This is a genomic window from Actinomadura sp. SCN-SB (assembly GCF_043906805.1).
GTDB lineage: Bacteria > Actinomycetota > Actinomycetes > Streptosporangiales > Streptosporangiaceae > Spirillospora.
This window is the reverse complement of sequence record NZ_JBIMPP010000008.1, coordinates 1-56,390: the sequence shown is the minus strand read 5'-3', so window position 1 is coordinate 56,390 and position 56,390 is coordinate 1. Positions and strand designations below refer to the sequence as shown.

The following is a 56,390-nucleotide window of genomic DNA, read 5'->3' as shown; positions in this document are numbered from 1 at the left end:
CGGATGGTCTCCGCCACGTCCAGCTCGGCCAGGTGGTCACGCGCCCAGCCGATCACCAGGGTGAGGCGCTCGACCACGTCGGGGGTCTCCAGCACCTCGACCTTCTGCTCGTTCGACAGGTAGGGGGCGTAGCCGGCGTTGTCGGCCAGCGTCGAGGGGTCGTCGATGGCCTGCACCACGTCCACGACCTGCCAGGCGCCGCGCTTCTGCAGGATGGCGCTGACCAGGCCCTTGTACTCCTTCGCCAGCTCCTCGACGCGGGGGTCGTCCAGGCCGGTCACCTCGATCCTGGTGCCCTCCACCCACAGCGCCGCGCCGGGTCCGGTCGTCCCCGTGCCGATCCGCACCCGCGCCACGCCGCGCACGACCGCGCCCGGCTCGCCGCCGGGCAGCCGCCCCTCCTGCTCCACGACGCCCAGCGTGCCGACGGCCGCGTAGTTCCCGTTCAGCCTGGGCACCAGCAGCACGCGCGGCTTGACCGCCGACCTGATCCCCGGCCCTCGGGTCTGGGCGACCGCACGGGCCGCCTCGATCGCCGCGCGGACCTCGTTCTCGGACAGATCGAGGGGCACCACCATGCCGGGCAGAACGGCCCCGTCGTCCAGGGGCAGGACCGGCAGCGTCAGGGTCTCGCTCATGCTCTCAGCTCCAAAGTCTCTAGCGGTCCAGCCCAACCCGAGGTTGAGCCATATCCACTCAAGAAAACGAAGCTCGAATTTGTTTCCTCTGCATCGTTCGCTCTGAGCGATCATGCCCGGAGCGGCCTGTGGTGGCGGTGATCGGGCGCTGGGGGCGGGGTTTTACCCTCGGCCTTTCTTCCTTGGCAGGTGTTTACGCGGCCGTGAAGGCTGGGTACTTAACGCAACGAGATCGTAACGCTGGGTGAAGGGGAGTCTCGGGACGGCGGAGATCCCGGGGCTCGTCACCCGGCGAACCGGGGGGAGGGCACGCATGTGGCGCGCGGGACTTGCTTGGCACGGCGGAACCGCCGCTCATCGGCTTCCCTTCGACCGGGGTCCGGGCTTGTCTCGTCGCGCCCGGCCCCCGGCCCCCTCCGGCGCGGTCCGGACGGCCGAGGGCGTACCGGGCCCGTCGCGTCGCCGCCGGCACCTCCCCCCTTCCGCCTTGGTGCCGGCGGCGACGGCGGCGCGTGCCCGGTCACACCTCGGGTCCTCGGCCGTCCCGGCCGGTCCCGCGACCCCCGGCCGGACCCGTTCACCCTGGACCACCCGTTCACCCCGTACCGGAGACCCGGTGCCGCCTGCCCCCGTGGCACCGGGATCCACCGCGCCGGGCCGGCGACTCCGAGCCACGCCGCCGGCCCGGCCCCGGCCACCATGCTCGATCTCTCGAGAGCCGCGTCGATACCGAAGGAGAGCGAGGTGAGTGCCCGGCGCCAGACACCCTGTGAGCCGTGAAGAGCCGGGCGGCCGGACTTCTGACCCGACCCCCGTCCCAGGCCGCCCACACAGCAGTACAGACCGCTGCTGGACGCCCGGCCCGTGGAGGCGCTCCGCCCCACGGGCCGCGGCATGGGTACGTTCTGGCTCAGGCGTTGTTGCCGGCGGTCTCGCTCGGGGCCTCGCGGGGCACCTCGGCCCGCGCCCTGGCGGCCAGGTCGGCGCGGGCGTCCCGCACGATCCGGCGCTCGATGAAGAACGCCAGGAACGGGATCAGCCCCGCGGTCACCATCAGCACCATCTGCTTCAGCGGCCAGGACAGCTTGCGGTACAGGTCGAACGCGACCGCCAGATAGACGATGTAGAGGGTGCCGTGCGTCGGGGAGATGATCGCCGACGGGGTCTCGTCGCCGCCGATGTAGCGGATGGGCATGGCCACGAAGACCAGCAGCAACAGCATCACGCCGACCACGATGGCCATGACGCGATACCGGTTGACGGCCGCTTCCACAGATCACCTCTCTGAACGGGGGCCGGTCGGACTTCGCCGGTCAGTCTCGCCGGTGCGTCTCGGAGTTGAGCCGCGCCAGGTAGCGGTTGTAGGCGGCCAGCTGAGGGTCCTCCTCCTCCTGGCGCCGGATGATGTCCCGCTTCACCACGGCCTCGACGGGCTCCTCGATCACCTTGGGGGTCCGGTCGGACCCCTTGCGGGCGTCGTCGAGCTCGTCCCGCATCATCTTGATCCACATCACCAGTACGAAGATCGCGAAGATCGGCCACTCGAAGACGTACGCCCAACTCCGGTCGTTGCCCTGCTGTGCCCGGTCGAACTGCCACCAGCCGAAGGCCAGGAACGCGGCGAACAGCGTGATCGCCAGCGCGTGGAGCCCGAGCCATCCGGGGGTGAAGAACCTTCGCACGGCTTCGAGCCTACCCCCGGTGTCCCCGAGCCCGGACCCGGCCCCGTACCATGCCCCGCTCGTTCGGTCTCCCGGAAATGTCGGTCGCGCGCCCTAGGTTCACGGCATGGCGAGCGGCACGGCGACCACGCCGGTTCAGGAGTACTCGTATGCGCGTCCCTCCTCGCTGGACGGCGGGCTTCTCGGCCTGTCCACCTCCGGCGGGACCACCGCGGCCGGGCCTCAGGCCCGCCCGCGCTTCTTCAGCGGCCTGCTGACCGAGGCGGCACCGGCCGCGGCGGCGCTGCTCGCCCTGGCGGACGTGGCGCAGACCCGCTACTACCAGCCGCGTCCGACGACGATGCGCGACCCGGTGGTGACCTGCAACGGCGACCGGCTGCGGATGGAGTCGTTCTCCGCCTGCTGCGGGGTGTACGGGCGGCTGGACGTCCTGCAGGCCGCGCTGGACGGCGAGGTGCACGAGCGCGGCACGACCAACGTGGACGTCAACGGCCCCCTGCGGGAGGCGCTGGCGCGGGTGGGCACCGGCGACCCGCTGCACTTGGCGGTCGGCGCCGAGGAGCTGGCGGTCACCACGCTGGACGGAGCCGTGGTGGAGAAGAAGGTGCCGCTGCCGGACCGCTGGCTGCGGGGCTTCGCCGAGCTCCAGGTGATCACGTCCGGGTTCGACCTGCGCGCGGAGGTGTCCGGGCCGGAGGCGGTGCGGTTCCTGCGCGGGCTGCCGGGCGGGCGGGCGCGCGGGACGCTGTGGGTCGTCCCGGCAGGCCGGAGCCTGCGGATCAGCTCCCGGCCCGGCCCCGGGGCGGTGTCCCTGGCCGGCCCGGACCGGCTGCGCACGATGCTTCCGCTGCTGCGCTTCGCCCGTGCCCTGCGCGCGTACGGCCCGGCCGTGACCGCGCGGGACGGCGGGCCGGTCGCGAGCGCGTGGGAGCTCGAACTGCCGGGCATGCGGTACGTCCTGACGCTCTCGCCCGAGCCGCACCGCGGGTTCTCCGGCGAGGGAGCCGTCCTGGACGCCCTGGCCACCGAGGAGGCGGCCGACGACGCCGAGCTCCTGGGCGCGCTGCTGTCGTTCGAGGCCCGGGTCGAGCCCGACCTGCTGGCCGAGCGCGCGGGGATCGACGCGCGCCGCACGCGCGCCGCGCTGACCCAGCTCGGCACGGCCGGGCGGGTCGGGTACGACACGGCCGAGGCGGGCTTCTTCCACCGGGAGCTGCCCTACGACCCCGAACGGGTGGCGGCGATGAACCCCCGGCTGCGCAACGCCAGGGCCCTGGCCGCGTCGGGCGGCGTCCGGTTCACCGGCCCCGACCTCGCGGTCGTGGGGACCGGCGACCGGTCCCGCCAGGTGCGGTTCTCCGGCGACCAAGCGTCCTGCACCTGCCGCTGGTGGGCCGAGTACCGGGGCGGGCGCGGCCCCTGCAAGCACGTGATCGCCGCTCGGCTCGTCCGGGACGCCGCCCTGGCGGAGGAGGGCGCCCGATGAATCGCGTGGACACGCTGCTCGGCAAGGTCGAGCAGGGCAACGCCCGGTTCGTCGCGGCGCTGCTGAGGCGGTTCACCGACGAGGAGCGCAGGGCCGCCGCCAAGGAGCTGCCCGGCCTGCTGAGGAGGGTGCGGGACACCCGTCCGGACTTCCGGTGGGCCGAGGGGGCGGTCAAGTCGGCGTTGCTGGTGGCGGGCGCCGGCTGCATCCCGGGCCCGGCCGCGGCGGCGCAGTGGCTGGCCCGTGCCGACCTGCGGCTGGATCGCACCTTCGGCTTCAACGCCTGGCGCCGCCACGCGGAGTTCGTGGTGGCCGCGACCGAGGGCCGTCCCGCCGAGTGGCGCGCGGAGGTGGGCGGGCGCCTCGCGGGGCGGCTGCGCGTGGCCGACCAGAGCGCCTGGAGAGGCGACCAGGCCGCCTGGTGGACCTGCGCGCTCCTCCTGCGGGCCGCCGGTGCGGGACCGCCGGGCGACGAGGCGTTCACCGTCGGCTGGGTCCGCTGGACCGCACCGGCCACGGGGCTGGGCGAGGATCCGCTGCTGGACGCCATGGTGCCGCGGCTGTTCGAGGTCGAGGCCGTCGGCCAGGTGATCGGCGTGTTCGGCGCCGGGGACGCCTGGCGGACCGCGCTGACACGGCTCGCCCAGGAGGGCCGCCTGGAGCGGGAGGCGCTGCTGGACGGGTGCGTGCGCCGGTTCCTGCGCGGCGGCACCCTGAACGACCTGCGCTGGTACGCCGATCTGCATGACGCGCTCGCCCCCGATCTCGGCGAGGTGCTGCCGCGGATCCGTGACTACGTGCGGCTGCTCCCCGCCGCGCCCGTCCGGGTCGCGGAGCTGGCGCTGCGCGAGGTCCGCCGGGTGGACGAAGAAGGGGGCCTGGACGAGGCGGCGTTCGCCGAGGCCGCCGAGGCGGTGCTGTTCCGTCCGGAGAAGAAGCTGGTGCGGGCCGCGCTGTCCTGGCTGGACCGGCCGGGCCGGGTGGACGCGGCGCTCGGCGCGCTGACCGTGGCGTTCGGGAACGAGTCGCACGCCCTTCAGGAGCGCGCCGTGCGGATCGCGGTCAACCACGGCCCCAAGGCCGGCGAAGCCATCGGTGAACGGGTGCGGGAGGCGGCCACGGCCCTGCCCGCCGACCTCAGGGACCGGGTGGCGGAGGTCTTCGGCGAGGTCGAGGCTCCCGCACCGCCGCCGCTCTCCGGGCTCGCCCCTCCCCCGCCGCCCGCCGCGTTCCCCGCGCCGATCGCGTCCGCCGCCGAGCTGGCCGAGGAGTTCGCCGCCAACGCCGGATGGGCCGAGACGGAGCGGCTCCTGGCCGGGATGGTCGATCTCGCCCATCGCGACCCCGGCGGCCTCATGGAGGCGTTCGGGTCGCTTCCCGCCGACGTGGATCAGTGGCGGTGGCTGGACGCCACGGACGACCGCATCGCCAGGCGGTTCGCACCGGTCGTGGCGGCGCGCGCCCTCTTCGCCCCCAGGCTGCGTCCGCAAAGGGAGGCCGAGCGCCCGCGCCGGCGGCCCGCTGCGCTGGCACGGTTCCTCGGCCGGCGCGGCCGGGAGATCGGGATGCTGATCGGCCGGACGCCGTTCCTGCTGTCCACGCCGACCGCGGCGAACGGGCTGCTGGACACCGGCGAGCTGATCTCCCGGCTGGAACGCCTGGAGGCGGTGGGCGGCGACGCAGGGGCGATCGACCTGGCGCAGGCCCTGCTCCGTCTCCCGCCGGAGGCCGATCCCGATGCCGTCGCCCGCGCGGCACGCCTCGCGTCCTCCCCGGGCCGGACGCTGACGGCGTGGCTGGAGAACGGCGGGTTCGCCGACGTGCGGTTTCAGACCACCGTGGTCCCGGTGCGGTTCCAGTCCACCGGTGAACCGGACAAGGCCATCGTCGCCATCGCCGCCCCGGAGCCCACGCGGCTGCCGCGCTCGGAGACCCTCAACGAACTCGTGCCGCTCCACGACTTCCCCGGAGGGCCGTGGCCCGAGGATCACGGGAGAGTCTTCACCGTCTACGGCGGCGACCTGTGGTGCGGGCAGACGATCCCCTCCCATACCGAGCTGGCCGCCGCGCACCTGCTTCCCGTTCTGGGAGCGGCGCTGGAGCACGCGAACGCTCAGGGCGCCGCGCTGCTCGCCTTGGCCGAGGCGCACGGGCCGGTCGGTGTCGTGACGGCGACCGCGCTCGCGTACGGGCTGACGGTGGGGCCGGTCGCGGAGCGGGCCGGGGCGGTCGACGCCCTCCTGCTGATGGCGGCGCGGGGACGGCTGCCCGCCGCCGAGCTGGGCGCGGCGGTCGGCGCGCTGGTCGAGCACCGGATCGCCAAGCTCGGCCGGATGGCGGGCGCGCTGGGCGAGGCCGCCGACGCCGGGGCGCACGCCGAGGTGTGGACGGTGGTCGAGCGCGCGCTCCCGCCCGTCCTGGACGCGCACGCCGCACGTCCCGTCACCGGCCTGGCCGACCTGTTCGCCGTCGGCGCCCGTACCGCGGAGGCGACGGGCGCGCGGGCGCGCATCCCCGCGCTGGAGGCCGTCGCCGCGCGGAGGGGCTCCAGCCGCGCCGTCAAGGAGGCCGGGCGCCTGCACGCGTACCTCACCCGCCCGTGACACGAGCCGTCGCGCAGACGGAAATGACGGTGATGGGTGATATACCCCATTCGTAGGGTGTGCGGGGTCGGTGTGGGAGGGACGGGATCGTCATGGCGGTGGCGGACGGGCTCACCGGAGAACAGTCAGCGCCCATCGCGCGGCATCCGGCCCAGCGGCGGATCCTCGCGGTGCTCACCGCCTCGCAGGTGCTCGGCGGCGTCGGCGTCGGCACGGGGATCGCGGTCAGCACGCTGGTCGCGGCGAACCTGTCGGGCTCGGAGGCGATCGGCGGGCTGGCGCAGACCAGCGCGGTGACCGGCGCGGGCGCGCTCGCCGTCCCGATGGCGCGGGCCGCGACCAGGCACGGGCGGCGCGCCGCGCTCTCCATCGCCTACGCCTCCGCCGGGGCGGGCATGCTGACCGCCGCGATCGCGGTCGCGCTCGGCTGGTGGCCGCTGCTGCTGGCGGGGCTGTTCTTCGCCGGCGGCGGGTCCGCCGCCTCGCTGGCCGCCCGGTACGCCGCCACCGACCTGTCCGCCCCCGGGCGCACCGCCCGCGACCTGTCGGTGGTCGTCTGGGCCACCACGATCGGCTCGATCGCCGGGCCCAACCTGGCCGAACCCGCCGACCGCCTGGGACGGTCGCTGGGCCTGGCGGACTGGTCGGGCCCCTATGCCCTCTCGGCGGTCGCGTTCGCGCTCACGCTCCTCGGGGTCATGACGCTGCTCCGTCCCGACCCGCTGCGGGCCCAGGCGCACGGCGATCCCGCCCTCGCCACCGGGGAGCGTCCCAAGGGAGGCGGCTGGGAGGTGCTGCGCACCACGCCGCGGGCCCGCCTGGCGGTGGCCACGATCGTGGTGTCCCACCTGGTGATGGTCACGGTCATGGTGATGACGCCCGTCCACCTCGACCACGGGAACGCGAGCCTCACCATCGTGGGCGTCGTCATCAGCCTGCACATCGCGGGCATGTTCGCGCTGTCCCCGCTGCCGGGCTGGCTGGCCGACCGGTTCGGCCGGATCCCCGTGATGATCGGCGGGATGGCGCTGCTCGCCGTCGCGACCGCGCTGGCCTCGGTCTCGGCGCCGCACCACGTGACCCGGCTGACCGTCGCGCTGTTCCTGCTCGGGCTGGGCTGGTCGTTCGGGCTGGTGGGCGGCTCGGCGCTGCTGACCGACTCGGTGCCCGCCGAACGGCGGCCCGCCGTCCAGGGGCTGTCGGACCTGCTGATGAACGGCGGCGCCGCGCTGGGCGGGCTGGCGGCCGGCACCATCGTCACCGCCTTCTCCTACGGTGTTCTCTCGACGACCGCGATGTTCCTGGTGCTGCCCATGACGGCGGCGCTCCTGCTGGCAAGGCGGCGATGACACGACCGATGACGTCACCTACGACCTCACCGATGACGACGGAGACCCTGGCGTTCGGCTCGATCGGCACCGTGCTCGGCACGCTGCTGGCCGGCGCCACCGAGACCGGCGTGGCCTGGCTGGGCTGGCGCGACTCCCCCGGCGCCCGCGCCCGCGCCGCCGCCCGCGCCGGCCTGCCCGTCGTGGACGACCCGGACCGGCTCGCCCCCATCCTGGAGGGCCTGGCCGGCTACTTCAGCGGCGAGCCGCGCACGTTCACCCTCCCCGTCGACTGGCGGCTCACCTCCCCGTTGCAGCACCGGGTGCTCGCCACGCTGTACGAGTCGGTCCCCTACGGCAAGGTGGTGACCTACGGCGAACTGGGCGCGCGCAGCGAGGCCGGCGTTCCCGCACAGGCCATCGGCCAGGTGATGGGAAGCAACCCGATCCCGATCATCGTGCCGTGCCACCGCGTCGTCGCGTCCAACGGGCTCGGCGGCTACAGCGGCGGCTCGGGCATCGAGGTGAAGCGCTGGCTCCTCACCCTCGAAGGCTCCCTCCCCGCGACGCTCGACTGGGACCCGCACACCGGGCCGTGACCAGGGCCGCGGGACGGTCACGACCGTAGAATGGGCCGGTGCCGAGAATCAGCGAACCGACGGTCGCCGAGCACCGTGCCCGTCAGCTGAGAACCCTGCTGGACGCGGCACGCGCGCTGGTCGCCGAGGAGGGCATCGAGGCACTGTCGCTGGCCGCGCTGGCCCGCCGGGTGGGGGTGTCCCGCCCCGGGCTGTACGAGTACTTCCGTTCCAAGGACGACCTGGTCGCCGCGATCCTCGAGGAGGAGCTGCCGCGCTGGGCGGCGCTGGTGGCCGCGTCGCTGGACGGCCCGGACGGGCTCGCCGGCAAGGTCGGCGCCTACGTCCGGGCGCAGCTGGAGGTCATGACGGACGGCCGGCACGCGGCGGCGGTCGCGCTGGTCGAGCACGCGCTCGCCGAGCCCGCTCGCGAGCGGATCCGTGACGGCCACGCGCGGCTTCTGCGTCCCCTGGTCACCGCGCTGGCCGAGGGCGGCGTGCCCGAGCCGGAGCTGCGCGCCGAACTGATCCAGGGCATCGTCGACGCCGCCGCCAAGCTGGCCCAGCGCCGTCCCGGCGACTCCGGCGCGATCGTCCGCGCGGCCGTGGCGCAGGCGGTGCACGGCCTGGGCGGGTAGCGGCCGGGGCCTAGCCTTCCGCCGGCACCTCGTAGTGGACGCCGGTGAGGGCTTCCGAGACCTCCCACAACCGGTCGGCCAGTTCCGTACGGTTCGCCTTCGGGGGCATGACGGCCTTGGTGGGCGGACCCATCACCTGGTAGCGGGGTCCGTAGCACGCTCCCTGTTCGGCGTCCGGGGAGACGGCCGCGTACAGGGTGGGCAGGGCCCCGGCCGCGGCGGACTGGGAGAAGACCGTGTTGGCGAATCCCCAGAGGCGCTCGCGGACCTTGCTGCCCTCCATCCGCGGCCCCGCCTGCTGGAGCTCGGTGGAGGCGAAGCCGGGGTGGGCCGAGGTGCTGAGGATCTTCGGCACACGCCGTCCGAGATCCTTGGCGAACACGAGGTTGGCCAGCTTGGACTGGCCGTAGGCGGCCCATTTCCAGTACCGCCGCTCGCCCTGGAGGTCGGCGAAGTTCAGCCGGCCGCCCCAGGCCGCGCCGCTGGTCACCGTGGTGACGCGCGGGGAGGGCGCGGCCAGCAGCGCCGGCAGCAGCAGCCCGGTGAGCGCGAAGTGACCGAGATGGTTGGTGCCGAACTGCATCTCGAACCCGTCGGCGGTGACTCGTCTGGGCAGCGCCATCACCCCGGCGTTGTTGACCAGCAGGTCCAGGGGACGGTCCGCCCGCGCGGCGGCGAACCGGCGCACCGAGGCGAGATCGGCCAGGTCGAGCGTGTCCAGTTCGAGGTCGGCGCCGGGCGCCTCCGCCTTCATCCGTTCCAGCGCGGCCTGGCCCCGCTCGGCGCTGCGGCAGGCCAGCACGACGGCGGCGCCGTGCCGGGCCAGCTCCAGCGCCGTGTGGAAACCGATGCCGCTGTTGGCGCCGGTGACGACACATCGCCGTCCGTGCAGGTCAGGGATGTCCGCCGCCGTCCAACCGCGCATGGGGCCTCCTGTGTGCCGGAGCCGGATGTCTCGGTCGACCCGGGTCCGCACCGGTCACGGTTCCGTGCACGGTCCGGGTCCGCGCCGCCGCACGGGCGCACCCCAACGCTAGACCCGGAATCCAATAGCCCACAACGGGCCGGGCTCAGGCGGCGGGAAGGTTCTCCTCGATGGCGGAGACCACCTCGGGCGCCTCCGGATCGGTCTGCGGCGCGAACCGCGCGGCGACCGTGCCGTCCGGGGCGATGACGAACTTCTCGAAGTTCCAGCGGATGTCGCCGGTGTGCCCTTCGGCGTCGGGAGTGCCGACCAGGGCCTGGTAGAGCGGGTGCCGCCCCTCCCCGTTGACCTCGACCTTCTCCGTCAGCGGGAACGTCACCCCGTAGGTGGTGGAGCAGAACTCGGCGATCTCCTCGGGGGTTCCGGGCTCCTGGCCCATGAACTGGTTGCACGGGACGCCGATGACGGTGAAGCCGCGGTCGGCGTACCGCTGCTGCAGCCGCTCCAGCCCCTCGTACTGGGGCGTGAGGCCGCACTTCGAAGCGACGTTGACGACGAGCGCGGCCTTGCCCTTGTACTGGTCCAGGTCCGCGGAGCCGCCCCGCAGACCACCGATCTCTACCTCGTAGACAGACATGGGCCCGATCTTAGGTGGGACGGGCCCTCAGGCGCCCCCGGCCCCGAGCGGGCGAAGGGCGTCGCGCTCAGGTCCCCAGCGCGTTCACAAAGGCCGCAAGCTGGTTGCCCGCCTCGCCTAGCTGGGCGAAAGCGTTGTTCACCACATTGGCCGCGTCCCTCGGAGAGCTGAGCAAGTAGAAGACCACGAAGGCGATGGCCACGTAGCGGAGGTTCTTCTTCATCCGAACGCCGTCCCTTGGTAGCGCAGCGACACACTGACCCGACTCAATTGTGCCCGGCTGCTTCTGCCCGCAAAGCGCCATTTTACTGTCACGGCCCGGCCAGCGGATGATCCCCTCGGGCGAAAGAGTGATCCATTCAACGGATCATGACGGCGTGAAACGGGCCCCGCACCCGGCGATCAGCACGGGGCCCAAAAACGGACATCAGGGGAGTGCGCTTACAAAACGGGACATCGATTCGGCCGCGCCACCGAGCCCGCCCAGCGTGCTGTTCACCAGGGCCGCCGCCGCCTCCGGCCGCGTGACCACGTACCACACCGCGAAGGCGATGGCGGTGATCTTGAGGTGCTTCTTGTTCACGTCCCCTGCTTTCCGTGACCGACTGCATCCGTAACGGTACGGAGTGTAGTCTCCCCGGCGGCCTCCGATCTGGAGATCAAGGGACGGCAAAGAAGCCGCTCAGGTGCCGGCCGGAACGCCGTGCTCGGTCAGGTAGGCGATGTACATGGGACGCAGCGCGTCGGCCATCTCCCCCTCCCTCGCGTGCGTGAACTCCTCCAGCAGCGACAGGACGTGCAGCAGGTCGAACTTCGCCCGATCGACGTTGCCCAGCGCGGCCGCCGCGGCGGGGATGGCGCGCAGCAGCTCCCATAGGAAGGCGACGTCGCGCCGCTCCCGTGCGCGGGCCAGCGCCAGATCGTGCAGTTCCCTGGACGGCAGCTCGTCCAGCCGCCCCGCGTCAGGGGTCACATCGGACATGCCCCGTCTCTAACCGCGCGGGCGCGGTCCTAACTTCCGCGACCGCCGTCATCCGCCGCGAGGGGCGGCGGGCTAGCGGGTGATGACCTCGTCGGGGATCTTCTTGTCCTCCTTGAGGGCGTCGAACAGCAGGCCCGCCTTGCGCTTGTCCCACGTGATGTACGCGCCCGCCGCCGCCGACGAGCCGGCGCCGCCGATCGGGACCGAGGTGGTGACGCCGTTGCCGCCGCTGACGCCCTTCATCGCCCACATCATCCGGGCCAGGTCGTACAGGTGGTCGTCCTCGTCCACCGTGAAGTTGCTGGTGGCGTTGAGCGCGAGCGGCACGCCGCGCGCCGGGTTGAGCAGCGTGCCCGGCGAGGCGGCCTTCTTCATCAGCGCGCCGAAGAACTGCCGCTGCCGCTCGATCCGGTCGAGGTCGGCGCGGGCGGACGCCCGGGTGCGGACGAACCCCAGGGCCTGGCCGCCGTCGAGGGTCTGGCAGCCGGGCGACAGGTCCAGCCCGGCCTTGGGGTCGCGCATCCGCTCCTTGACACAGATCTCCACCCCGCCGACGGCGTCCACCACGCCGACGAACCCGGCGAAGCCGATCTCCGCGTAGTGGTCGATCCGCACCCCGGTGGCCTGCTCCACGGTCCTGACCAGCAGCTTGGGGCCGCCGAAGGCGAAGGCGGCGTTGAGCTTGTTGGACCCGCGCCCGGGGATCGGCACGTAGGAGTCGCGGGGCAGGCTGATCAGCGAGGTGCCGCCCGCGCCGTAGTGCAGCAGCATCATCGAGTCGGTGCGGCGGCCCTGCGCCTTGCCGGTGGCCAGCCTCCTGCGGTCGGCGCTGGACAGCCCCTCGCGGCTGTCGGAGCCGACGATCAGCCAGTTGGTGCCGGGCGTGTCGGCCAGCCGGCCGGGCTGGTCCAGCACCTGCTCGCGCTTGAGCCGGGAGTCGAGGTAGAAGTAGCCGCCCGCGACCACGACGAGCAGGAGCACCAGGATGATCGCGAGGACCCGCGGCCAGCGGCGGCGCCGGCGGCGGGGCCCGTCGTACTCGTAGGGGTCGCGCCCGCGGTACTGGTCGCCCGCGTACGGATCCGCGTAGGGGTCCGGGTACGGGTCACCGTACCGGTCGCCATGCCGGTCACCGTACGGGTCGAGTTCGCCGGCGAACTCCGCCGACCCCCGCACTGGCCTGTTGCGCGCCATCCCGCGTCCCTCCCCTTCCGGCCGGCCTCGGTCGCCCAGCGGACGATTCCAGCGGACGACGCCTGCACGAATGACTAGACGATAGGGCACCGTCGCCGCTGGTCGCGTCCCACTCACGCATGATTGTCGACAGCTCCAAATAGGCCCGGCATGTGATAAATCGGGCAGAGCTTCTCGTCCGGCCGTTGCACACTGCCCAGTGGTGATACGTGCGGCGAGGGGCCCCGGATGAATGTCGGGCGAGCTTGGTCTCTGCTCGGAGCGTTTCGGGGTACCCGCTCCGCCTGCGCCGCGGAGGCGCCGCACGTCCCGCCGCGGCGCAGGACGGTGGGCAGGGGCGGGACGAGCTGCCGGATCTGACCGCCGGCCTGTGGGCGTCGCGGACCAAGGAGCTCAACGAGACCGGCATGCGCACGATCGCCCGGCGGCTGCCCTCGATGATCGCGCAGTGGGTGCGCACGGCGCTGCCGTCGCCGGCGCTGGTGGCCGGGGCCACCGCGCTGCGCGCCGGGTCGCAGGCGGCGGCCGGGCGGACGCAGGGCTAGAGGTAGGGGCCCGGTGGCGGCGGCTCCTCGCGGCGCGCGGGCTCGGCCGGGACGTCCTCCGGGCGCAGCAGCCTGACCTCGGACGGGTCCGCGTCCCCGCCGGGACGGTCGCCGTCGTCCGCGGTGATCCGCTGCGCCTGCCGGGAGATCGACTCCTCCAGGACGTTGCGGACGAGCCTGGCGTTGCCGAAGGAGGCGTCCCTGGGCTCGGCGGCCAGCCTCCGCCTCAGCCGCGCCAGCACCCCGTCCGCCAGGGCGAACCCGGCCTCGGCCGCCATCGACTCGAAGATGGTGACCAGCTCGTCGTCGGTGTAGTCGGGGAACCGCAGCGTCTTGGGGAACCGGGACTCCAGGCCGGGGTTGAACTTCAGGAACCGCTCCATGTCCGCGTCGTAGCCGGCGACGATCACCACGAGGTCGGAGCGGTGCTCCTCCATCAGCCTCAGCAGCTCGGCGATCGCCTCGTGGCCGAAGTCGCGCCGGTCGCCGCCCGCCGCGGTCAGCGCGTACGCCTCGTCGATGAACAGGACGCCGCCCAGCGCGCGCTCGACCGCCGCCCGCACCCGGTGGGCGGTCTGCCCGATGAACTCCGCGACCAGGTCGGCCCGGGTGACCTCCACCAGGTGGCCGGACGACAGCAGGCCGAGCTGGGCGTACACGGCGGCGATCAGCCGGGCGATGGTGGTCTTGGCGGTGCCCGGGTTGCCCATGAACACCATGTGCCTGGCCGGGAACGCCAGCGGGACGCCCGCCTCCCGGCGCCGCTCCTCCATCCGGGCCTCGGCGACCAGCGCGCCGATCTCCCGCTTGATCTCGTCGAGCCCGATCAGCCGCTCCACCTCGGCGAGCGGGTCGCCGGGCACCGCGTCCCTGCCGGGGACGAGGGTGTCGGGCACGTCCTCGGGCAGGATCTCCACCAACGACTCGGTCTCGTCCACGACCCCGTCGGCCAGCACCCGCCGGCCCTGCATCGCCACGGCCCGGTCCAGCAGGCCGTTCATGGCGCGGGCGTTGCCGAAGCCGCGGTCGCGCGGGGTGGCGCGCACCAGCGCCGCGACCCGGCCGAGGACGCCGGGGGCCAGCGCGAACCCGGCGGCCTCCGCCTTCGCCCGGAACACCTCGACCAGCTCGGCCTCGGTGAGGTCGGGGAAGCGGACGGTGCGGGGGAAGTAGGCGGCCAGCTCGGCGTGCGACTTCAGCAGGCCGTTCAGCTCGGCCTCCGGCCCGGCCAGCACGACCACCAGATCGGTGGGGTGGGCCTGGACGGCGCCCAGCAGCACGTCCACGATCTCCCGTCCGCGCTGGGCCTCCGCCGAGGCGAACGCGTGCGCGTCCCGCACCAGCAGGATGCCGCCCAGCGCGCGCCCGACCGCGCCGCGCACCCGGACCGCGCTCTCGCTGGTGAACTCGCCGAGCAGGTCGGACCTGTCCACCTCGACCAGATGCCCGTGGGTCAGGATGCCGAGGTCGGCGTACATCTTGCCGAGGATCTGCGCGACCTTGCTCTTGCCCGTCCCCGGGTTGCCGGTGAACACCAGGTGCCGGGGGCGTCCCGCCACCGGCATCCCGGCCTCGCGGCGCAGCCGGGCGGCCTTGGCCTCGGCGACCAGCGCCTCGATCTCCCGCTTGACCGGCTCGATCCCCGCCATCCCCGCCAGCTCGGCGAACGGGTCGGCGACGGCGCCGCCGGCCAGCGCCCGCTGCGGCAGGTCGTCCGCGGTGATCCACAGGCCGTCCGGGGCGGGCTCGGCGGCGCCGAGGCGGGCGCGCGCGGCGGCGACGCTCTGCTCGGCCAGATGCTCCACCAGGCGGGCGCCGCGCAGGTTGAGCAGCGGCGGGGTGCGGCTGAGCAGGACGCCCGCGGCCTCGGCGACCTCGCCGGCCACCCGCGCGCCGCGGGCGGTCACGGCGCGGCGGAACAGCTCGGCGTGGTCGTCCTCGGCGAACTCGCGGGTCCTGGTGACCTCGAACGCGCCGACCAGCGCCGGGTTGACGTCGAACAGCCGCCGGTCGCCGCCGGGACGGCACAGCGCGATCACGTCCAGTCCGGGCGAGCGCGCCATCAGCCGGCGCAGCTCCTCCAGCGCCGCCGTCCCGCAGCGCTCGTGCCCGGCCAGCCGCTCCAGGTCGTCGACGACCAGCATCATCCGGCCCTCGACGCACTCGCGCACCCGGGCCTGCAACCACAGCACCGCGTCGCTGACGCCCAGCGACACGAACACCTGGTCGGAGATCCACAGCGCCTCGCGGATCCGGCCGTCGCGCGCCAGCAGGCCCTCGGCGATCTCGACCGCCGTGCCCTTGCCCGTCCCCTCTCCTCCGGCGATCAGCAGCCGGACGGGCCGCTCGCCCGCCAGCCGCGCCGCGAGGGCGTTCCGCAACGCGCGGGTCAGGTCGGGCTGGCCGACCAGCAGGCCCTCCAGCGGGTCGCGCTCCGGGGCGGGTGCCGCGACGGCGGCGCGTGCGGCATCCGGTTCCTCTGAGGCGGACACTGAGGCGGGTTCGGCTCCGCGTTCGAGCAGGCGGCCGAGGGGGTTGGCGACCGGTCGGTGGTCGAACAGGCGCCGCAGGTCGTGCTGGAAGGCGCGTATCGGTACGCGGCAGCGCGCGCTGGTGGCGGACTCGGGCAGCCCCTGCACGGCGCCGGTGAAGCGGACGGCCATGTCGAGCCAGGCGCGGCAGGAGTCGGCCTCCCCTGCGACCAGGCCGCGGGCCAGCCACGCCCGGACCCGCTGCTGCCACGGCTCGGGGGCCCAGTTCCCCTGGTCGGCGCGCAGCGCGTGCAGGCGGTCGGCCAGGTTCTGGTAACGGGCGGTGCCGAGCGCGACGGCGAGCTCGGCGGGTGGCGCCGTCACCTCCGCGGCCAGCATCAGCTCCGCCAAAGCCATCTCAAGCGTGCCGCCCTCGCCCGTGACGCTCTCCAGGCGGGTGTGGGCGGCCGCCAGACCTTCGCACACCCATCCCAGGTACCCCAGGGGTCCCGCGAGCTCCGGGAGAATCTGCAGCGTCTCCTCGTCCAGGCCGGACGCCCAGAACGCCTCCAGGCGGTCCTGGGGGACGGTCATCGCCTCCCGGCTCGCCTCGGGATCGGCCAGGCGGCGGTCGAAGAGCTCCATCAGCGCGGCCCGGCGCCGCTCGATCGGCTCCAGCCCCTCGAAGACGTCCATCCCGGCGCGGGCCAGCCCGTACATCACCGCCCGGCGCTCGGGGTCGTCCCCGGCGGGCTCGGGCAGCCACAGTCCGGGCGGACGCCACCGGCCGCCCTGGGTGAACCAGGCCAGCGGGTCGCGGACGGCGGGCTCGGGCGTGGCCAGGAAGTCGCCCAGCAGCTCGTAGTCGACATCGCCCCTGGACCCGCCGCGCAACGCCGACGCGCCCAGCAGGAAGGTCAGCAGCGACCACTGCTCGGCGCCCGCGGCGGAGGTGTCCGGGCCGTAGAACTCGCTGAGCTGCCGTGTGAGCACCACCGCGCGCGGATCGCGGTTGAAGGCGAGCGCGCGTTCGCGCATCTCCTCGTACAGGCCGTCCGGCACTCTCCAGGGCCCGTAGGCGTACACGTCGAGGACGGGCTCGTCCGTCACGAGCAGTTCGAGGTGTTCCGGCAACCTTGGGGGGCTCACGCCTGCACCCTACGGCGCCGACCGTGCGCTTGGCAGACCGGTGGGTCTCGGGGATAGTTGTCACATGGAAAGCGTCCTGGGATTCCTCTCACGGGCGCCCGGCCGGAGGGGAACCTCCCCGTGGACCCCCTGACGGTGACCGCGCGCCAGGCCGACGACCGCACGATCGTCGAACTGCGGGGCGAGCTCGACGTCGCCAACAGCGACGACCTGCGCGAGCGGCTGCGCGCGATCCGCCGCTCGCACGGCGAACGGCTGGTCCTCGACCTGTCCGGCCTGGAGTTCATGGACTCGCACGGCCTGTCGGTGATCGTCGGCTGCTACCAGGCGGCCGTGGCCGCCGGCGGCGACGTGGCGCTGGCCGCCCCGCAGCCGGTCGTCCGGCGGAACCTGGAGATCACCGGCCTGCACCGCAGGATCACCGTCGCCGGGACGGTGGAGGAGGCGCTGGCCGCTCAGGACCCCTTTCCCACGTCGGACCCTCCGGCGACAACCCGTCCCTAGGGTCGTCCCGGGCCTCCCGTCACGGCGCTCCGCGAGGGAGCGTCGCTCACAGCGGCACTCACAGCGGCAGCGGTGTCGGGCGCTTGGGGCCGCGGCCGTCCCCGGACGAGCGGCCGGTGGCGCGGCGCCCGATCCACGGCAGCAGGTACGTCCTGGCCCAGTAGATGTCCTCGCGGCGCAGGGTCAGCCAGCCCACCGTCTCGGCGGGCGGCCATGGCTCGCGCCAGTCGCCCGTCACCGGCACGCCGAGGCGCTCCGCGACCAGCAGCGCCATCCTCCGGTGCCCCTCGGGCGACAGGTGCAGCCGGTCCTCGTGCCAGGCCCGCGGGTCGTCGAAGACGCGCAGCGCCCACAGGTCCACCACCTCGCAGCCGCGCACGTCGGCGATCGCGCGCAGGTGCATGTTGTACGTGGCGGCCTTGCCGCGGATGCGGTGCCCCGAACGCAGGCCCCGGGTGTCGAAGCCGGTGAAGATGACCACGCGGGCGCCGGCGGCGCGCAGCTTGCGGACGGCGTCGTCGAAGAGCACCGCCAGCGCGTCCGGGTCGGCGCCGGGCCGGATCATGTCGTTGCCGCCGCCGCACAGCGTCACCAGGTCCGGCCGGAGGCCGACGGCGGTCGGCACCTGCTCGTCCACGATCTGGCGGAGCAGCTTGCCGCGCACGGCCAGGTTGGCGTAGCGCAGGTCAGGGTCGTGCTCGGCCAGATGCTCGGCGAGCCGGTCCGCCCACCCGCGGAAGCGGTCCTCCTCGCCCGGATACGGGTCGTTCAAGCCTTCGGTGAAGCTGTCCCCGATGGCGACGTAGGTTCCCACGGACAGCCGCTCCCGCGCCCCCATTGCACCACCTTGAGTGTGTTGACGGTCTTGACCCCATTCGTCGTGATCAATGATGCATCGTACACACATCCCTACGCGACCGTAGGGAGGCGTCAGGGGTCTGACGGGGGCGGGGCGGCGGGCTCAGGTCCAGGTCGGGGACGTCCTCCCCATCGCGCCGCCCGCGGACGCCGGCCCGTCCAGCCGACCGGCCGGGGCCGCGCCGCCCGCGTGCATTCCGATGGCGTGCTTGACCAGCGTGATGAGCACCTGCTTCGTGGACTCGCGGCTGCGCGCGTCGCACTGCAGGATCGGGACGTGCGCGCTGATCGACAGCGCCTCCCTGATGTCCTCGGACGCGTACGGGAACTCGCCGTTGAAGCCGTTCACGCCCACCACGAACGGCAGGCCGAGCTCCTCGAAGTAGTCGACGGCGGCGAAGCAGTCCTCCAGCCGCCGGGTGTCCACCAGCACCACCGCGCCGATCGCGCCCTTGACCAGGTCGTCCCACATGAACCAGAAGCGGTGCTGGCCCGGCGTGCCGAACAGGTACAGGATCAGTTCCGAGTCCAGCGAGACCCGGCCGAAGTCCATCGCGACGGTGGTGGTGGTCTTGTCCGGCACCGCGGACAGGTCGTCCACCTCGGCACTGGCCGCCGTCATGACCGCCTCGGTGGTGAGCGGCATGATCTCCGACACCGAGCCGACGAAGGTGGTCTTGCCGACACCGAAGCCGCCACCGACGACGATCTTCACAGAGGTCAGCTCGCCGTCCCCGCCCGGCCCGGCCGGAGGCGGTGCCTGATCAGAGGTTCCGAAGGCCACTGAGAACCCTTTCTAGAAGGCGGAGGTCCGGCTGCGCGCCGGCGGGACGCGACTGGTGCAGGCGCAGCAGTCCTTCGAGGCACATGTCGGCGATCAGCACCCTGGCCACGCCCAGCGGGATCTTCAACAGGGCCGACACCTCGGCCACCGACCGCGCGGACCGGCACAGGTCCATGATCGCCCGATATTCCGGTGTCAGCCCCGCCACGTCCCGCGGCGGGTAGGGCGCCGCGGTGACCAGGGCCTCGACCGCCAGGTCGTACCGCGGCCGGGTGCGGCCACCGGTCACCGCGTAGGGCCGCACCAGTGAACTGGCGTCGGACTCCTCGGCCGAGCCCCGTCCCCGTAGGGGGTCACCCGGCCACCGGGGCGGTCCACCACCACCCGGACCCGGCGGACCGCCTGGACCGGCTCCCCATGGACTGCCTCGATCCATCTCGCCGACCTCCGTCAGAGTCAAATGATCAATAACGGGCCGGCCCCGTGCCCATCTCCGGTACCGCCGGTCCGCCGTAGGGCGGCTGCTGCTGGTCGCCCGCGCTCCGCAACGCGGGGGTCAACGCCCGGCCGACCCGCTCGACCAGCAGCGTCATCTCGTAGGCGACCAAGCCGAGGTCGCAGTCGGACGCGGCCAGCACGGCGAAGACCGAGCCGTTGGCGATGGACATCACGAACAGCAGCCCGCGGTCCATCTCCACGACGGTCTGGCTCACCCCGCCGGCGTCGAAGATCTTCGCCGCGCCCTGGGTCAGGCTCATCAGCCCCGACGCGATCGCCGACAGCTGATCGGCCCGCTCGGGCGGGAAGCCCGCCGAGTACGCCATCGGGAGCCCGTCGGAGGACACCACGACGGCGTGCGCGACCTTGGGCACCCGATCCGCGAAATTGGTCACCAGCCAGTTGAGATCCTGCCCGCTCACCGGGCGCCTCCGTTCCCACCCTCGTCCTGCGAGGGAGACTCACGATCACTACCAGCCACCGGACCGCCCGCGGCCCTGTCGCGCGGCGAGCCGTCGCCTCCGGACACGGCGTCCTCGCCGGACCCGGACGGTCCCGACGGGCCGCGTGCCTCGGTGCGCCCACGGCGGACGCCGCTCTGCAGGCTGGCGAACCGGCTCCGCACCACATCGGCCGACAGGGCCGGTGGCGCGCCGCGCGGCGCCTCCTCCGCCGGCGCCGGCGGAGCCGCGGCCGCCTGCGGCTGCTGCGGCGGTACCTGGGGGCGGCGGGGCGTCACCGCGCCCGGCACCCGGTTCCTTCCGGGCACCCGCTTGGGCAGGCCCGCGGACGTGCGCTTGCCGGCCACCGGCTCCCGCGCCGCCTCGGCGGCCCGGAACCCGGCGTCGGCTGGAGATTCCCAACCCTTCACGGGATCCTCACTCGGTGTCTGATCGGTCCGGCGCTGGAACCACTCGGACTGCATCGCATCGAAGATCGGCGAGCGTTCCCGCATGCCGGGAGGAGTGGCCCGTTCGGGAGCATGCTCGTCCTGGGCCTGCGAAGGCAAGTCCTGGTCGGCGGGCATCCTGTCGCGGGCCGAGCCGTGCGGGGTCTGCGCCGGTGCCCCGTCGCCCGGCCGGCCGTACCCGGAACCGGCCGGCTCCGGCACGTCGATCGGCCCGGTCACCCAGGTGGGACGCGACTGAGGTCCGGTGTCGGGAACGGCCGGCTGGGCCTCGGGGACCGCGGGCAGCGGTCCCGTCCGCCAAGGCTCGCCGCCCTGGCGCTGGCCCTGTCCGGCCTGGGACGGCGGCTCGGGCATGTCGGGACGGACCGGGGGCTGCCGCATGGGGTGCTGGGCACCCGGCTCGCGCACGGGGAGGCCGCCGTCCTGCATGGTGTCGTCCGGCTGCTCCTGCTCCTGGGAGCGCCGCCGTCCCGGCAGGGCGCGGAAGCCGCGCAGCCCGCGCGGGCTCTGCCGCGGGCCGGACTCCTGCTCCTGCGCCGGGGGCGGCATCGGCGCGGAGTTCTGCTGCCGCGGGCCGGGGCCGTTGCCGTACGCGCCACGGTCGAAGCCGGAGTTGGAGTTGTCGTAGCCGTCGTAGCCGGCGTGGTTGTACGGGCCGCTGTCGAAGCCGGATCCGTCGTAGGCCCCGTTCTCGTAGGCCGGCGAGGGAGGACCGGGCGGCGGACCGTACCCGTCACGGGACGGCCCCGTGGCCAGGCGGGGACGGCCTGGGGGGTAGTCGCCGGCCGGCTCGCCCGGACGGTACGCGCCGCCCGAGGTGATCGCGGGCGTGGCGGGGGCCGCGATGGCGGCGTACTCCCCGGTGCGCGGGACGTCCTCCACCTGGCCGGGGATCGGCCCGGTGAACCCGCGGGTGCCGACGCCGCCGTGCTCGCTCGGGCTGACCACCGCGTCCGGCAGCACCACGAACGCGGTGAGCCCGCCGGCCTGGGCGCCGCGCAGCTCGACCCGGATGCCGTGCCGGACCGCCAGACGGCCGACCACGAACAGGCCCATGCGGCGGGCGGCGGAGAAGTCGATGACGGGCGGGTTGGCCAGCCGCCAGTTCGCCTCCTCCAACTGGTCGGGCGCCATGCCCACGCCGTTGTCGGTGATCTGCAGCATCGCGCCGCCGCCGCTGAGCATCTGCCCGGAGACGGTGACGCGGGTGTGCTCGGCGGAGAACACCGTCGCGTTCTCCACCAGCTCGGCCAGGAGGTGGACCAGGTCGCTGACCACCGGGCCGGCCACGGTCATGTCGCCGTGCACCCGCAACTGCACCCGCTCGTACTGCTCGACCTCGGACAGCGAGGCGCGCACCACGTCGATCAGCGGGACCGGGCGGTTCCACCGGCGCACCTGCTCCTGGCCGCCGAGGACCAGCAGGTTCTCGTTGTTGCGGCGCATACGGGTGGCCAGGTGGTCCAGCCGGAACAGGTTGGCCAGCTGGTCCTCGTCGCGCTCGGTCTGCTCCAGCTCCTCGATCAGCCGCAGCTGCCGCTCGATCAGCGACTGGCTGCGCCGGGAGAGGTTGACGAACATCGCGTTGATGTTGCCGCGCAGGACCGCCTCGTCGGCCGCCAGCCGCACCGCCTCCCGGTGGACCTCGTCGAAGGCCCGGGCCACCTGGCCGATCTCGTCGGTGGAGTCCACGTCGATCGGCTCCACCTCGATGCCGTCGGCCGCGGCCTCCGGATCTCGCAGCCGGTCGACCAGGCCGGGCAGCCGGGTGCCGGCCACCTCCAGCGCGCCGGCGCGCAGCCGCTGCAGCGGGCGCACCAGCGACCGCGCCATCAGCGATGTGACCAACAGCACGATCACCAGCAGCAGCGCCACGGCCGCCGCCTCGATGATGGCCGTGGTGCGCGCGTCGCTCTTGGAGTCCCCGCTCAGCGAGACGATCTCCTCGGCGACCGACCGCTCGACGCCGCGCATCTTGTCGAGCATGGCGGTCATCGACTGCCGGATCAGCTCCCTGGAGGCCGGCGCGGAGAGTCCCCTGGGCAGCAGCCCACCGGTGGCGGAGGCCGCCGACAGCGCCCGCTGCCGCAGGTCCCTGGCCTGGTCCACATCGGTGCCGACCACGGTGTCCTCGAACCGCTGCCGCTGTTCGAGCGAGGCCGCGGAGCGGAAGGCGGCGATCTCGCTGTCCTCCTGCGCGCGGGCCGCCGACAGCGCCTCCAGCTCCTCGGCCGCCAGCCGACCGGTCCGCGAGCCGATCATCAGCAGCGCGCGCTCGCGCGACACGCCGTCCTTGGCGCGGGCCAGCGCGCCCAGCGCACGGCTGGACGCGGCGAGCCGGTCGTCGGCCACGTTCTGGGAGATCCCGTCGAGCATGCCCACCAGCTCGGAGACGGCCTCGGAGTACTTCTCCAGCACCGTGAACGCGGGCACCTTGCTCTCGGTGGCCAGCGAGCGCAGCGCCTCGATGCCGTCCAGGCGGCTGATCACGAGCCGCGCGTCGTTCACCGCCTCGGTACCGAACGAGCCGTCCACCTCGGCGGCGGCGGTGCGCAGCCGCGCGACCGTCGCGTCCGCCTTGCGCTGCTGGTCGCGCAGCGCGCGCAGCAGGTCCGGGTCGCGCCTGGCGGTGATGTACTCCACAGAGGCGTCGCGCTCGGCGGCGAACTCGTGGACGAACGCGGTGATACCGAGGCCGAGTTCGGCCATCCGCTCCACCCGCCCGTACGCGTCCGCGCGTCCCGTCGACTGGGAGATCCGCACGCCACCGAGCACCACGGCGGTGACCGTCGGCACCAGGATCAGCACGATGAGCCGCTGCGGCACGCGCCAGTTGCGGAGCCGGAGCCGTCCGGACCGCCGGGTCTTGGGGGCCGGCCGAGCCTCAGGCCGCACAGGCCTGGGGCCGCCGTCGCCGGCCGTGTCGCTCGGTTGCATCCGCCGTTTACACCCTCTCCGTCACAATGCCGCGGCCATACATGCGGTGCGCCGCCGCCGATGTGCGTGCGGGGAACAGTCTCTGGCCTACAGCGCTCGACATTGCAGCACATCCGTCGATGTGCCGCAAAGGACACTGGAAGACTCCCTGAAGTCCGGCAAGCCATTCATGTTTTCATGTCCTCCTGTCCGGTTTACCGAACACGTCTCGTCACTCAGAGTGAGTGGACACTTGGTGTTCATGCCGGTACGTACCGTGATGACCCGGCGGTACCACCCGCCGGTCACCGCCCGCCCACCCCGTCTGATCTCGGGAAAGGATGTCGCGATAACTCTGTGAAATGAACCGGCTATCCACCGCGACGATCTTCCGTGAATGCGCTCCGCAGTTCCCCGAATACGGTCCCGGCCATATCCGGCGACGCCGGCGGACAGAAATCGCCGGTGCCACTCCGGGGACAACCGAGGGGCACGGCGCGGCCGGGCCCGCACGGGGGTGCTCCCGGGCCGCCACCGAATCCGCAGCGATCTCATTGATCACAATCGTCCCACAGGACACAAGACAGTCACACGATTCCGGACAACTCACGCATGCCGGTCAAGGTCCGATACGCTCCCGGCTACGCCTGATCAACTGAGGCGCGGTGCGAACCGGTGGACGCCGCCATCAGCGGCCGCCCGGCTCGACCCCCCGCTCGCCGCGCAGCCAACCCCCTGTCGAGTTAAGGAGTGCCATGAGGCAATCCGGACGTTCACGACGTCTTTCCCTAGTTCTCGGTGCTCTCGCCCTGGTCACGTCCATGGTGACCGCGTGCGGAGACTCCGAGTCCTCGGGCTCGGGCGACCTGGAGAAGGACACCGTCACGGTCGCCGCCCTTCCCCTCGTCGACAGCGCGGCGATCTACATCGCGCAGAAGCAGAAGCTGTTCGAGGCCGAGGGCCTCAAGGTGGAGATCAAGCCCATCGCCCAGAGCATCGCGGCGCTCCCCGCGCTGGCCAAGGGCGAGGTCGACTTCATCTCCGGCGCCAACTACGTCTCGTTCCTGGCGGCGCAGGAGAAGGGCACGCTCAAGCTGAGCATCGTCGCCGAGGCCGCCACCCTGACCCCCAACATGGTGAACGTGGTGGTCAACCCCGACTCGCCCATCAAGACCATGAAGGACCTCGAGGGCAAGAAGGTCGCGGTCAACATCCTCAACAACATCCAGTCGCTGACCCTCGACGCGATCTTCAAGGCCAACAACATCGACCCCAAGAAGATCCAGTACGTGTCGGTGCCGTTCCCGCAGATGGGCGCCGCCCTGCAGAAGAAGCAGATCGACGCCGCCAGCATCGTCGAGCCGTTCCTGTCCGACGTCCAGAAGAAGGCCGGCGCCAGGGTCGTGGTCAACGGCGGCGCCGAGCCCGTCACCAACATGCCCCTGAGCGGCTACGTCAGCACCCAGGACTTCACGTCCAAGCACCCCAAGACCACCGCGGCGTTCCAGCGGGCCATCATCAAGGCCCAGCAGGCCGCCGCCAGCGACCGCAAGCGGGTGGAGGAAGTCCTGCCGAGCTATGCGCGCATCGACCCGCAGGTCGCCTCCGTGATCACGCTGCCCGGCTACCCGACCTCCCTCAACGCCACCCGGATCCAGCGCGTCATCGACCTCATGACGGCGGCCGGCCAGCTGCAGCAGAAGCCGGACGTCAAGTCCCTGCTGTTCCAGTCGACGGCCTGACCTAGGGAATCACGATCAGTTCATGACGATTCAGTCGACGCCGCCCCGGCGGCTCTCCCGCACCGGCACGTGGGTGCGGGGAGCCGTCGGGGTGGCGGTTCTTTTCGCCGCCAGCGAGGCGCTGGGCAGGGCCGGGATCGTGGACCGTTCCTACCTGCCGCCCGCCTCGGACGTGGTCGTCCGCGCCGCGGAGCTGGCCACGGACACGGAGTTCCTGTTCAACGTGCGGGTCACGCTCACCGCCTGGGCCCTGGGCCTGCTCTCCGCCATCGCGATCGCGGTGCCGCTGGGCCTGCTGCTGGGCAGCGTCCCCGCCGTCAACACCGCCACCCGCGCCATCGTGGAGTTCCTCCGCCCGATCCCCTCGGTGGCCCTGATCCCGCTGGCCGCGCTCCTTTTGGGCTCCGGCCTCGAGATGGAGGTGCCTCTCATCATCTACGCCTCGAGCTGGCCCATCCTCTTCAACACCATGTACGGCCTGGACGAGGTCGATCCCACCGCCAAGGAGACGCTGCGCAGCTTCGGCTTCGGGCGCATGCAGGTCCTGCTGCGGGTCTCGCTGCCCAGCGCCGCCCCGTTCATCGCCACCGGGATCCGCCTCGCCGCGGCGATCGCGCTGATCCTGGCCATCGGCACCGAGATCCTCTCCGGCTTCGGGGACGGCCTCGGCACCTTCATCGGTGAGGCGGGGATCACGCTCAACGGCGTCGAGGACGTCCTGGCCGGCACCGTCTGGGCGGGCTGCATCGGCCTGATCATCGACGCCGCCCTGGTCCGCGGCGAGCACCGCGTGTTCCACTGGCACCACGCTAGGCAGGCGTCATGACAGCGGCCACCGTCACGTCGCGAAGCGCCGCCGGACGGGACGCCGGACGGGTGCGCGCCCTCACGGTCGGCGTGCTCCAGCGCTGGCTGCCGCTGGCGATCCTGGTGGTGTGCTGGGAGGCGGTCACACGCACCACGACCAGCGCGTACTTCCCGCCGCCCAGCGACATCGTGAAGGCGATGCACGAGCTGTGGTTCACCGGACCGGCGAGCAGCCTGTTCCTCAACGAGGAGGCCACCGGCAACATCCTGCCCAGCCTGGGACGGCTGGCGCTGTCGCTCTTCCTGTCCGCGCTCGCCGGCATCGCGCTGGGCATCGTGCTCGGCCGGTCCGACCAGGCGATGGCCTATTTGAACCCCGTGCTCCAGTTCGCCCGGGTGATCCCGCCGCCGACGCTGGTGCCGGTGTTCGCGGTGCTGTTCGAGTTCGGCACCCAGATGCAGGTCGCCTCGATCATCTTCAGCGCGATCTGGCCGATCCTGCTCAACACCGCCGACGGCGTGCGCTCGGTCGACCCGGTGCAGGCCGACACCGCGCTGGTGTTCCGGCTGTCGCGGACGGAACGGCTGCGGTACCTCATCGTTCCGTCGGCACTGGTCAAGATCTTCGCGGGGCTGCGGCTCGCGCTGTCGCTCTCGCTGATCCTCATGGTGTTCTCCGAGCTGCTGCCCGGCACCTCCAACGGTCTCGGCTACGAGCTGACCAACGCCCAGAGCCAGTCGGACGTCCCGACCATCTGGTCCGTCATCGTCCTGCTCGGCATCCTGGGATACCTGTTCAACACGATCCTCCTCGCGGTGGAGCGGCGCGTTCTGGCCACCCACCGGGGGGCGCGAAAGGCGGCTTCATGACGACCGGCTTCACGGTGCGCGACGCGTTGTACGACTTCTGCCGGCGGACCGGGATGACGACCGTCTTCGGGAACCCCGGCTCGACCGAGCTGCGGATGCTGCGCGGCTTTCCCGACGACTTCACCTACGTGCTCGCCCTGCAGGAGAGCGTGGCGGTGGCCGCGGCGGCCGGCCACGCCCTCGGCACCGGACGGGCCGTCCTGGTCAGCCTGCACTCGGCCGGCGGCGTCGGGCACTCGCTCGGCGCGGTGTTCAACGCCTACCGCGACCGGGTCCCGCTCGTGATCATCGCCGGGCAGCAGAACCGCGCGCTGCTGCAGACCCGCCCGTTCCTCGGCGCGGACGAGCCGGCGACCTTCCCCCGCCCGTACGTGAAATGGAGCCGGCAGCCCGAGCGCGGCGAGGACGTGCCCGCCGCGCTCGCCGAGGCGTACCGGGTGGCGATGACGCCGCCGCGCGGACCGGTGTTCCTGTCGGTGCCCGAGGACGACTGGGACCTGCCCGCCGAGCCCGTCGCCGAGCGGACGGTGCACACCGGCTTCACCGCCTCCCCCGAAGCGCTCCGCGAGGTCGCCGACGCGCTCAACGCGGCGGCGAACCCGGTGCTCGTGGTGGGCTCCGGGGTGGACGACGAGGGCGCCATGCCGGTGGTGACCCGGCTCGCCGAGCGCACCGGAGCGCCGGTCTGGATCAGCCCGCTGTCGGGACGGTCCGGGTTCCCCGAGGACCACCGGCTGTTCCGCGGCTTCCTGCCGCCCGTCCGCGACCAGGTGCGGGCGCGGCTCGAAGGCCACGACGTCATCCTGGTGCTCGGCGCGCCCGTCTTCACCTACCACGTCCACAACGAGAACCCCGGGCCGGTCGTCCCCGAGGGGTCGCGGCTGTTCCATCTCGACTGCGACCCGGTGCAGACGGCCTGGGCACCGGTCGGCACCAGCGTCCTCACCACCATCCAGGCCGGCGTGTCCGGGCTGCTGGACCTGGTGGACGAGGCCGAGCGCCCGGCGCCCGAGCCGCGGGAGCGCCTGGCCGCGCCACCCGCCACCGACCCGCTGGACGCCGGTCTGGTGTTCGAGTCGCTGCGAGAGCTGATGCCCGCGGACGCCATCGTCGTCGAGGAGGTCCCCAGCTACCGGGACGACTTCCACGCCCGGTTCCCGATCTCCCGGTCCGGCGGGTTCCTCACCACCGGCAGCGGCGCGCTCGGCTGGGGCCTGCCCCTGGGCGTCGGACGCGCCCTGGCCGCCGGTCCCGGCGAACGCGTGGTCAGCCTGATCGGGGACGGCTCGATGATGTACTCGATCCAGGCGCTCTGGACGGCCGCGCAGCACAACGCGCCGATGACCGTCATCGTCCTGAACAACCACGGCTACGGCGCGGTGAAGGCGCTGGGCCGCAGGATCCAGATCCCGGCGGTGCCCGGCTGCGACATCCGCGACCTCGACTTCGTCCAGGTCGCCGCGGGCCTGGGCGTGCCGGGACGGAGAGTGGACGAGGCCGCGGCGCTCAAGGCGGCACTGGCCGAGGGGCTGTCCCACGAAGGCCCGTTCCTCCTGGACGTCGGCGTCGCCGGCGACGAATCGGCGATGTACGAGCCATGGGCGAGGTGAGCGGCATGCTGGAGATCACCGGGCTCGGGCACTCCTACGGGTCCCACCGGGTGCTGAACGACATCAACCTCAAGGTCGCGCAGGGCGAGCTGGTCAGCATCGTCGGCCCGTCCGGCTGCGGCAAGTCCACCCTGCTGCGCTGTATCGCGGGGCTCATCCAGCCCACCGACGGGGGGATCGTCCTCAACGGCACGCGCACCCAGGGCGTGCCGGACGACCTGGCCGTGGTGTTCCAGGACTACAGCCGTTCGCTGTTCCCCTGGCTCACCGTCCGCGACAACGTGGCGCTCCCGCTGCGGCGGCGCGGCATGGGCAAGCAGGGACGGCGCGCCGCCGCGCAGCAGGCGCTGGAGTCGGTCGGCCTGGGCGACGCGGGACGCAAGTACCCCTGGCAGCTGTCGGGCGGTATGCAGCAGCGCGTCTCCATCGCCCGCGCCCTCGCCTACCGGCCGTCCCTCATGCTGATGGACGAGCCGTTCGGCTCGGTGGACGCGCAGACCCGCGAGGACCTGGAGGACCTGGTGCTGCGCGTGCACCGCGACGCGGGCATGACGATGCTGCTGGTCACCCACGACATCGACGAGAGCGTGTACGTGGGCGACCGTGTCGTCGTGCTGGCCCGCAACCCCGGCCGCATCGCCGCCGAGCTGCCGGTGGGGCTGCCGTCCATCCGCGACCAGATCGAGACGCGGGGCATGCCCGAGTTCGTCCGGCTGCGGACCGAGGTGGGACGTCTGGTGCGCGGCGGCGCCCAGGCCGATCCCGTGGCCACGGACGACCTCAACACCCACTGAAGCGCCACCCGTTGGAACACCACCCCTGAGCGGCATGCCGGCCGGCGCGTCCCCCGCCGACGCCGGCCGGCATGCTTTCCCGCCCCGTCATTTGGCGTCGGCGTAGGAGCCGACGATCGCGATCCCCATGGGGAACACGACGGGAGTGCGGCCGAACAGCAACCTTCCCGCCTCTTCGGCGGACGCGTGCACGGCGGCGGCGACGTCCTCGGCGAGCCCGTCCGGGGTGTGCACGATGACCTCGTCGTGCTGGAAGAAGACCAGGCGGGGCGGTCCCAGCTCGGCCAGCCTGCGCCGCAACGTGGCCAGCAGGATCAGCGCCCATTCCGCCGCCGTGGCCTGCACGACGAAGTTGCGGGTGAAGCGTCCCCTGCTGCGCAGCGCCTGCGCCGCGGTGACGGTGTGGGAGCGGTCGTCCTCCGGTGACGGCGTGTCGCCGTCACCGTCCCCCGCCGTGGTGAGGCGGCGCCAGCCGTCCGAGGGCGGCGGGCAGGTGCGGCCCAGCCGCGACCGTACGAGGTCACCGCGCTCGCCCGCGCGGGCCGCCGCCTCGACGTAGTCGAACGCCTGCGGAAACCGGCTCCTGAGCACGGCCAGCAACCGCACGGCCTCGCCCGTGCCGCCCCCGTACATCGCGGACAGCAGCGCGATCTTCGCCTGGTCGCGCGCGCTGCGCTCGCCCGTCGCCGTGCCGCGGAACGCCTCCGACAGCGCCTCGTACAGGTCGCCCTGGGCGGCGGCCGCCGCGAACGCGCGGTCGCCCGCCAGCGCGGCCAGCACCCGCGGCTCAAGCTGGGCGGCGTCGGCCACCACCAGCGACCAGCCGGGGTCGGCGACCGCGGCCTTGCGCAGCACGCGCGGGATCTGCAGCGCGCCGCCGCCGCTGGTGGCCCACCGGCCCGACACCACCCCGCCGACCACGTACTCGGGACGGAACCGTCCGCCGCTGACCCACGTGTCCAGCCACGACCAGCCGTGCGCCGTGTGCAGCCGCGACAGCTCCTTGTACTCCAGGAGCAACGGCACGGCCGGGTGGTCGATCCTTTTCAGCACATGCGCGCGGGTGGAGGTGACCGGCAGCCCGACCGAGGCGAACGCCTTGAGGATCTGCGCCGGGGAATCCGGGTTGACCGGCGTCCGCAACCCGAACGCCTCGCTGATCCGGTCGGCGAGCGCCTGGAGCCTGCGCGGCCGCATGCCGCCGGTCGGCCGCGGCCCCAGCAGCTCGGTGAGCACGGCGTCGTGCCGCTCCGCCGACCAGGGCAGGCCGTCGTGGCTCAGCTCCGCCGCGACCAGCGCGCCCGCCGACTCGGCCGCCGCGAGCAGCGCGAACCCGGGCAGCTCCGCCATCCGCCGCCGCTGCTCGGCGTGGACGGCGACGACCTGCTCCAGCTCGTCGTCCCCGGCGTGCGCGGTACGGTCACCGGCGCGCGCCCCCGGCCCCTCGGTGACGTCATCGGCGACATCGTCGAACAGGAGACCCTGGGGCTGTGCCTCCCGGGGCGGCGGTGGGTCGGCGGGAACGGGAAGCCCGTGCAGACGCGCCCACGCGGCCCGCACGGAGCGGGGCTCGCCATGCCGGCCCGCGTGCCCCAGCAGCAGGCCCTCGACGAGCTCAAGGTCGTGGCAGCGCGCGACCCGTACACCGGCGTCGAGGAGCGCGGGGTAGAGGCGCGCGGTGGACGGCCACACCCAGCGCGGCGCGTCGGCGCGCTCGCGGTCGGCGATCGCGGCGACCAGGTCGGCGACGGTCTCGACGGGACCGGCGGGCGCCCCGCGGTCGTCGAGACGCCGCAGCGCTCCGCCGCCGTCCCGCCCGGCGGCCACCGCGATCCTCACCGGGCCATTCTGACCCGGGGCACTGACAGAACGGCCGGGGCGGACGGGTCCTCACGAAACGGCGCCGCTCCCCCCGCCGGGCGGAGGGAGCGGCGCGGCGACGGAAGCGGATCAGGCCGCCAGCGACACCGGCTGGCCGGGCTGGATGTCGCCGTAGCGGTCGACGACCTTGTTCAGCTGGAGCTGGTAGTAGAGCACCCCGAAGCCGATGAGGCCCAGCAGGAAGCCGATACCGCCGCTGCACGTGGGCTGGAGGCCCGCGGCGCGCTGCGCCTGCGCGATCCGCCCGGCGAGCTTGACGTACATGACCAGCGGCCAGATGCCCAGCGTGATGAACCCGAAGATCAGCGACAGCAGCGCGTTGGTGGCGGCGTCGCCGGTACGGCGGTCGTAGGCGAACAGCTCCGCGTGCACCTTGTAGAACCACACGAGCCCGTAGATGCCGAACGTGATGATCGGCAGGCCGAGCCAGACCCCGAGCGGGTTGCGGCGCTTCATGTTGTATCCGGTCGCCACGGCGGGGGCGTGCTGCTGCGCTGGGACGGGCGCGTGACCGGCCTGCTGGTACTGCTGATGACCCTGGCCCTGTTGGGGGTAGCTCATGCTGTTGTTCTCTCCCGTATGCTCGCCGCGGACCATGGCGGTCCCCCGGACCGGCGGCGAGTGATGTGAAGCCCTGACTGAGTATCAGCACTGTACGGGAGCGCGGCACCACTGTCCTGGATCGGCTTGATATGTCCGGCGATTTTGAACAATCGCCCAACATGGACGCCTAGCGCAGCGGGATGCTGACCTCGTCCTCGCACGGCGGGTCGAGCTCCTGGTCGCCGCAGCCGGTCACGGCGTAGCAGCGGATGCGCAGCGCGTCCGGACTGACGTCCAGGCGCAGGAAGTTCTTGAAGAAGGGCGGCCGGTCCCAGTCGGCCATCTCCGAGCGGAACCGCTGCCGCACCTTGCGCACCGGCAGCCGTGACATCCCGGGACGGCGCCTCTCCCCGCGCGGCACGCCCAGCAGCGAGGCGACGAACCGCACCCGCCACGACGGCACGCCGCCTTGGCCCGGCGCGCTTCCGCGCCGCTCGTTCATGCCTTTGGCGTTCGAGGACGGGGATGGGTTCCCGCCGTAGCCGCGTCCGGGTCGGATGCCGAGCCGGTACCGGATGGCCGCGGTCGCCTCCTCCGGCGTGAGCTCGAACAGCTTGGGCAGCCTGAACACCCGCCCGTACAGCTTGCTGTAGCGCGACAGCGAGTCGCCGCGCAGCGGGTAGCAGCGGAACTCGCTCTCGTCCGTCACGCGCGTCCTGGGAATGGTGTGGGTGGCGTGCATGAACGCGCCGCCGCCACCCGACACCACGTACTGAACGGTGCGCCGCTTCGAGGGATCGGCGCCGTCCGCGTCGTCCAGCCGCACGGGGTAGCGCTGGTAGTTGTGGATGTCGCCGCCGATCGCCGCGACGTAGTTGTGCGCCGGGTCCTTGACGATCGCGTCGACCGTGCCGCCGCCCTCGATCGGGCCGGGCCGGAGGCCGTCGTCCACGTACAACGGCTTGCCGGTGATGAGCAGCTTCGGCTTGGGGCCCGCCGACACCTCGCGCAGCCAGGCGCCCTGGTCCCGGTCAATGCCGCCGGTGATGCCGGTGTCGATGCCCACGATCCGCAGAGCGGGGGTGTCGATGGCCCAGTACGGGCCCGGCTGGAAGGAGCGTTGCCTCGACGTGCCCCGGAACCGGTCGCGCGCCGCGTCCAGGGCCTCGCCGTCCACCTCACCGGAGCGGCGCCACAGCAGCCGGGGCACGAAGCGGAGCGGTCCCGTCCACGGCTCCGGTGAGCAGTCCAGGTCGAGGTCGCAGAACACGCGCAGGAACGCGCGCAGCCCGTCGTACCAGTCGTGGTTGCCCGGCACGGCGTAGATGGGGCCGGGGTAGCCCTGGTACGGGCGGAAGAACTTGTCCGGGTAGTCGGCCGCCTCGCCGCACGGGTAGATCACGTCGCTGGCGATGACCATGAAGTCGGTGTCCGAGCCCACGCTCAGGGCGGCCGGCACCACCGCGTACTGCGACTGGTCGCCTTCCCCCGTGTCACCGAGGAGCAGGAACGAGAACTCCTCGTCCGAGCGATGCATGGTGAATCCAGCGCGGGTGCCCCGGTCGGTCAGCGCGGATACGCAGCGGCGGCGGATCCCGTTGGACGGATCGCCGAAGAGCCTGGCGATGACGTCGTTGCGGGAACGCCACAGCACCAGGGGACGCCGCCAGGAGAACGCCGACACGCGTTCGGGCATCAGGTCGTAGAAGCTGCCCCTCTTCGCGCAGGTCCAGCCCGCCCCCGCCTCGGAGTCGCGTGAGTTCTCCGGCCTGTCGGGCGTGGTTTCCGATGCCACGGCGTCCTCGGCGCGCACGAGCAACCTCCGGGGGGAAGCGGGTCGGGACGACCACATATTGTGCCGTCCGCCTCGCTCGCCCACGTAACGGTTCCGGAAGCCACATTCGCGTTGAGGGGAACGAAAGGAGGGCTTCGGGGCGCGAAGGGAAGTGACCCGGACATGACGGGCGCCGGTGTCAACCCCCCGTGGACACCGGCGCCCTCACGTCCAGGGCGTCTGTGCGCATCATGAGTCCCCCCAGAACGGCGAGCTGTCGCCTTCTCATGATGCCGGCACAGACGTCCCGTAGGTCCCTAATGGCGGGACGTCATCCACGTTATACGGATGTCCGTAATGCCGGAGTCAACCCCGGTCCCCGCACGGTCAAAGACTGGGCCCCTCCTGCCCGTCCGCCGGCGGCGCGAGCACGCGCAGCGCCCCCGGCATGACGCGCGCGGTCACCGGGAGCGTGCCCGGAAGCTCCCCGTCGGCCCCGTACGGCAGGGCCCTGCCTGGCGTCGCCAGCTCGATCCGCACCTCGCGGCCGCGCACCACCTCCACCTGCGGGCGGCGGACGTGCGACCCGTCCTCCAGCTCCCGCATCACGGCGAAGAACAGCGTCCGCGAGGCGTGCTTGATGATGACGACGTCGAGCAGCCCGTCGTCCACCGCCGCGTCCGGGGCGATGTGACGGCCGAAACCGTAGAAGCCGGAGTTGGCGGCGACCACCGTGTACCCGCGCCGTTCCATGACCTCGCCGTCCACCGTGATCCGGTAGTCAGCGGGACGCCAGCCGAGCACGGCGCGCAGCGCGCCGACGTAGTAGGCCGCCGAGCCGCGCAGCAGCCGCGTCTTGTTGGCGTTGTCGTTGGCCACGGCGTCCACCCCCGCGTACACGCTGCCCAGGACGGGGGTGCCGTTGGCCTCGATGACGTCCACGGCGCGCGGCTCGCCCTCCAGCAGCAACGCGGCCAGCTCGGACGGGGCGGACGGGATGCCCAGCTGCCGCGCGAAGTCGTTGCCGCGCCCGGACGGGACGATGCCGAACGGCGCCTCGGTCCCCGCCAGGGCGCCGCCGACGCAGCCGACCATGCCGTCGCCGCCCACGCCCAGCACCACGTCGCCACGCTTCGCCGCCGCCCGCGCCAGGGTGGCGGCGTGCCCCAGGCCGCGGCTGTACTCCACCAGGACCTCGGCGCCCGCCTGGCGTAACTCGCGCGCGAGCGAGACCAGGGTGCCGGCGCCCGCCGACCCGCCGGCGGCGGGATTGACGATCGCGGTGAACGCGCGGGGGTGTCGTGTCTGTTCTGCCATCGCGGCCGCTCCTCGGGGGGCAGATCGTGAACGCGGACCTAGGGAGCAGTCAGGGGATGAGCACACCCGGGTTCAGGATGCCGGACGGGTCGACCCGGCGCTTGACCGCCCGCACGATCTCCACGCCCAGAGGCCCGATCTCACGGGCGTACCAGTCGCGGTGATCGGTGCCGACCCCATGGTGATGGGTGATCGTACCGCCCGCCGCGAGGATCGCGTCGTTGGCCGCGTGCTTGGCCTTCTCCCAATGCTTCACGGCCTTGGCGGCGTTCCCGCCTTCGCCGCCGCCTTGCGCGGAGACCACCGTGAAGTACAGCGAGGCACCCGCCGCGTAGACGTGCGAGATGTGGCACATCACCAGTGGTGGCGTGCCCGCGCCCGACAGGACGCGGATCAGCGCCTCCCGTACGGCCGCGTACAGGTCCGGGACGCGCGACCAGTACGTCGCGGTCTCCAGCGTCTCGGCGAAGGCGCCCACGTCGAGCAGCGCGTCGCGCAGGTACGGGGCGTTGAAACGGCCGTGCTCCCATTTCTCTCCGGGCTCGGAGCCCAGCGGCTCGCCGCCCAGCCCGGACAGGACGGCACGGACGGCCGCACGTCGCCGGGCGATCTCGTCGGGCGTCCCCTCGTACCCGAGGATCGCCAGGCAGCCGGCGGACCCGGACGACGTGCCGACCGCCGACGGATCGGCCAGCCCGATGGCCGTCTCGGTCTCGTCCGACAGCCGCGCCACCACCGGGAGCGGGCCGTCCTGGGCGAGCCGGCGCAGCGCGGCGGCGCCCGCCGCGAACGACGGGAAGCGCCACCCCTCGTACGCCGTGGCCTCGGGGACGGGACGCACCCGTACCGTCACCGAGGTGATCACGCCGAACGCGCCCTCCGAGCCCAGGACGAGCTGCCGCAGATCGGGCCCTGCGGCCGAACGGGGCGCGCGGCCCAGGTCGAGGGTGCCCTCGGGGGTCGCTGCCGTGAGCCCGGTGACCATGTCGTCGAAGCGCCCGTACCCCGCCGACGCCTGGCCGCTCGACCGCGCCGCCGCGAACCCGCCGATGGTGGCCCACTCGTACGACTGGGGGAAATGCCCCAGCGTGAACCCGCGTTCGCGCAGCAGCGCCTCCGCCTGAGGCGCGCGCAAGCCGGGCTCCAGGACGGCGGTCCGGGACACCGGGTCGAGCGAGACCAGCGCGTCCATCCGGCGCAGGTCGAGGGCGATGAACGCGCCCGCGGCCCGTGGGGCGAGCCCGCCGACGACCGACGTTCCGCCGCCGAACGGCACGACCGCCACGCCACGCTCCGCGCACACCTTGAGCACGGCCAGGACCTCGTCATGCGTGCCGGGAAGGACCACCGCGTCCGGCGCGTCGGAGACCTCGCCGGACCGGATGCGCAGCAGATCGGGCGTCGACCTGCCCCGGGTATGCCGGATCCGCGACTCCGCGTCCACGCGCACATGCTCCGCGCCGCCGACCGCGCCGGCGAGGGCCTCGACACAGTCCGCGGGAAGGCGGGACTCGGGCGGCGCGATCTCGTCCAGGGCCACCGGCGGGACATCGCCGGCGGGCACTCCCAGCAGGTCGCGCAGCAGCTTCACCACGGAATCCGGCAGGGGCGTGGCACGGGCCGGGTCGCCCCAGCCGCTCCAGAGCATGTCCCGGGGAACGTCCATGGCTTACACTGTGACACATGGCGTCAGAACGTCACAATAGGAGACCCGACGACGCGGTCCTGGACGCCGCACGCGACTGCGTCCTCGCCGTCGGCGTACGCCGCACCACGCTGACCGACGTCGCCAGGCGCGCCGGAGTCTCCCGGATGACGCTGTACCGGCGCTGGCCCGACGTCCGCACCCTCGTGGGCGACCTCATGACCCGCGAATGGCTGGCCACCGCCCAGGCCGCACGGCCCCCCGCCACCGGCCCCACCCGGCCCCGGCTCGTCAGGGGCCTGGTCAACGGGGTCGCCGCGCTCCGCACCCACCCCCTGCTCCGCAAGATCATCGAGGTGGATCCGGAGCTGCTGCTCCCCTACATGCTCGACCGCTGCGGCACCAGCCAGCTCGCCCTCCTCGAAATGATCGAATCGGACCTGCGCGACGGCCACGCCGACGGCTCCATCCGCCGCGACGACCCCCGCCGGCAGGCCCGCGCCCTCCTCCTCATCGTCCAGTCGTTCACGCTGTCGGCCCCCACCATGACCGACGACACCGACCCCGACCTGGACAACGCCGCCTTCGACAGGGAACTCGAACACATCCTGGAAAGGACCCTGGCGCCATGAGCTGTGCTCGTCGTTTATTGCAAGCACGAGCTGTGCTCCTCGCCTGGCGGCTCGTCGCTTGTCGTGCCTGCGGCGATCGCTGCATCGCTCCGACTCGCCCAGGGGCTCGCTCCGCGATCAGGTCCTCGCAAGCTCGGACCTGCCTTCGGACGCGATCGCAGCGCTTGGCCGCCGTTCGGGGCTGGGGTTGGGGGCTGGGGTGGTTGAAAGGGGTCTTTATGGCGGGCGCGAGCTGCGCTCCTCGTTTGGGGGGTTTTCGGTTGGGTGGTTGGTGCTGTGAGCGGGCCTGAGCGGTCGTCGTTGAACGCGGGGCGGCGGGCGCGGGAGTTGGAGGCGCTGCCGGGCGAGGTGGTGGACGTCCTGGTCGTCGGGCTCGGCGCGACCGGGGCAGGTGTGGCGCTCGACGCGGCGTCCCGGGGGTTGAGCGTCGCCGCGGTCGACGCGCACGACCTGGCGTTCGGGACGTCCCGTTGGAGCTCCAAGCTGATCCACGGCGGGCTGCGTTACCTGGCGTCCGGGCAGGTGGACGTGGCGTACGAGAGCGCCGTGGAACGCGGGATCCTGATGGAGCGCACGGCACCGCACCTGGTGCGCGCCCTGCCGTTCGTGCTGCCGCTGACCTCGCTGGTGTCGCGGCGGGACGCGGCGATCACCCGTGGCGGGCTGGCCGCCGGGGACGTGCTGCGGCGGGCCGCGGGCACGCGGCGCGGGACGCTGCCGCGCCCGCGGCGGCTGTCCACGGTGGAGACGCTGCGGCTGGCGCCCGTGCTGCGCCCGTACGGGCTGCGCGGCGGCCTGCTGTCCTGGGACGGGCAGCTCGCCGACGACGCCCGGCTGGTCACCGCGATCGCCCGGACCGCCGCCGCGCACGGCGCCCGGATCCTCACCCGGTGCCGCGCGCTGACCGTTTCCGGCGACGGCGCCCTGCTGCGCGACGAGATCACGGGACGGACCCTCAGCGTCCGGGCCCGTTCGGTGATCAACGCGGCCGGGGTGTGGGCCGGGGGGCTGGTGGACGGGCTACGGCTGCGCCCTTCGCGCGGCACCCATCTGGTGCTGCGCGCGGAGAGCCTGCGGGGTCTGACGGCGGGCGTGCAGGTTCCGGTGCCGGGTTCGCGGGCTCGGTACGTCCTGGTGCTGCCGCAGGGCGACGGGCGGGTGTACGTGGGCCTGACGGACGAGGCCGCCGATGGCCCGATCCCCGACGTGCCCGAGCCCACCGAGGCCGAGATCGGGTTCCTGCTGGACGTCCTGGACTCGGTCCTGGACCTCCCCGTTCACAGGGACGAGGTCGCCGGGGCCTACGCGGGTCTGCGTCCCCTCCTCGACGACGGGGAGGGGGCGACCGCGGACATCTCGCGGCGGCACCAGGTGCTGACCTCGCCCGACGGGGTGATCACGATCCTCGGGGGCAAGCTCACCACGTACCGGCGGATGGCCGAGGACGCGGTGGACGCGGCCGTCCGGGCCCTGCCAGAGGCGGCCGGGCGGCGGAGCAGGACCGCGCGGATCCCGCTCGTGGGGGCCGCGCCGCCGCGCGAGCTGTCCGCGCTCGACGCGCCACCCCGGCTGGTCCGCCGGTACGGGACGGAGGCGCCGCTGCTGGTCGCGCTGGCACGTGACCTCGGGCACGGGCTCGAACCGGTGGCGCCGGGGTCGCCCGTGCTGGGCGTGGAACTGGATTGGGCGGTACGGCACGAGGGGGCGCTCGACGTGGCCGACCTGCTCGACCGGCGCACCCGGATCGGCTTGGTGAAGGCCGACAGGGACGCCGCCGCCCCGGCAGCCGAGGCCGCGTTGCGCCAGGAGGGTCAGCAGACCGGAGTGGCACAACGATAGAAGTGTGACGCGAGTCACATGGCCTGAGCTCGAGGATCTTGATTAGGTTAACCTAACCTACATTTAATGATCGTCTGGGGGGCCGCGTCGTGACGCGCGTGAACGGGTGCGAGCACTGCCCGGGGAGCCATACGGGCACCCGGCCGTGCCTGGCCAGCGCGACACCGAAGACGCGGAGCTGGCTGCTGATCGAGCATCCCGGGCCCTGGCCCGAGCGCGTCGAGCACCTGCCCGCGGGCCCGGTCGGCGACGCCGTGCGGGCCGCCCAGGAGGCCGGCGTCCGCCCCCAGCTCATCCGCAGGCCGCGCCGGCGGCGGCGCACCCCGCCCGTCCAGGTGTACGTGGGCCACTCGGGTGGGGACGACGTCTGGCTTGAGGGCCGGGAGCTGGCCGATCCCGGAGAACTGGCGGAGCTGGACCTTCAGGCCCTCGCCGCCGGTGAGCGCCTCGGTTTCGGGGAGCCGGTCCACGATCCCGTGTTCCTGGTCTGCACGCACGGGCGGCGCAACGCCTGCTGCGCCCGGACGGGCGCGCCCCTGGCACGGCATCTCGCCGGAAGTTTTGACCCATTTGTCTGGGAAACGACGCATGTCGGCGGTGACCGCTACGCCGCGAACCTTGTCTGCCTTCCTCATGCGATCTACTACGGCGACCTCGGCCCCCAGGAGGCCACGGCCGCCGCGAAGGCATATCTGAAAGGCCAGGTCAGCACGGTACGGCTGCGCGGAAGGGCGGGTCTGCCCGAGCCGGCGCAGGCCGCCGAGCACTTCGTGCGGGACCATTCGCGGGTGTTCGAGATCGGCGCGGTGACCGTGGAATCCCTCACCGGAAGATCACCTTACGAGGCGGTGGTCCGGGCGAACCGGAACCGTTACCGGGTGATCTTTGAGAGCGCGCGGGCGGCCGATCCATGCGGCCCGGAGTGCCACGAGAACCTCCGAACCTACTTTGTTAGGGACATCACCCTTCTCAACGAAGCGGCCCTCGTGTAATCTCTCCAAGGCCCCATTCGCGGGTCTCCACTGCCGCACAGGCTCCTCAGGTCCCCGGTGAACCGGGCGGAGGGGAACAGAGCGGCAACTCCAGACGTTGGACCTTTCGGCGCTTCTGACACATGTCTTTGAAGCTCGTCGGGCGTCCATGTCCGTAATTTGCTCAGCAAACCAACCAAGGTGGGTGTTCCATGGCTCAGGTACGTCGGCAGGCAAACCTCCCTCGTCCCAGCTGGGGCTGGCAGGACGCCGCGGCGTGCCGGGGGGAAGACCTCGTGCTCTTCTTCGGCCCCGACGGCGAGCGCCAGCCCGAGCGCGAGATTCGAGAGCGCAAGGCCAAGCAGATCTGCATGGGCTGCCCCGTCCGCTCGGAGTGCCTGGACTACGCCGTGTCCCGGCCCGAGAAGTACGGCACGTGGGGCGGCCTTAACGAGGACGAGCGCGCCTCCGAGCGTCGCCGCCGCATGCGGCGCGCGAACGCCGCCTGACCGACCGGGATCCTCCCCCGGCACGCCACCGGAAGAAACGTCACGGCCCCGCCCGGCGGGGCCGTTCGCGTTGTTTCAGCGCGGGTTTTTCGGCACCGTTCATCACAGCTCCGTCACACCTCTGTCACGGCGCCGTTCATGAATGGCGCGGGAAAGTTCTCGCGCAATACCGCATCCGGCGCCGCCGTGCGGGCTATTTCCGCGAATTCGCCCGCGCGGCGGCGTCGCGCTCCAGCCACGCGATGACGTCCTCGTCGGTGAGCTGCTCGAAATGCGTGTACCACTGGCCCACGGCCTGGAACGAGACGGGCGCGGCCAGCACGACCACGTCGTCCGCCTCCCGTTCCAGCGTGGCGACCGTCTCGGCGGCGCCCACCGGGACGGCCAGGACCAGCCGGGACGGGTGGCGCCGGCGCACGGCCCGCAGCGCGGCCCGCGCCGTGCCCCCGGTGGCCAGCCCGTCGTCCACCACGATCGCGGGACGGTCGCTCAGGTCGGGCAGCGGCCGGTCGCCCCGGTACGCGGCGACCCTGCGGGCCAGCTCGGCCCGTTCGGCCTCCACCGTCCCCGCCAGGTCGCCCTCGTCCAGCCCGAGCCGGCCGAGCAGGCCCTGGTCGAAGACGGGCTCGCCGCCCTCGGCGATGGCCCCCACGCCCAGCTCCGGCTGCGGCGGGTACCCGATCTTGCGGGTCACCAGCACCTCCAGCGGCACGGGCGCGTCCGGCGTGGACAGCCTGCGGGCCACCTCGTACCCGACCGGCACCCCGCCCCGGGGAAGCGCGAGCACCACCGCGCCGTCCAGGCCCATCGGCACCAGGCGCTCGGCGAGCACCCGCCCCGCCTCCGTGCGGTCGGTGAAGGGAAGCCGGACCTGCGGCCGGTCGGACCCGGCGTCCGGCGCGGTCTCACGCGCCGTCCTGTTCCAGCGCATCGGCGTCACCCCCTTCTGGGGACGCGACAGAACACCTTTCGTGTGCTCCTACCCAATTACGCTCGATTACAGCGACCTGTGCCCGACCTCATTTGCCCAGCTCAAGCCGTACCGATCGCGGGTGGAGCCCGAAGGCCGAGGGCGCCGCTAGGCCAGGCCGGTCAGCCAGCGCAGAGGGTTGTCGCGCAGGACGAGGCGGAGCGTCGGCTCGTCGGCGCCGGCGGCGCGGAGGGCGGGCACGAAGGTGTCGAACAGGTAGCCGTAGCCGTGGCCGCCGTAGCGCGGGATGTCGGTCATCCGGGAGATCCCGGTGCTCAGCAGGAGCCGGTCGGCGTGGCCGCCGTCCAGGAACTCCAGGACGTTGCGCACCAGCCGGTCCAGGCGCCCGGGGTCGGCCGCGGCCAGGCCCACCGAGCCGAACGACACGTACGCCCCCGCCTCGGCGATCTTGCGGTGCGCGGCGGGGTCGTCCACCAGGTCCTGCTGGCCCACCGCGACCCGGTTCGGCGGCAGCCCCATCCCGGTCAGGATCTCCAACTGGGCCAGCCCGGAACGGCCGTAGGTGGCGACCGACAGCCCCGAGTAGCGCGCCGCCTGGGCGGCGGCCCGCAGGCACCGCTCCTCGGCCTCGGTGGGGGCCTCGCCCCAGGTGCCGATCTCCCCGATCACGCCGGGCAGCGCGTTGGTGCCGTCGAGGCCGAAGCCGATCTCGGCGAGCAGCCGCTCGGCCAGCCGGTCCACGTCGGACTCGCGCACGTACGCCGGGTGGAACGGCTCGGTGAAGTACCCCGTCCCGGCCACCACGGCGACGCGGGCGCTGGCGCTCATCCGGGCCAGCCCGGCGGCCTGCCGGCCCATCCCGGTGCAGGTCAGATCGACGACCAGGCCCAGGTCGTGGTCGCGGCGCAGCGCGGCCAGCTCGCGGGTGACGGGCTTCTCCTCGTCCAGCCAGCGGTACGGGTCGTCGGCCAGCAGCGCGGGCCGCTGCGGCCAGCGCAGATCCAGGTGGAGATGCTCGCGGGGAAGCACCGCGCCGGTGATGGCGGACGTGGGGATCGTTCCGGTCACGGTGCGCAGCCGCCCGTGTTCCTCGCGGGAGGTCATGTCAGACGAGGCTACGACATTTTTGGACTTTTCAGGTCCCGTCTAGTGGTGGTTTTTACCTTTCGTCCGGGTGACCTTCGTCCGAGGAAACGGAGGAAGGCGGATCGTCCGCACGCGCCGTCTCGCGCACCGCGCGCGCCCTGGCGGTGTTCGCGCTGGGCCAGCGCCGGTCGATCTCGGCGTTCAGCTCGGCGCCGATCAGGACCGCGAGCGCCGCCACGTACAGCCAGGCCAGCATGGCGATCGAGGCGGACAGCGACCCGTACACCGACACCCCGGTCAGCGAGCCCGCCAGGTACAGCCGCAGCGCCACGCTGCCGACGATCCAGATCAGCAGCGCGAGCCCCGCCCCGGGCACCTCGCGCCACCAGGAGGTCCGCACCGGAACGCTCATGTGGTACAGCAGCGCCAGGAACACGATCGACAGCGTCACCACGACCGGCCAGTACAGCATCGTGATCGCCGGAGCGCTCTCGGGCAGCGCGTGCTGCGCCAGCGTCGGGCCCGCCACCAGCAGCGGCAGCACGATGATCAGGACGAGCAGCCCGAGCAGGTAGAGCACGAACGCGCGCAGCCGGGTCCTGATCACCCCGCGGATGCCGGACAGGCCGTAGGCGATGGTGATGGTGTCCACGTAGACGTTGGTGGCGCGGGAGCCCGCCCACAGCGAGATCAGGAAGCTGACCGACACGATGTCCGGGCGGCCGCCGCGGATCACGTCGTCGATCAGCGGGACCACCACCGAGTCCACGGCGGGCCCCGTCAGCACGGTCTGGGCGCGTTCGATCAGCCAGGACCTGATCTCCCGCACGGTGTCGGGGCCCAGCACGCCGCGGATGTGGCCCATCGTCCCGATCAGCCCGATGACCAGCGGGGGCGTGGACAGCAACGCCCAGAAGGCGGCCTCGGCCGCCAGCCCGGTCACCCGGTGCCGGAACGCCGACACCGCGGTCCCGCGGATCAGGGCCCACAGGATCGCCAGGACCGGGACGCCCGGCAGCCCACGCCGCGCCGTCCGCAGCAGCCGGACGAGGTGACCCGGCACTCCCATCGAGGCGAGGGCGAGCGAGCGCGGCGCGCCGCGGAGCGACCGCGAGCGGGCGGCACCGGCCAGCCGGGCCAGCGGGCCGTGATCGTCCAGCCCCTCCGGCTCGTCCGGGTGTCGCCGTGTCTCCGGCCCGCTGTGAACCGCGTCCCCCTCCCCGTCCCCCGTGACGGTGCCGCCGGCGGCGTCCGGAATCGTGGTCACACCGATACACCGTCCGGCGCCGGCCGCGCGTTACCCGGCCGCCGTCCCGCCGGGACGCCCCCGTCCGCGCGTCTCATACCGCTTCTCATGCTTGCCGAACCCTTCCGCTCGTGGTCGTACCCGCTTGGACGCTCGCTACGGCCCCTCCGCCCAAGATCGGCGAGCGCGGCCGGGCGGCGTCCGGCGCATGCCCGGTCGTCGGTGACAATGGAGGGATGATCTGCCATGCGTGCCGCGAGGACCGCCACGGGGACTGCCGTGGCGGATCGTGGTGCGACTGTCAGCATCACCCGGGCCCGGCCCGTCCGGCGCCCGCCCGCGAGGCGTCGGCCCCCACGGAGCCGAGGGCGGCCGAGCCGCGGGTCAACTGGCGGCGGCAGGGGTGAGGCCGGAGATGACTCTTCTCACCCGTCCGCATGCCGGACGCAACTGGACAGCCTGTGAGACGGCATGTCAGAGTGCAGATATGACTGCTGCGGATCCGTTGCTGGTAATGCGCCGGCACGTCGACTTCCTGCGCGTCCGCAGCGCGATCTGTCTGTGACGCCCTGACCACGCCGCCCGTGTTCTACCGGCGCGTGCCGCATCGGCGTCATCCCTGAACCCGTTCCCGCTCAGCGACGAGCCGGCCGCTGGAGACCGCCGGTGCGCCACGCGTCCCCGCCACCTGGATGGATGAGGATCGCGCCGTGCCACCTGCGACCAAGCGCAAGAAGGGCGAGGGCCAGTGGGCCCTCGGCTATCGAGAACCGCTGAACAAGAACGAAGAGAACAAGAAGAACGACGACGGCCTCAACGTCCGCCGCCGCATCATCGACATCTACTCCAAGGCGGGCTTCGACTCGATCGACCCCGCCGACCTGCGCGGCAGGTTCCGCTGGTATGGGCTGTACACCCAGCGCAGGCCGGGGATCGACGGCGGCAAGACGGCGATCCTGGAGGACGAGGAGCTCGACGACCGCTACTTCATGATGCGGGTCCGGATCGACGGCGGGCAGTTGTCCGGGCCGCAGCTGCGGACGATCGCCGACATCTCCACCACCTACGCGCGCGGCACCGCCGACATCACCGACCGGCAGAACGTCCAGTTCCACTGGATCCGGATCGAGGACGTCCCGGAGATCTGGGACCGCCTGGAGGCCGTCGGGCTGGACACCACCGAGGCGTGCGGCGACACCCCGCGCGTCATCCTCGGCTGCCCGCTGGCCGGCATCGCCGAGGACGAGGTGCTGGACGCGACCCCGCAGATCAGGGAGATCCACGATCGCTACATCGGCTCCCCCGAGTTCTCCAACCTGCCGCGCAAGTTCAAGTCGGCGCTGTCGGGCTGCACCGCGCACTGCACCGTGCACGAGATCAACGACGTGGCGTTCGTCGGCGTGGTGAACGACGAGGGCGAGGTGGGCTACCAGGCGTTCGTCGGCGGGGGGCTGTCCACCAACCCGATGTTCGCCAAGAGCCTGGGCGTGTTCGTCCGGCCCGAGCAGGCGCACGAGGTGTGGAAGGGCATCATCGCCATCTTCCGCGACTACGGCTACCGGCGGCTGCGGCACCGCGCCCGGATCAAGTTCCTGGTGAACGACTGGGGACCCGCCAAGTTCCGCGAGGTGCTGGAGAAGGAGTACCTCGGGTACGCGCTGCCCGACGGCCCCGAGCCCGCCGCGCCGCTCCCCCACCGCGACCATGTGGGCGTCCACCGGCAGAAGGACGGCGACTTCTACGTCGGCTTCGCCCCCAAGGTCGGCCGGGTCAACGGGCCGCTGCTGGGCGTCATCGCCGACCTGGCCGAGCGGTACGGGTCGGGACGGGTCCGCACCACCACCGAGCAGAAGATGGTGATCCTCGACGTCCCCGAGGAGAACACCGAGGCCCTGGCCGCCGCGCTGGCCGAGCACGACCTTCAGGTGCGCCCCTCGACGTTCCGGCGGCAGACGATGGCCTGCACCGGCATCGAGTACTGCAAGCTGGCGATCGTCGAGACCAAGCAGCGCGCCATGGATTTGATCGACGAGCTGGAGAAGCGGCTGCCGGACTTCGACCAGCCGCTGAGCATCAACGTCAACGGCTGCCCGAACGCCTGCGCCCGCATCCAGGTCGCCGACATCGGCCTGAAGGGCCAGCTCGTGGTGGACGAGAACGGCGACCAGGTGGAGGGCTTCCAGATCCACCTGGGCGGCCAGGTCGGCGCGTCCTTCGGCAAGAAGGTCCGGGGGCTGAAGACCACCTCGGCGGGTTTGACCGACTACGTTGAGCGCATTGTGCGCAGGTATGACGAGCAGCGTGGCGAGGGTGAGAGCTTCGCCTCGTGGGTACAGCGTGCCGACGACGCCGATCTGAAGTAAAAGGGGCGGTAGAGGAATGAGCGAACGCATGGTGCCGTTCTACTGCCCGTACTGCGGTGAGGAGGATCTGGAACCGCTGGAGCGGGACGGGGCGTGGTTCTGCCGTGGCTGCGTCCGTTCCTTCTCGCTGAGTTTCCTCGGTGTGGGATCCCCCCGGACCACCGCCGCCCGTGAAAGCAAGGAGAGCCTTCGGTGACGCTGCTGGAGACCGACAGACCGACCCTCGACCTGGAAGACATCGTGGAATCGGCCTCGGCGGCCCTGGAAGGCGCCTCCCCGCTGGAGGTCGTCCGGTGGGCCGCGGCCACGTTCGGCGACCGGATCTGCCTGACCTCCTCGATGTCGGACGCCGCGCTGATCCACCTGGTGTCGAAGGTCAAGCCGGGCATCGACGTGCTGTTCGTCGACACCGGCTACCACTTCGCCGAGACCATCGGCACCCGGGACGCGGTGGAGTCGGTGTACCCGGTGAACGTGATCAACGTGACGCCGTCCCGCACGGTCGAGGAGCAGGACGAGGCACTGGGGCCCCGCCTGTACGGCCGCAACCCCGACCTGTGCTGCCACCTGCGCAAGGTGGAGCCGCTGGGCCGGGCGCTGGAGGGCTACATGGCCTGGTTCAGCGGGATCCGCCGGGACGAGACCTCCAGCCGCCGCGACCGCAAGGTCGTCGAGTGGGACCGCAAGCGCTCCATGGTGAAGGTGAACCCGATCCTGGACTGGTCCCAGGAGGACATGGACAACTACATCGCCGACAACGGCGTGATCGTGAACCCGCTGCACTACGACGGCTACCCCTCGATCGGCTGCAAGCCCTGCACCCGTCCCGTCGCGCCGGGCGAGGACCCGCGCAGCGGGCGCTGGGCGGGGATGGGCAAGACCGAATGCGGCATTCACCTGTGACCTCGCCGCCCATGGTCGCGGTGGCGCACGGGAGCAAGGACCCGCGTGCCGCCGCCACCGTGGAGGAGTTGCTGTCGGCCGTGCGGGCACGGCGGCCGGACGTGCCCGTGCTGACCTCCTTCCTCGACCACGCCCCGCCCACGCCGGGCCGCGTCCTGGACGGGCTCGCCTCGCGGGGGACGTCGGACGCGGTGGTGCTGCCGCTGCTGCTGACGGCCGCGTACCACAGCAAGAGCGACATCCCGGGTGTGCTGGCGCGGGTGCGGCGGCGCCATCCGCTGCTGGGGCTGCGCACGGCCGCCACGCTGGGGCCGCATCCGCTGCTGACGGCGGCGCTGGAGCGCCGGCTGGCCGAGGCGGGCGTGGAGATCGGCGACCCGGGCACCGCCGTGGTGCTGGTGTCGGCCGGGTCCAGCGACGCGTCCGCGAACGCCACCATCGGGCGGATGGCCCGGGAGTGGCGCGCCCGCGGCTGGTACAGGGTCGTCCCGGCCTACGCCTCCGCCGCGCGGCCCGACCCCGCCACGGCCGTGCGGGAGCTGTACGGCGCCGGCGCTCCCCGTGTCGTCGTGGCCTCGTACTTCCTGGCTCCCGGTCACTTCGCCGACAAGGTCCGTGCCGAGTCCCTGGAGGCGGGGGCGGCGGCGGTGTCCGACGTCCTGGGCGCCGCCCCGGAGGTGGCCGACCTGGTGGCGCTGCGCTACGCGGAGGCCCTCACGGCGGGCGACCGGGCCACGGCCGTCTGACCGGTCCGCCGCCTCGATCCGCATGTTCGCGGCGATCCGGGTATGCGGTTGTCATGGCCGATCGCGAGGATCCGGGGCACGAGCCCGAACAGACGCATGACAAGCGTTTCGCGCCTGTCACCAGGGATGAGGACGCGCGCGGCCGTACCGTCGTCCCACGGGACGAGGCCGCGGCCCGCCGGAGGGACGAGGTCAGCGGCACCGGTGTTCCCGGGGTGAGGGCCGACGCCGCCGACACGCTGCCGCCCGACGAGGAGGGCGTCCGCGCGGCCGAACGAGGCGACGCCTCGCGCAGGCACCCTCGGCGTTAGTCTTTGCCGCGCCGGTCTTTCCCGTGCTGGTCGCGTCCGGTCTTGCGCTGTTCCCACCAGTCGGCGATGGCCCGCCGGACGGGGTTGTGGTGCTCGTCGTCGACGATCTTCACATCGCCCATGATCACGTTGGCGCGGATGCGGACGACGGGGACGCGGGCGCCGGACCCGGCCTCGCGGACCATCACCTTGCGCTCGCCCAGGACGCAGTAGCCGTTCATCTCCACCACGACGCCGTCCGGGACGATCACCTTCACGTCGCCCATGACGGCGGTGGCGATCAGGTTGACCTCGCCGCTGGGGACCTGGGCGCCGCGCAGGTCGAGGACGACGTCGCCCATCACCGCCAGCGCCTCCAGCTCCTGCTCGACGCGGCCGATGATGCGCTCGGTGCAGTCGCCCATGATCGCGGCGAAGCGCCGCCGCACCTGGGCGGGCGCGGGGGCGGCGCCGGGCGCGCCCATGCCGGGCAGGTCGGCGGTGACGGCGTCCAGGTCGCCGCGGGTGACGGCCAGGTAGGCCGCCTCGGTACGCTCGGCGAGCTCCTCGAAGGTCAGCCGTCCCTCGACGGAGGCCACCCGCAGTCGCTCGACGGCCGCCTCACGCTCGGCGTCGGAGGCGCGCACCGCTCCCGCGGCACGGTGCCGGGGGGCGTCCGGTGGGAGCTGCGACCGGGGCTCCTGCGACCGTCTCCCCGGCTGCGGGGTGGGCTGACTCATGTCTCAGAAGGTATGCCCTCACGGTCATTGGACAATCCGCCGCGGGGACGAGATCGCTCCGGCCCTTCAGGAGGAACCGGCCCGCCGCCCGCGGCCCGGCCACCAGGGTACGGGACGGCCGTCGCGGCCCAAGCCACCGGAGGGGTCCCTCGGGCGCGGGTCCCTCGTAGCGGCCCGGTCGTCCCTTCACGCCGCCGCCCGCGCGGTGCCAGGATGCGGGCGTGAGCGATGCGAAGACGCGGTCCTGGTGGGGCTGGGGCTGGGCCGAGGACGCGATGACGGACGAGGAGTGCGTGGCGCTGGGCGCGCTGCTGCCCGGCCTGCCGTCCCGTCCCCTGCCGGTGCCGGACGTCGGCGACCTGAGGCTGCCCGAGCCGCGGGTGTCGCCTCCCGCGTCGCTCGCGCCGCTGGTCTCCACGGCGCCGGACGACCGGGCCTCGCACGCGCTCGGGAAGGCGTACCGGGACGTGGTGCGGGCGCTGCGCGGCGACCTCGGCCGCGTGCCGGACCTGGTGGCGCGTCCCGCCCGCGAACGGGACGTGGTGGATCTGCTGGACTGGGCGGGCGCGACGGGCACGGCGGTCGTCCCGTACGGGGGCGGCAGCTCGGTGGTCGGCGGCGTGGAGTATCGCGGCGACGCGCACGAGGCGGTGATGTCCCTCGACCTGACCCGGCTGGACAAGGTGCTGGAAGTGGACGAGGTCAGCCGGGCCGCCCGCGTCCAGGCCGGGGTGCTCGGCCCGCACCTGGAGGATCAGCTCAGGCCGTACGGGCTCACGCTGCGGCACTTCCCGCAGAGCTTCGAGTTCTCCACGCTCGGCGGCTGGCTGGCCACCCGGTCGGGCGGCCACTACGCGACGCTGCGCACCCACATCGACGACTTCGCCGAGTCGCTGCGGGTGGTGACCCCGGCGGGCGTCGGCGAGTCCTGGAGGCTGCCCGCCTCGGGCGCCGGCCCCTCACCCGACCGGCTGTTCCTGGGCTCGGAGGGGACGCTCGGGATCATCACCGAGGCGTGGATGCGGCTCCAGGACCGGCCGGACCGCAAGGCGTCGGCGTCGGTGGCCTTCGGCTCGTTCGCGGCGGGCGCCGAGGCGGTGCGGGCGATCGTCCAGGCGGGCCTGAACCCGGCGAACTGCCGGCTGCTGGACCCCGGCGAGGCCGCCATGTCGGGCGCCGGACGGGACGGCCGGGCGGTGCTCGTGCTCGGCTTCGAGTCGGCCCGCGTCCCGGTCGAGGGGAGGCTGGAGGAGGCCGTCGAGATCGCCCGCGCGCACGGCGGCACGCCCGCCGAGCGCCGCGCGGGACGCGACCGGGCCGTGGACTCCTGGCGTTCGGCGTTCCTGCGGATGCCGTACCAGCGGGACGGCATGGCCAGGATGAGCGCCGTCGTCGAGACCTTCGAGACCGCCTGCACCTGGGACCGGCTCCCCGCCCTGTACGAGGCGGTGCGCGCCGGCGTCGGCGCCGCGATCCGCGAGGTCACCGGCGCGGAGGGGCTGGTCAACTGCCGGCTGACGCACGCCTACCCCGATGGCGCCGCCCCCTACTTCACCGTCGTGGCGGCCGGCCGCCGGGGGGACGAGCTCGCCATGTGGGACGAGCTCAAGGCGGCGGCGTCCGAGCTGCTGGCCGCGCACGGCGCCACCATCACCCACCACCACGCCGTGGGCCGCGACCACCGTCCCGGGTACGACCGGCAGCGTCCCGAGCCGTTCGCGCTCGCCCTGCGCGCCGCCAAGGAGGCGCTCGACCCGCACGGCGTCCTCAACCCCGGCGTGCTGATCGACGTCAGCCCCCGTCGCTGACGACCGGCTCGGGCGGGTGCGCGAGGTCCCTCGACAGGGTGTGCGCGGCATGCCTGAGCTCTCGCAGCACGACGGCGATCGGCGGGTTGCGGCGGCTGCCCGCCCTGACCGCGACGGCCACCGTCCGGGACAGTTGGAGGTCGGCGATCTCGCACAGGTGGCTGCCGCCCTCGGCCGCCTCCACGGCGAGCCGCGGCACCAGCGCCACCCCGAGTCCGGCGCGGACCAGCGCGAAGATCACGGTGTAGTCGTTGCTGGTGTACTCGACGCGGGGCGCGAACCCGGCGAGGCCGCAGGCGCGCTCGAACATGGAGTGCAGGGCGTCGTCGCTGTGGGCGGCGATCCAGGGCTGGTCGGCCAGCTCCGACAGCGTCACCGGCCCGGTGTGCAGATCGGCGGGGACCAGCGCCAGCAACGGCTCGCGGAACAGGACGTCGGTCTCGATGCCGGTCTCGCGGACCTTGGGCAGCAGGTTGTACTCGTAGATGAGCGCGGCGTCGAGGCGGCCCGACGTGAGGGCCTTGATCGCGCCTTCGGTCTCGTGCTCGGACAGCCGGACGCGCAGGTCGGGGTGGGCCTCCTTGCAGCGGGCCAGGGCGGTGGGCACCAGGGCGCGGGCGGCGGTCGGGAAGGCGCCGAGCCGCAGCGTGCCGCCCACGGCGGAGGTGAGCTCCGCGACGTGCGCGCGGGCCTCCTCCAGCTCGGCGAGGATCCGCTCGGTGTGCTCGACCAGGACGCGGGCCGCCTCGGTGAACGCCAGCCGGCGGCCGTCGCGGAGGAACAGCGGCGTGCCCACCTCCCGTTCCAGGGCCGAGAGCTGCTGTGAGACCGCGGAGGGCGTCAGCGAGCACGTCCGCGCCGTCTCCGCGATCGTCCCGTGCCTGGACAGCTCGCGCAGAAGCCGCAGACGATGCACGTCGAACATGTAGTCAGATTAACGATCCACAGCAGAAATCGTTACTGGTGCTGAGCGGTCCCGGTGCCGCACCCTGGTCCCATGACAGCGGAGACCTCGCAGGTCGCGGCGCCTTTCACCGCCGCGGCGGGCGGCATCGAGCACGGCACGAGGATCGCGGGGCTGCGCGCGAGGATGGCGGCGCGCGGCATCGGGGCGGTCGCCGTGGCCAGCCCGGAGAACATCTACTACCTGACCGGTCTCGACCATCTCGGCTACTTCGCGTTCACGCTGCTGGTCGTGCCGGCCGAGGGGGCGCCGATCGTGGTGACGCGGGACATGGAACGCGCCACCGTGCGCGCCCAGCTGCCGTGGTGCCGCCATCTGACCTTCCACGACGGCGAGGACCCGGCGGTGGCCGCGACGGCCGCCATCGCCGAACTGGTCCCCCGCGGCGGATCGCTGGCGATCGAGGACGAGTCGATGTTCTTCCCGCCGTCCATCCGGGGCAGGCTGCGGCTGGCGCTGCGGCACCGCGGGTGGCTGGACGCCACGGCGATGCTGGCGGAGATGCGCGCGGTCAAGTCCCCCGCCGAGGTGGAGCACACGCGGGCGGCGGCGCGGGTGTCGCGGGCGGCCATGGACGCCGGGCTCGCGACCGCCCGTCCCGGGGTGGCCGAGCGGCAGGTGGCCACGGCGATCTGGCACGCGATGTACGCGTCGGGCGGCCAGCAGCCGGGGTTCGAGCCGCTGATCCGCCCGCTGTCGATGCTGGACCAGGAGCACGTCTCCTGGGGCGAGCGCGAGCTGCGCGAGGGCGACGGCCTGTTCATCGAGCTGTCGGGATGCGTCCGCCGCTACCACGCGCCCATGAGCCGCACCCTGTACCTGGGGGACGTCCCGGACGAGGGACGGGAGGCGCACGCCGCCGCGTCCGCCGGGTTCGAGGCGGCGCTGGAGGCGCTGCGGCCCGGCGCCCTGACCGGCGAGGTGTACGCGGCGTGGCGGCGCGCGGTCGCGGCCCGCTCGTCCGGCGCCCGGCCGTCCCGGCACCACTGCGGCTACCTGGTGGGGATCGGGTTCCCGCCGAGCTGGGTGGGCGGCGGCGAGGTGCTGGGCATCCGGCCGGACGGGCGTACGGAGATCGTCGCGGGGATGACCTTCCACCTGATGTCGTGGGTGACCCGTCCCGCCGGGCACGCCCTCTCCGACACCGCGCTGGTGACCGACACCGGAGCCGAACTGCTCACCGGCATGTCCCGCGGCCTGCTGGTCGCGGCCTGACCCCTGAACCGTGACCTCACAGCAGGAGGGACCCATGCGCATCACCGCGCTGCGCGCCACCCCGGTGGCGGTGCCGTTCCGCACCGACGAGATCTGGGCGTTCGGGCGCCGCCGCGGCCAGGTGAGCGTCCTGATCGAGGTGGAGACCGACGAGGGCGTCACCGGCCTGGGCGAGGCGTCGGCCTACCCGTCGGCGGACGTGGTGCTGGCGGTGCTGCGCGGCATCGAGCCGCTGGTGGTGGGCGCGGACCCGCTGCGGATCGAGGCGCTGGTCCGCCGGCTCGACCTGGTCGGCACCTGGCATCACGTCAAGATGACCAGCCCGGCCATCGCCGCGGTGGAGACGGCGTGCTGGGACATCCTGGGCAAGGTGAGCGGGCAGCCGCTGGTGAACCTGTTCGGCGGCCGGTTCCGGAACGGCGTCGAGTTCTTCTACTACGTGGCCCGCGCCGAGCCCGCCGAGGTGGAGGCCGAGGCCAAGCTGGCGACGGCGGCCGGCTTCTCCACCTGCTACCTGAAGGTCGGCGCCGACGACCCGCGGCGCGACCTGGAACGGGTGGAGGCGCTGCGCTCGGGGGCGGGGCCGGACGCGCTGCTGCGGGTGGACTCCAACGAGGCGTGGTCGCCGGGCACCGCGATCCGGATGATCAGGGAGCTGGAGCGGTACGGGCTGGAGCTGGTCGAGCAGCCGGTGTCGGGGCGCAACCTCGACGAGATGGCCTACGTGCGCGCCAGGGTGGGCACGCCGCTGCTGGCCAACGAGGCGAGCTGGACCCGGCAGGACCAGCTCGCCGTGATCCGCGCGGGCGCCGCCGACGCGCTGTCGGCGGACAGCCAGATGGACGGCGGCCTGCTCAACCTCAAGCGCTCGGCCGGCATCTGCGAGGCCGCCGGCCTGCCGGTGGTCAAGCACAGCCTGGGCGAGCTGGGGGTGGCCTTGGCCGCCGCCGTCCATGTCATCGCCGCGACCCCCACCTTCCGGTACGCCAACCAGGGGTACGCGGCGCTGCTCGCGGGGGACGTCACCCGGGGCTTCGGCGGTGGGGTGGACGGCTATCTCAACGGTGAGATTCCTGTGCCCACGGGGCCGGGTCTGGGTATCGAGCTGGATCGGGACCGGGTGGAGACCTACGCGGATTTGTACCGTTCCGAGGGGGCGGCCTTCGGCTTCCACGACGGGAACGTCCTGACGGCGGCGCCGGCGCTGCCAAAGCGCTGACCTGCCACTTTCGACGAAAGTTGCACCCCGCTCCGCGGGGTCCGGCCGCCGCGGGGACGCTGATCGGCGACCGGCGATCAACCCGCCGTAAGCTTGACGACATGCCCGACGGCCGTCCCGCATGCGCCTGCATCATCTGCCATGACTACGGCGACCGCGACCGGCTCGACAACTTCCAGCTCCGCACGATCGTCCACGTCACCCAGTACGGCTGGAGCGTGGTACTGATCCCCGCCACCGACGCCGGCCCCGGCTGGGCCTACACCATTGGGCTCTGGCACAGTCACGACTCCCCCGAGCTGGCGATGTTCGGCGGCGACGTCTACGAGATGGAGGAGATCCTCAACACGCTCGGACGGCAGGCCGCCGAGGGACGGGCGCCCGGCGACGGCGAGCGGCGCGAGGACGTCCTGCGCGGCTGGCCGGTGGTGTTCCGCGCCGCCGACCCGCTCTGGCACGAGGCCGCCTTCGGCGGTGCCCTGGCGTTCTACCGGCGCACCCCCATCCCGTTCCTCCAGGTAGTGTGGCCGGACCCGCAGGGCCTCTTCCCCTGGGACGCGGGGACCGGCGGCGTGTACCGCCGTGCCCAGCCCGCGCTGTGGGTGGACCCCCGGCGTCACCCGGAAGGACCGTGGACCCGGCGGCTCGCGGTGCAGACGATCTGACGGTGACAGGGCGGGGACGGGACCACGAAGACCATCGAGACGACGCGCCTGCGGCTGGAACCGCTGGGCGCCCACCACGCCGAGGAGATGGCGGCGGTCCTCGACGACATCCGGCTCCACCGCTACATCGGCGGCGAACCGCTCACGCTGGAGGAGCTGCGCGCCAGGTACGAGCACCTGGTCACCGGCCCCTCCCCCTACTATGGGGAGCGCTGGCTCAACTGGATCGTGCGCCGCCGCCGGGACGGGCAGGCCGTGGGCACCGTCCAGGCCACGGTGACGTCCGGGGACGGCGGTCCCCGCGCCGCGGTGGCATGGGTGATCGGGATGCCCTACCAGGGGTTCGGCTTCGCGACCGAGGCCGCGCGCGGCCTGGTGGACTGGCTGGGCCGCAACGGCGTCCGCGACATCGTCGCCAGCATCCACCCGGACAACCTGGCGTCGGCCGCCGTCGCCCGCCGCGCCGGGCTGCGGCCCACGGATGAGCGCTCCGGGGACGAGATCGTCTGGAGTGACGCAGATCGTTGGAAGTGACGCAAGGGACGGCCGGTTCTCCGCGCAGTCATCTTGATGTCAAGAGACGGCAGGGTCCGCATAGACGGAAGTTTTCGGCCTCCGACGCGACGCGAACCCCCCGGGCGGACGTACTTCGTGGTGGGCCGGTCCCTCACAGGAGCCCGCTCACGGAAAGGAGACGGCGCGTGTCATCCCAAGCGGAAGACGTTCCCCTGGACCTCCCCCTCACCGTCCTCGGCTCCGTCGTCCTTCCCGGCATCGAGCCGGCCGCGTGCCTGGTGCGCCGGTACGCGCGTGCCCTCCTCGGCCCCGGCTTCCCCGGCCTGTACGAGCTCACCGTCGTGGCCAGTGAACTGTTCACCAACGCCGTCCGGCACTCCCGGTCCGGGCATCTGTCCCGCGAGAACGGCTACGGCCATGTCACCATGACCTTCCTCACCGGCGACGGGATGCTCCGGCTTGAGCTGGCCGACCAGGGCGGGCCCGGCACGCCGCGGCTCACCCGCCCCGGCGACGACGGCGAGAGCGGGCGCGGGCTACAAGTGGTGGACGCCCTCAGCCTGGCCTGGGGAGCCGAGCGCCGCGGGTCCGGCACCGTCGTGTGGGCGGAGTTCGCCTGGCCGGGGTGTACCGTGCCACAGGCAGGCGGGTAGGAATCAAAGGCTCACGCCACGACGGAGCCGAGAGGTGAACAGATGCAGGAGGTGTGGCCCGGTGAGGCGTACCCCCTGGGCGCCACATGGGACGGCACCGGGACCAACTTCGCCCTGTTCTCCGAGGTCGCGCAGCGGGTGGAGCTGTGCCTGTTCGACGACGAGGGGCGGGAGCGGCGCATCGCCCTGCCGGAGGTCGACGGGTTCGTCTGGCACGGCTACCTGCCGGGCGTCGGCCCAGGCCAGCGGTACGGCTACCGCGTGCACGGCCCGTACGAGCCGCGTGAGGGCCATCGGTGCAACCCGTCCAAGCTCGTGCTCGACCCATACGCCAAGGCCGTCGAGGGCGCGATCCGGTGGCACGAGTCGCTGTTCTCCTACCGGTTCTCCGACCCGGACGTCCTGAACACCGACGACAGCGCGCCCCACATGCCCAAGAACGTGGTGGTGAACCCGTTCTTCGACTGGGGGGACGACCGGCCGCCGCGCATCCCGTACCACGAGAGCCTCATCTACGAGGCGCACGTGAAGGGGCTGACCCGGCTGCACCCGGCGATCCCCGAGGAGCAGCGCGGCACCTACGCGGCGCTGGCCCACCCGGTGATGATCGACCATTTCACCGATCTGGGGGTGACGGCGGTCGAGCTGATGCCGGTGCACCAGTTCGTCCCCGAGCACGCCCTGGTCGCGCGCGGCCTGACCAACTACTGGGGCTACAACACCCTGGGCTACCTGGCCCCGCACAACGCCTACAGCTCGTCAGGGCAGCGCGGAGAGCAGGTGCT

At 72.9% G+C, this 56,390-nt stretch carries 52 protein-coding genes and 1 pseudogene (1 of these 53 running past the window's edge); 28 read left to right on the top strand and 25 right to left on the bottom strand.

The window, feature by feature from the left end; translation table 11 throughout:
• The 3 genes from lon to ACGWYJ_RS07410 form a co-directional block, all read right to left on the bottom strand.
• Window positions 1–638, bottom strand: partial view of an endopeptidase La gene (lon, locus tag ACGWYJ_RS07420; RefSeq protein ID WP_395104914.1) — the 5' portion only. 1,765 nt of this gene lie to the left of the window's left edge; only the first 638 of its 2,403 coding nucleotides appear in the window; its start codon is at window positions 636–638; its stop codon lies off the left edge, out of view.
• Window positions 639–1,548: 910 nt separating this feature from the next.
• Window positions 1,549–1,911, bottom strand: a complete 363-nt coding sequence (locus ACGWYJ_RS07415; protein ID WP_395104913.1) for a DUF3817 domain-containing protein — start codon at window positions 1,909–1,911, stop codon at window positions 1,549–1,551.
• A gap of 40 nt (window positions 1,912–1,951) precedes the next feature.
• Window positions 1,952–2,320, bottom strand: coding sequence for a hypothetical protein (locus ACGWYJ_RS07410; protein ID WP_395104912.1), 369 nt, complete (start codon window positions 2,318–2,320; stop codon window positions 1,952–1,954).
• Between the two features lie 106 nt (window positions 2,321–2,426).
• Here ACGWYJ_RS07410 and ACGWYJ_RS07405 point away from each other — a divergent pair, with 106 nt between their 5' ends.
• The 5 genes from ACGWYJ_RS07405 (at window position 2,427) to ACGWYJ_RS07385 (ending at window position 8,953) form a co-directional block, all read left to right on the top strand.
• Window positions 2,427–3,806 (top strand): SWIM zinc finger family protein, encoded by a 1,380-nt coding sequence (locus ACGWYJ_RS07405; RefSeq protein WP_395104911.1) that lies wholly within the window; start codon window positions 2,427–2,429, stop codon window positions 3,804–3,806.
• On the top strand, window positions 3,803–6,409 hold the full coding sequence (locus ACGWYJ_RS07400; protein WP_395104909.1) for a DUF6493 family protein: 2,607 nt from the start codon (window positions 3,803–3,805) through the stop codon (window positions 6,407–6,409). The genes ACGWYJ_RS07405 and ACGWYJ_RS07400 overlap by 4 nt, the downstream gene beginning before the upstream one ends.
• A 92-nt stretch (window positions 6,410–6,501) precedes the next feature.
• Window positions 6,502–7,758 (top strand): MFS transporter, encoded by a 1,257-nt coding sequence (locus ACGWYJ_RS07395; protein ID WP_395104907.1) that lies wholly within the window; start codon window positions 6,502–6,504, stop codon window positions 7,756–7,758.
• A 32-nt stretch (window positions 7,759–7,790) separates the two neighbouring features.
• The gene (locus ACGWYJ_RS07390) at window positions 7,791–8,336 is read left to right on the top strand and encodes a methylated-DNA--[protein]-cysteine S-methyltransferase (protein WP_395104905.1); all 546 of its coding nucleotides are present in this window, start codon (window positions 7,791–7,793) and stop codon (window positions 8,334–8,336) included.
• A gap of 38 nt (window positions 8,337–8,374) precedes the next feature.
• Window positions 8,375–8,953, top strand: a complete 579-nt coding sequence (locus ACGWYJ_RS07385; protein WP_395104903.1) for a TetR/AcrR family transcriptional regulator — start codon at window positions 8,375–8,377, stop codon at window positions 8,951–8,953.
• Window positions 8,954–8,963: 10 nt separating this feature from the next.
• Here the strand turns inward: ACGWYJ_RS07385 and ACGWYJ_RS07380 are convergent, their stop codons facing one another.
• From ACGWYJ_RS07380 to ACGWYJ_RS07355, 6 genes are all read right to left on the bottom strand, one after another.
• The gene (locus tag ACGWYJ_RS07380; RefSeq protein ID WP_395104901.1) at window positions 8,964–9,878 is read right to left on the bottom strand and encodes an oxidoreductase; all 915 of its coding nucleotides are present in this window, start codon (window positions 9,876–9,878) and stop codon (window positions 8,964–8,966) included.
• A 145-nt stretch (window positions 9,879–10,023) separates the two neighbouring features.
• Window positions 10,024–10,515, bottom strand: a complete 492-nt coding sequence (locus ACGWYJ_RS07375) for a glutathione peroxidase (RefSeq protein WP_395104899.1) — start codon at window positions 10,513–10,515, stop codon at window positions 10,024–10,026.
• Between the two features lie 67 nt (window positions 10,516–10,582).
• Complete coding sequence (locus ACGWYJ_RS07370) at window positions 10,583–10,738, bottom strand: hypothetical protein (RefSeq protein ID WP_395104897.1); 156 nt, start codon at window positions 10,736–10,738, stop codon at window positions 10,583–10,585.
• Between the two features lie 204 nt (window positions 10,739–10,942).
• Entirely contained in the window at window positions 10,943–11,098 is a 156-nt protein-coding gene (locus tag ACGWYJ_RS07365) for a hypothetical protein (RefSeq protein ID WP_395104895.1), read from the bottom strand.
• Window positions 11,099–11,197: 99 nt separating this feature from the next.
• Window positions 11,198–11,497: a hypothetical protein gene (locus ACGWYJ_RS07360; protein ID WP_395104893.1), complete on the bottom strand. Its 300-nt coding sequence runs from the start codon at window positions 11,495–11,497 to the stop codon at window positions 11,198–11,200.
• A 72-nt stretch (window positions 11,498–11,569) separates the two neighbouring features.
• A complete protein-coding gene (locus ACGWYJ_RS07355) occupies window positions 11,570–12,691 on the bottom strand; it encodes an LCP family protein (protein WP_395104891.1) in 1,122 nt (373 codons plus the stop codon).
• Window positions 12,692–12,936: 245 nt separating this feature from the next.
• On the opposite strand from ACGWYJ_RS07355, the gene ACGWYJ_RS07350 reads away from it, so the two are divergent.
• Entirely contained in the window at window positions 12,937–13,236 is a 300-nt protein-coding gene (locus ACGWYJ_RS07350) for a hypothetical protein (protein WP_395104889.1), read from the top strand.
• Here the strand turns inward: ACGWYJ_RS07350 and ACGWYJ_RS07345 are convergent.
• Window positions 13,233–16,856 carry an AAA family ATPase gene (locus ACGWYJ_RS07345; protein ID WP_395104887.1) on the bottom strand — a complete coding sequence of 1,208 codons (3,624 nt, stop codon included), beginning with the start codon at window positions 16,854–16,856 and terminating at the stop codon, window positions 13,233–13,235. The genes ACGWYJ_RS07350 and ACGWYJ_RS07345 overlap by 4 nt on opposite strands.
• 120 nt (window positions 16,857–16,976) lie before the next feature.
• Here ACGWYJ_RS07345 and ACGWYJ_RS07340 point away from each other — a divergent pair, with 120 nt between their 5' ends.
• Window positions 16,977–17,360: an STAS domain-containing protein gene (locus tag ACGWYJ_RS07340; protein ID WP_395104886.1), complete on the top strand. Its 384-nt coding sequence runs from the start codon at window positions 16,977–16,979 to the stop codon at window positions 17,358–17,360.
• Between the two features lie 58 nt (window positions 17,361–17,418).
• On the opposite strand, the gene ACGWYJ_RS07335 is transcribed toward ACGWYJ_RS07340, so the two are convergent.
• The 5 genes from ACGWYJ_RS07335 to ACGWYJ_RS07315 form a co-directional block, all read right to left on the bottom strand.
• Complete coding sequence (locus ACGWYJ_RS07335; protein WP_395104884.1) at window positions 17,419–18,198, bottom strand: SGNH/GDSL hydrolase family protein; 780 nt, start codon at window positions 18,196–18,198, stop codon at window positions 17,419–17,421.
• A gap of 123 nt (window positions 18,199–18,321) precedes the next feature.
• A complete protein-coding gene (locus tag ACGWYJ_RS07330; protein WP_395105011.1) occupies window positions 18,322–18,942 on the bottom strand; it encodes an ATP/GTP-binding protein in 621 nt (206 codons plus the stop codon).
• 40 nt (window positions 18,943–18,982) lie between these two features.
• Window positions 18,983–19,438 carry a DUF742 domain-containing protein gene (locus ACGWYJ_RS07325; protein ID WP_395104882.1) on the bottom strand — a complete coding sequence of 152 codons (456 nt, stop codon included), beginning with the start codon at window positions 19,436–19,438 and terminating at the stop codon, window positions 18,983–18,985.
• A 28-nt stretch (window positions 19,439–19,466) separates the two neighbouring features.
• Window positions 19,467–19,922 carry a roadblock/LC7 domain-containing protein gene (locus tag ACGWYJ_RS07320; protein ID WP_285695306.1) on the bottom strand — a complete coding sequence of 152 codons (456 nt, stop codon included), beginning with the start codon at window positions 19,920–19,922 and terminating at the stop codon, window positions 19,467–19,469.
• Window positions 19,919–23,236 (bottom strand): nitrate- and nitrite sensing domain-containing protein, encoded by a 3,318-nt coding sequence (locus ACGWYJ_RS07315; protein WP_395104880.1) that lies wholly within the window; start codon window positions 23,234–23,236, stop codon window positions 19,919–19,921. Before ACGWYJ_RS07315 ends, ACGWYJ_RS07320 begins: the two co-directional genes overlap by 4 nt.
• A gap of 845 nt (window positions 23,237–24,081) precedes the next feature.
• Here ACGWYJ_RS07315 and ACGWYJ_RS07310 point away from each other — a divergent pair.
• From ACGWYJ_RS07310 to ACGWYJ_RS07290, 5 genes are read left to right on the top strand one after another with little or no spacing between them, the layout of a single operon-like run.
• Complete coding sequence (locus tag ACGWYJ_RS07310; protein ID WP_395104878.1) at window positions 24,082–25,068, top strand: ABC transporter substrate-binding protein; 987 nt, start codon at window positions 24,082–24,084, stop codon at window positions 25,066–25,068.
• A gap of 22 nt (window positions 25,069–25,090) precedes the next feature.
• Window positions 25,091–25,894 (top strand): ABC transporter permease, encoded by an 804-nt coding sequence (locus tag ACGWYJ_RS07305; RefSeq protein ID WP_395104876.1) that lies wholly within the window; start codon window positions 25,091–25,093, stop codon window positions 25,892–25,894.
• Complete coding sequence (locus tag ACGWYJ_RS07300; protein WP_395104874.1) at window positions 25,891–26,745, top strand: ABC transporter permease; 855 nt, start codon at window positions 25,891–25,893, stop codon at window positions 26,743–26,745. Before ACGWYJ_RS07305 ends, ACGWYJ_RS07300 begins: the two co-directional genes overlap by 4 nt.
• On the top strand, window positions 26,742–28,355 hold the full coding sequence (gene mdlC, locus ACGWYJ_RS07295) for a benzoylformate decarboxylase (protein ID WP_395104872.1): 1,614 nt from the start codon (window positions 26,742–26,744) through the stop codon (window positions 28,353–28,355). Before ACGWYJ_RS07300 ends, mdlC begins: the two co-directional genes overlap by 4 nt.
• Window positions 28,343–29,149 carry an ABC transporter ATP-binding protein gene (locus ACGWYJ_RS07290; protein WP_395104870.1) on the top strand — a complete coding sequence of 269 codons (807 nt, stop codon included), beginning with the start codon at window positions 28,343–28,345 and terminating at the stop codon, window positions 29,147–29,149. Before mdlC ends, ACGWYJ_RS07290 begins: the two co-directional genes overlap by 13 nt.
• Before the next feature lie 87 nt (window positions 29,150–29,236).
• On the opposite strand, the gene ACGWYJ_RS07285 is transcribed toward ACGWYJ_RS07290, so the two are convergent.
• From ACGWYJ_RS07285 to ACGWYJ_RS07265, 5 genes are all read right to left on the bottom strand, one after another.
• Window positions 29,237–30,988, bottom strand: a complete 1,752-nt coding sequence (locus ACGWYJ_RS07285) for a bifunctional 3'-5' exonuclease/DNA polymerase (protein ID WP_395104868.1) — start codon at window positions 30,986–30,988, stop codon at window positions 29,237–29,239.
• Between the two features lie 111 nt (window positions 30,989–31,099).
• A complete protein-coding gene (locus tag ACGWYJ_RS07280) occupies window positions 31,100–31,591 on the bottom strand; it encodes a DUF4234 domain-containing protein (protein ID WP_395104867.1) in 492 nt (163 codons plus the stop codon).
• A 169-nt stretch (window positions 31,592–31,760) separates the two neighbouring features.
• Complete coding sequence (locus ACGWYJ_RS07275) at window positions 31,761–33,368, bottom strand: metallophosphoesterase family protein (RefSeq protein WP_395104865.1); 1,608 nt, start codon at window positions 33,366–33,368, stop codon at window positions 31,761–31,763.
• A gap of 366 nt (window positions 33,369–33,734) precedes the next feature.
• Entirely contained in the window at window positions 33,735–34,664 is a 930-nt protein-coding gene (locus tag ACGWYJ_RS07270) for a diacylglycerol/lipid kinase family protein (RefSeq protein ID WP_395104863.1), read from the bottom strand.
• A gap of 49 nt (window positions 34,665–34,713) precedes the next feature.
• On the bottom strand, window positions 34,714–36,330 hold the full coding sequence (locus tag ACGWYJ_RS07265) for an FAD-binding oxidoreductase (protein WP_395104861.1): 1,617 nt from the start codon (window positions 36,328–36,330) through the stop codon (window positions 34,714–34,716).
• Between the two features lie 17 nt (window positions 36,331–36,347).
• Here ACGWYJ_RS07265 and ACGWYJ_RS07260 point away from each other — a divergent pair, with 17 nt between their 5' ends.
• The 4 genes from ACGWYJ_RS07260 (at window position 36,348) to ACGWYJ_RS07245 (ending at window position 40,260) form a co-directional block, all read left to right on the top strand.
• Window positions 36,348–36,941, top strand: a complete 594-nt coding sequence (locus ACGWYJ_RS07260; RefSeq protein WP_395104859.1) for a TetR/AcrR family transcriptional regulator — start codon at window positions 36,348–36,350, stop codon at window positions 36,939–36,941.
• A gap of 276 nt (window positions 36,942–37,217) precedes the next feature.
• Window positions 37,218–38,780, top strand: a complete 1,563-nt coding sequence (locus ACGWYJ_RS07255) for a glycerol-3-phosphate dehydrogenase/oxidase (protein WP_395104857.1) — start codon at window positions 37,218–37,220, stop codon at window positions 38,778–38,780.
• 89 nt (window positions 38,781–38,869) lie between these two features.
• The gene (locus ACGWYJ_RS07250; RefSeq protein WP_395104855.1) at window positions 38,870–39,772 is read left to right on the top strand and encodes a sucrase ferredoxin; all 903 of its coding nucleotides are present in this window, start codon (window positions 38,870–38,872) and stop codon (window positions 39,770–39,772) included.
• Between the two features lie 191 nt (window positions 39,773–39,963).
• Window positions 39,964–40,260, top strand: a complete 297-nt coding sequence (locus ACGWYJ_RS07245; RefSeq protein ID WP_081640018.1) for a WhiB family transcriptional regulator — start codon at window positions 39,964–39,966, stop codon at window positions 40,258–40,260.
• 193 nt (window positions 40,261–40,453) lie between these two features.
• Here ACGWYJ_RS07245 and ACGWYJ_RS07240 read toward each other — a convergent pair whose 3' ends face one another.
• The 3 genes from ACGWYJ_RS07240 to ACGWYJ_RS07230 form a co-directional block, all read right to left on the bottom strand.
• Window positions 40,454–41,191: a phosphoribosyltransferase gene (locus ACGWYJ_RS07240; protein ID WP_395104853.1), complete on the bottom strand. Its 738-nt coding sequence runs from the start codon at window positions 41,189–41,191 to the stop codon at window positions 40,454–40,456.
• A gap of 147 nt (window positions 41,192–41,338) precedes the next feature.
• Window positions 41,339–42,295 carry a phosphotriesterase gene (locus ACGWYJ_RS07235; protein WP_395104851.1) on the bottom strand — a complete coding sequence of 319 codons (957 nt, stop codon included), beginning with the start codon at window positions 42,293–42,295 and terminating at the stop codon, window positions 41,339–41,341.
• A gap of 55 nt (window positions 42,296–42,350) precedes the next feature.
• Complete coding sequence (locus ACGWYJ_RS07230; RefSeq protein ID WP_395104850.1) at window positions 42,351–43,544, bottom strand: YihY/virulence factor BrkB family protein; 1,194 nt, start codon at window positions 43,542–43,544, stop codon at window positions 42,351–42,353.
• A 671-nt stretch (window positions 43,545–44,215) separates the two neighbouring features.
• Here ACGWYJ_RS07230 and ACGWYJ_RS07225 point away from each other — a divergent pair.
• Genes ACGWYJ_RS07225 through ACGWYJ_RS07205 form a run of 5 tightly spaced genes read left to right on the top strand, consistent with a single transcriptional unit; the run spans window position 44,216 to window position 47,846 of the window.
• Window positions 44,216–45,886 carry a nitrite/sulfite reductase gene (locus tag ACGWYJ_RS07225; protein ID WP_395104848.1) on the top strand — a complete coding sequence of 557 codons (1,671 nt, stop codon included), beginning with the start codon at window positions 44,216–44,218 and terminating at the stop codon, window positions 45,884–45,886.
• Window positions 45,887–45,902: 16 nt separating this feature from the next.
• A complete protein-coding gene (locus ACGWYJ_RS07220) occupies window positions 45,903–46,082 on the top strand; it encodes an Insertion element protein (RefSeq protein WP_395104846.1) in 180 nt (59 codons plus the stop codon).
• Window positions 46,079–46,789 carry a phosphoadenylyl-sulfate reductase gene (locus ACGWYJ_RS07215; RefSeq protein WP_395104844.1) on the top strand — a complete coding sequence of 237 codons (711 nt, stop codon included), beginning with the start codon at window positions 46,079–46,081 and terminating at the stop codon, window positions 46,787–46,789. The genes ACGWYJ_RS07220 and ACGWYJ_RS07215 overlap by 4 nt, the downstream gene beginning before the upstream one ends.
• Window positions 46,771–47,535: a sirohydrochlorin chelatase gene (locus ACGWYJ_RS07210; protein WP_395104842.1), complete on the top strand. Its 765-nt coding sequence runs from the start codon at window positions 46,771–46,773 to the stop codon at window positions 47,533–47,535. Before ACGWYJ_RS07215 ends, ACGWYJ_RS07210 begins: the two co-directional genes overlap by 19 nt.
• A 53-nt stretch (window positions 47,536–47,588) precedes the next feature.
• On the top strand, window positions 47,589–47,846 hold the full coding sequence (locus ACGWYJ_RS07205) for a hypothetical protein (protein ID WP_395104840.1): 258 nt from the start codon (window positions 47,589–47,591) through the stop codon (window positions 47,844–47,846).
• Here the strand turns inward: ACGWYJ_RS07205 and ACGWYJ_RS07200 are convergent.
• On the bottom strand, window positions 47,843–48,565 hold the full coding sequence (locus tag ACGWYJ_RS07200; RefSeq protein WP_395104839.1) for a DUF1707 domain-containing protein: 723 nt from the start codon (window positions 48,563–48,565) through the stop codon (window positions 47,843–47,845). The genes ACGWYJ_RS07205 and ACGWYJ_RS07200 overlap by 4 nt on opposite strands.
• A 221-nt stretch (window positions 48,566–48,786) precedes the next feature.
• On the opposite strand from ACGWYJ_RS07200, the gene ACGWYJ_RS07195 reads away from it, so the two are divergent.
• A complete protein-coding gene (locus ACGWYJ_RS07195) occupies window positions 48,787–50,373 on the top strand; it encodes an FAD-binding oxidoreductase (RefSeq protein WP_395104837.1) in 1,587 nt (528 codons plus the stop codon).
• Here ACGWYJ_RS07195 and ACGWYJ_RS07190 read toward each other — a convergent pair.
• Complete coding sequence (locus ACGWYJ_RS07190) at window positions 50,357–51,298, bottom strand: LysR substrate-binding domain-containing protein (RefSeq protein ID WP_395104835.1); 942 nt, start codon at window positions 51,296–51,298, stop codon at window positions 50,357–50,359. The two genes, ACGWYJ_RS07195 and ACGWYJ_RS07190, sit on opposite strands and share 17 nt — an antisense overlap.
• A 72-nt stretch (window positions 51,299–51,370) precedes the next feature.
• Between ACGWYJ_RS07190 and ACGWYJ_RS07185 the strand changes: the two genes are divergently transcribed.
• From ACGWYJ_RS07185 to ACGWYJ_RS07160, 6 genes and pseudogenes are all read left to right on the top strand, one after another.
• On the top strand, window positions 51,371–52,552 hold the full coding sequence (locus ACGWYJ_RS07185) for a M24 family metallopeptidase (RefSeq protein ID WP_395104833.1): 1,182 nt from the start codon (window positions 51,371–51,373) through the stop codon (window positions 52,550–52,552).
• Between the two features lie 34 nt (window positions 52,553–52,586).
• On the top strand, window positions 52,587–53,771 hold the full coding sequence (locus tag ACGWYJ_RS07180) for a mandelate racemase/muconate lactonizing enzyme family protein (protein ID WP_395104831.1): 1,185 nt from the start codon (window positions 52,587–52,589) through the stop codon (window positions 53,769–53,771).
• Window positions 53,772–53,872: 101 nt separating this feature from the next.
• Window positions 53,873–54,436 (top strand): DUF4262 domain-containing protein, encoded by a 564-nt coding sequence (locus ACGWYJ_RS07175; RefSeq protein WP_395104829.1) that lies wholly within the window; start codon window positions 53,873–53,875, stop codon window positions 54,434–54,436.
• Between the two features lie 33 nt (window positions 54,437–54,469).
• On the top strand, window positions 54,470–54,970 hold the full coding sequence (locus ACGWYJ_RS07170) for a GNAT family N-acetyltransferase (protein ID WP_395105010.1): 501 nt from the start codon (window positions 54,470–54,472) through the stop codon (window positions 54,968–54,970).
• A gap of 167 nt (window positions 54,971–55,137) precedes the next feature.
• On the top strand, window positions 55,138–55,605 hold the full coding sequence (locus ACGWYJ_RS07165; RefSeq protein ID WP_395104828.1) for an ATP-binding protein: 468 nt from the start codon (window positions 55,138–55,140) through the stop codon (window positions 55,603–55,605).
• A gap of 42 nt (window positions 55,606–55,647) precedes the next feature.
• Window positions 55,648–56,390: pseudogene (locus ACGWYJ_RS07160) on the top strand (glycogen debranching enzyme); the annotation flags it as partial.

Excerpts from the sequence above, each read along its gene's own strand:
- ACGWYJ_RS07305 (WP_395104876.1), top strand. The coding sequence starts at position 25,091 with ATGACGATTCAGTCGACGCCGCCCCGGCGGCTCTCCCGCACCGGCACG.
- ACGWYJ_RS07175 (WP_395104829.1), top strand. The coding sequence starts at position 53,873 with ATGCCCGACGGCCGTCCCGCATGCGCCTGCATCATCTGCCATGACTAC.
- ACGWYJ_RS07200 (WP_395104839.1), bottom strand. The coding sequence starts at position 48,565 with ATGAGTCAGCCCACCCCGCAGCCGGGGAGACGGTCGCAGGAGCCCCGG.
- ACGWYJ_RS07280 (WP_395104867.1), bottom strand. The coding sequence starts at position 31,591 with ATGAGCTACCCCCAACAGGGCCAGGGTCATCAGCAGTACCAGCAGGCC.
- ACGWYJ_RS07180 (WP_395104831.1), top strand. The coding sequence starts at position 52,587 with ATGCGCATCACCGCGCTGCGCGCCACCCCGGTGGCGGTGCCGTTCCGC.
- ACGWYJ_RS07270 (WP_395104863.1), bottom strand. The coding sequence starts at position 34,664 with ATGGCAGAACAGACACGACACCCCCGCGCGTTCACCGCGATCGTCAAT.
- ACGWYJ_RS07370 (WP_395104897.1), bottom strand. The coding sequence starts at position 10,738 with ATGAAGAAGAACCTCCGCTACGTGGCCATCGCCTTCGTGGTCTTCTAC.
- ACGWYJ_RS07220 (WP_395104846.1), top strand. The coding sequence starts at position 45,903 with ATGAGCGAACGCATGGTGCCGTTCTACTGCCCGTACTGCGGTGAGGAG.
- ACGWYJ_RS07360 (WP_395104893.1), bottom strand. The coding sequence starts at position 11,497 with ATGTCCGATGTGACCCCTGACGCGGGGCGGCTGGACGAGCTGCCGTCC.
- ACGWYJ_RS07335 (WP_395104884.1), bottom strand. The coding sequence starts at position 18,198 with ATGGGGGCGCGGGAGCGGCTGTCCGTGGGAACCTACGTCGCCATCGGG.
- ACGWYJ_RS07355 (WP_395104891.1), bottom strand. The coding sequence starts at position 12,691 with ATGGCGCGCAACAGGCCAGTGCGGGGGTCGGCGGAGTTCGCCGGCGAA.
- ACGWYJ_RS07190 (WP_395104835.1), bottom strand. The coding sequence starts at position 51,298 with ATGTTCGACGTGCATCGTCTGCGGCTTCTGCGCGAGCTGTCCAGGCAC.
- ACGWYJ_RS07375 (WP_395104899.1), bottom strand. The coding sequence starts at position 10,515 with ATGTCTGTCTACGAGGTAGAGATCGGTGGTCTGCGGGGCGGCTCCGCG.
- ACGWYJ_RS07390 (WP_395104905.1), top strand. The coding sequence starts at position 7,791 with ATGACGACGGAGACCCTGGCGTTCGGCTCGATCGGCACCGTGCTCGGC.
- ACGWYJ_RS07325 (WP_395104882.1), bottom strand. The coding sequence starts at position 19,438 with ATGGATCGAGGCAGTCCATGGGGAGCCGGTCCAGGCGGTCCGCCGGGT.
- ACGWYJ_RS07205 (WP_395104840.1), top strand. The coding sequence starts at position 47,589 with ATGGCCGATCGCGAGGATCCGGGGCACGAGCCCGAACAGACGCATGAC.
- ACGWYJ_RS07300 (WP_395104874.1), top strand. The coding sequence starts at position 25,891 with ATGACAGCGGCCACCGTCACGTCGCGAAGCGCCGCCGGACGGGACGCC.
- ACGWYJ_RS07225 (WP_395104848.1), top strand. The coding sequence starts at position 44,216 with ATGGATGAGGATCGCGCCGTGCCACCTGCGACCAAGCGCAAGAAGGGC.
- ACGWYJ_RS07310 (WP_395104878.1), top strand. The coding sequence starts at position 24,082 with ATGAGGCAATCCGGACGTTCACGACGTCTTTCCCTAGTTCTCGGTGCT.
- ACGWYJ_RS07380 (WP_395104901.1), bottom strand. The coding sequence starts at position 9,878 with ATGCGCGGTTGGACGGCGGCGGACATCCCTGACCTGCACGGACGGCGA.
- ACGWYJ_RS07405 (WP_395104911.1), top strand. The coding sequence starts at position 2,427 with ATGGCGAGCGGCACGGCGACCACGCCGGTTCAGGAGTACTCGTATGCG.
- mdlC (WP_395104872.1), top strand. The coding sequence starts at position 26,742 with ATGACGACCGGCTTCACGGTGCGCGACGCGTTGTACGACTTCTGCCGG.
- ACGWYJ_RS07265 (WP_395104861.1), bottom strand. The coding sequence starts at position 36,330 with ATGGACGTTCCCCGGGACATGCTCTGGAGCGGCTGGGGCGACCCGGCC.
- ACGWYJ_RS07395 (WP_395104907.1), top strand. The coding sequence starts at position 6,502 with ATGGCGGTGGCGGACGGGCTCACCGGAGAACAGTCAGCGCCCATCGCG.
- ACGWYJ_RS07400 (WP_395104909.1), top strand. The coding sequence starts at position 3,803 with ATGAATCGCGTGGACACGCTGCTCGGCAAGGTCGAGCAGGGCAACGCC.
- ACGWYJ_RS07210 (WP_395104842.1), top strand. The coding sequence starts at position 46,771 with ATGCGGCATTCACCTGTGACCTCGCCGCCCATGGTCGCGGTGGCGCAC.
- ACGWYJ_RS07260 (WP_395104859.1), top strand. The coding sequence starts at position 36,348 with ATGGCGTCAGAACGTCACAATAGGAGACCCGACGACGCGGTCCTGGAC.
- ACGWYJ_RS07290 (WP_395104870.1), top strand. The coding sequence starts at position 28,343 with ATGGGCGAGGTGAGCGGCATGCTGGAGATCACCGGGCTCGGGCACTCC.
- ACGWYJ_RS07245 (WP_081640018.1), top strand. The coding sequence starts at position 39,964 with ATGGCTCAGGTACGTCGGCAGGCAAACCTCCCTCGTCCCAGCTGGGGC.
- ACGWYJ_RS07240 (WP_395104853.1), bottom strand. The coding sequence starts at position 41,191 with ATGCGCTGGAACAGGACGGCGCGTGAGACCGCGCCGGACGCCGGGTCC.
- ACGWYJ_RS07235 (WP_395104851.1), bottom strand. The coding sequence starts at position 42,295 with ATGACCTCCCGCGAGGAACACGGGCGGCTGCGCACCGTGACCGGAACG.
- ACGWYJ_RS07185 (WP_395104833.1), top strand. The coding sequence starts at position 51,371 with ATGACAGCGGAGACCTCGCAGGTCGCGGCGCCTTTCACCGCCGCGGCG.